This is a genomic window from Actinophytocola algeriensis (assembly GCF_014203735.1).
Taxonomy (GTDB): domain Bacteria; phylum Actinomycetota; class Actinomycetes; order Mycobacteriales; family Pseudonocardiaceae; genus Actinophytocola; species Actinophytocola algeriensis.
The window spans coordinates 288,357-346,027 of record NZ_JACHJQ010000010.1 but is presented as its reverse complement, the minus strand read 5'-3'; the positions used below and the strand labels follow the sequence as shown (position 1 = coordinate 346,027).

At 71.9% G+C, this 57,671-nt stretch carries 50 protein-coding genes and 1 tRNA gene (2 of these 51 cut by a window edge); 29 read left to right on the top strand and 22 right to left on the bottom strand.

Going from position 1 to position 57,671, the window contains the following annotated elements:
• From FHR82_RS39115 to FHR82_RS39105, 3 genes are all read right to left on the bottom strand, one after another.
• Positions 1-466 carry the 5' portion of an SDR family NAD(P)-dependent oxidoreductase gene (locus tag FHR82_RS39115; protein WP_184815687.1) on the bottom strand. 287 nt of this gene lie to the left of the window's left edge, so the window shows 466 of its 753 coding nt (coding positions 1-466); its start codon is at positions 464-466; the stop codon falls past the left edge of the window.
• Positions 463-624, bottom strand: a complete 162-nt coding sequence (locus FHR82_RS39110) for a hypothetical protein (protein WP_184815686.1) — start codon at positions 622-624, stop codon at positions 463-465. Before FHR82_RS39110 ends, FHR82_RS39115 begins: the two co-directional genes overlap by 4 nt.
• A 114-nt stretch (positions 625-738) precedes the next feature.
• Entirely contained in the window at positions 739-3,624 is a 2,886-nt protein-coding gene (locus FHR82_RS39105) for an ATP-binding protein (protein ID WP_311771485.1), read from the bottom strand.
• A 147-nt stretch (positions 3,625-3,771) separates the two neighbouring features.
• Here FHR82_RS39105 and FHR82_RS39100 point away from each other — a divergent pair, with 147 nt between their 5' ends.
• A complete protein-coding gene (locus tag FHR82_RS39100; RefSeq protein ID WP_184815685.1) occupies positions 3,772-5,340 on the top strand; it encodes a S8 family peptidase in 1,569 nt (522 codons plus the stop codon).
• A 10-nt stretch (positions 5,341-5,350) separates the two neighbouring features.
• Positions 5,351-6,904, top strand: coding sequence for a S8 family peptidase (locus FHR82_RS39095; RefSeq protein WP_184815684.1), 1,554 nt, complete (start codon positions 5,351-5,353; stop codon positions 6,902-6,904).
• A 46-nt stretch (positions 6,905-6,950) separates the two neighbouring features.
• On the opposite strand, the gene FHR82_RS39090 is transcribed toward FHR82_RS39095, so the two are convergent.
• Positions 6,951-7,229: a hypothetical protein gene (locus tag FHR82_RS39090; RefSeq protein WP_184815683.1), complete on the bottom strand. Its 279-nt coding sequence runs from the start codon at positions 7,227-7,229 to the stop codon at positions 6,951-6,953.
• A 73-nt stretch (positions 7,230-7,302) separates the two neighbouring features.
• Positions 7,303-9,114 carry a trypsin-like serine protease gene (locus tag FHR82_RS39085; protein ID WP_184815682.1) on the bottom strand — a complete coding sequence of 604 codons (1,812 nt, stop codon included), beginning with the start codon at positions 9,112-9,114 and terminating at the stop codon, positions 7,303-7,305.
• Between the two features lie 278 nt (positions 9,115-9,392).
• Between FHR82_RS39085 and FHR82_RS39080 the strand changes: the two genes are divergently transcribed.
• Positions 9,393-12,293, top strand: a complete 2,901-nt coding sequence (locus FHR82_RS39080) for a glycosyl hydrolase (RefSeq protein WP_184815681.1) — start codon at positions 9,393-9,395, stop codon at positions 12,291-12,293.
• Between the two features lie 39 nt (positions 12,294-12,332).
• Here FHR82_RS39080 and FHR82_RS39075 read toward each other — a convergent pair whose 3' ends face one another.
• The gene (locus tag FHR82_RS39075) at positions 12,333-13,331 is read right to left on the bottom strand and encodes an LLM class flavin-dependent oxidoreductase (protein ID WP_184815680.1); all 999 of its coding nucleotides are present in this window, start codon (positions 13,329-13,331) and stop codon (positions 12,333-12,335) included.
• A gap of 27 nt (positions 13,332-13,358) precedes the next feature.
• Positions 13,359-14,243, bottom strand: coding sequence for an SMP-30/gluconolactonase/LRE family protein (locus FHR82_RS39070; RefSeq protein ID WP_184815679.1), 885 nt, complete (start codon positions 14,241-14,243; stop codon positions 13,359-13,361).
• Between the two features lie 115 nt (positions 14,244-14,358).
• Here FHR82_RS39070 and FHR82_RS39065 point away from each other — a divergent pair, with 115 nt between their 5' ends.
• From FHR82_RS39065 to FHR82_RS48180, 5 genes are all read left to right on the top strand, one after another.
• Positions 14,359-15,015, top strand: a complete 657-nt coding sequence (locus FHR82_RS39065) for a TetR/AcrR family transcriptional regulator (RefSeq protein ID WP_311771484.1) — start codon at positions 14,359-14,361, stop codon at positions 15,013-15,015.
• A gap of 93 nt (positions 15,016-15,108) precedes the next feature.
• Positions 15,109-16,476 carry an MFS transporter gene (locus FHR82_RS39060; RefSeq protein ID WP_221464838.1) on the top strand — a complete coding sequence of 456 codons (1,368 nt, stop codon included), beginning with the start codon at positions 15,109-15,111 and terminating at the stop codon, positions 16,474-16,476.
• Positions 16,477-16,478: 2 nt separating this feature from the next.
• Positions 16,479-18,065 carry a carboxylesterase/lipase family protein gene (locus tag FHR82_RS39055; protein WP_311771483.1) on the top strand — a complete coding sequence of 529 codons (1,587 nt, stop codon included), beginning with the start codon at positions 16,479-16,481 and terminating at the stop codon, positions 18,063-18,065.
• Positions 18,066-18,129: 64 nt separating this feature from the next.
• Complete coding sequence (locus FHR82_RS39050) at positions 18,130-18,807, top strand: TetR/AcrR family transcriptional regulator (RefSeq protein ID WP_184815677.1); 678 nt, start codon at positions 18,130-18,132, stop codon at positions 18,805-18,807.
• 112 nt (positions 18,808-18,919) lie between these two features.
• Positions 18,920-19,009 (top strand): 50S ribosomal protein bL37, encoded by a 90-nt coding sequence (locus FHR82_RS48180; RefSeq protein WP_376706477.1) that lies wholly within the window; start codon positions 18,920-18,922, stop codon positions 19,007-19,009.
• 6 nt (positions 19,010-19,015) lie between these two features.
• Here FHR82_RS48180 and FHR82_RS39045 read toward each other — a convergent pair whose 3' ends face one another.
• From FHR82_RS39045 to selD, 7 genes are all read right to left on the bottom strand, one after another.
• The gene (locus FHR82_RS39045; RefSeq protein ID WP_221464837.1) at positions 19,016-19,489 is read right to left on the bottom strand and encodes a hypothetical protein; all 474 of its coding nucleotides are present in this window, start codon (positions 19,487-19,489) and stop codon (positions 19,016-19,018) included.
• A gap of 105 nt (positions 19,490-19,594) precedes the next feature.
• On the bottom strand, positions 19,595-19,723 hold the full coding sequence (locus tag FHR82_RS46925) for a hypothetical protein (protein ID WP_260418174.1): 129 nt from the start codon (positions 19,721-19,723) through the stop codon (positions 19,595-19,597).
• Positions 19,724-19,731: 8 nt separating this feature from the next.
• Complete coding sequence (locus FHR82_RS47820; protein WP_221464836.1) at positions 19,732-20,694, bottom strand: peptidoglycan-binding domain-containing protein; 963 nt, start codon at positions 20,692-20,694, stop codon at positions 19,732-19,734.
• Positions 20,691-21,167 (bottom strand): TlpA family protein disulfide reductase, encoded by a 477-nt coding sequence (locus FHR82_RS39035; RefSeq protein ID WP_184815676.1) that lies wholly within the window; start codon positions 21,165-21,167, stop codon positions 20,691-20,693. Before FHR82_RS39035 ends, FHR82_RS47820 begins: the two co-directional genes overlap by 4 nt.
• Positions 21,164-21,694, bottom strand: a complete 531-nt coding sequence (locus FHR82_RS39030; protein WP_184815675.1) for a MauE/DoxX family redox-associated membrane protein — start codon at positions 21,692-21,694, stop codon at positions 21,164-21,166. The genes FHR82_RS39035 and FHR82_RS39030 overlap by 4 nt, the downstream gene beginning before the upstream one ends.
• A 7-nt stretch (positions 21,695-21,701) precedes the next feature.
• Positions 21,702-22,418: a hypothetical protein gene (locus FHR82_RS39025; RefSeq protein WP_184815674.1), complete on the bottom strand. Its 717-nt coding sequence runs from the start codon at positions 22,416-22,418 to the stop codon at positions 21,702-21,704.
• 126 nt (positions 22,419-22,544) lie between these two features.
• On the bottom strand, positions 22,545-23,534 hold the full coding sequence (gene selD / locus FHR82_RS39020; RefSeq protein ID WP_184815673.1) for a selenide, water dikinase SelD: 990 nt from the start codon (positions 23,532-23,534) through the stop codon (positions 22,545-22,547).
• A 51-nt stretch (positions 23,535-23,585) separates the two neighbouring features.
• Here selD and FHR82_RS39015 point away from each other — a divergent pair.
• The 4 genes from FHR82_RS39015 (at position 23,586) to FHR82_RS39000 (ending at position 27,433) form a co-directional block, all read left to right on the top strand.
• A tRNA-Sec gene (locus FHR82_RS39015) sits at positions 23,586-23,680 on the top strand.
• Positions 23,681-23,691: 11 nt separating this feature from the next.
• On the top strand, positions 23,692-24,999 hold the full coding sequence (gene selA / locus FHR82_RS39010; RefSeq protein ID WP_184815672.1) for an L-seryl-tRNA(Sec) selenium transferase: 1,308 nt from the start codon (positions 23,692-23,694) through the stop codon (positions 24,997-24,999).
• Positions 24,987-26,750 (top strand): selenocysteine-specific translation elongation factor, encoded by a 1,764-nt coding sequence (selB, locus tag FHR82_RS39005; protein WP_184815671.1) that lies wholly within the window; start codon positions 24,987-24,989, stop codon positions 26,748-26,750. The genes selA and selB overlap by 13 nt, the downstream gene beginning before the upstream one ends.
• A gap of 149 nt (positions 26,751-26,899) precedes the next feature.
• Positions 26,900-27,433, top strand: coding sequence for a DivIVA domain-containing protein (locus tag FHR82_RS39000; protein ID WP_184815670.1), 534 nt, complete (start codon positions 26,900-26,902; stop codon positions 27,431-27,433).
• 160 nt (positions 27,434-27,593) lie between these two features.
• Here FHR82_RS39000 and FHR82_RS38995 read toward each other — a convergent pair whose 3' ends face one another.
• On the bottom strand, positions 27,594-28,319 hold the full coding sequence (locus FHR82_RS38995) for a cache domain-containing protein (protein WP_184815669.1): 726 nt from the start codon (positions 28,317-28,319) through the stop codon (positions 27,594-27,596).
• A 31-nt stretch (positions 28,320-28,350) separates the two neighbouring features.
• Positions 28,351-29,106, bottom strand: a complete 756-nt coding sequence (locus tag FHR82_RS38990; protein ID WP_311771482.1) for a FadR/GntR family transcriptional regulator — start codon at positions 29,104-29,106, stop codon at positions 28,351-28,353.
• A 102-nt stretch (positions 29,107-29,208) separates the two neighbouring features.
• Here FHR82_RS38990 and FHR82_RS38985 point away from each other — a divergent pair, with 102 nt between their 5' ends.
• The 8 genes from FHR82_RS38985 to FHR82_RS38950 are packed head-to-tail and all read left to right on the top strand — an operon-like array spanning position 29,209 to position 38,225.
• Positions 29,209-30,441 carry a (Fe-S)-binding protein gene (locus FHR82_RS38985; RefSeq protein ID WP_221464835.1) on the top strand — a complete coding sequence of 411 codons (1,233 nt, stop codon included), beginning with the start codon at positions 29,209-29,211 and terminating at the stop codon, positions 30,439-30,441.
• Positions 30,438-31,937, top strand: a complete 1,500-nt coding sequence (locus FHR82_RS38980; RefSeq protein WP_184815666.1) for an FAD-binding oxidoreductase — start codon at positions 30,438-30,440, stop codon at positions 31,935-31,937. Before FHR82_RS38985 ends, FHR82_RS38980 begins: the two co-directional genes overlap by 4 nt.
• A complete protein-coding gene (locus FHR82_RS38975; RefSeq protein ID WP_184815665.1) occupies positions 31,934-32,230 on the top strand; it encodes a hypothetical protein in 297 nt (98 codons plus the stop codon). The genes FHR82_RS38980 and FHR82_RS38975 overlap by 4 nt, the downstream gene beginning before the upstream one ends.
• Positions 32,227-33,720, top strand: a complete 1,494-nt coding sequence (locus FHR82_RS38970) for an APC family permease (protein ID WP_311771481.1) — start codon at positions 32,227-32,229, stop codon at positions 33,718-33,720. The genes FHR82_RS38975 and FHR82_RS38970 overlap by 4 nt, the downstream gene beginning before the upstream one ends.
• 5 nt (positions 33,721-33,725) lie before the next feature.
• Positions 33,726-34,787 carry an LLM class flavin-dependent oxidoreductase gene (locus tag FHR82_RS38965; RefSeq protein WP_184815664.1) on the top strand — a complete coding sequence of 354 codons (1,062 nt, stop codon included), beginning with the start codon at positions 33,726-33,728 and terminating at the stop codon, positions 34,785-34,787.
• Between the two features lie 47 nt (positions 34,788-34,834).
• On the top strand, positions 34,835-35,500 hold the full coding sequence (locus FHR82_RS38960; RefSeq protein WP_184815663.1) for a hypothetical protein: 666 nt from the start codon (positions 34,835-34,837) through the stop codon (positions 35,498-35,500).
• Positions 35,497-36,903: a PrsW family intramembrane metalloprotease gene (locus FHR82_RS38955; protein ID WP_184815662.1), complete on the top strand. Its 1,407-nt coding sequence runs from the start codon at positions 35,497-35,499 to the stop codon at positions 36,901-36,903. Before FHR82_RS38960 ends, FHR82_RS38955 begins: the two co-directional genes overlap by 4 nt.
• Positions 36,900-38,225, top strand: coding sequence for a hypothetical protein (locus tag FHR82_RS38950; protein ID WP_184815661.1), 1,326 nt, complete (start codon positions 36,900-36,902; stop codon positions 38,223-38,225). Before FHR82_RS38955 ends, FHR82_RS38950 begins: the two co-directional genes overlap by 4 nt.
• A gap of 7 nt (positions 38,226-38,232) precedes the next feature.
• Here the strand turns inward: FHR82_RS38950 and FHR82_RS38945 are convergent, their stop codons facing one another.
• Positions 38,233-39,036 carry an SDR family NAD(P)-dependent oxidoreductase gene (locus FHR82_RS38945; RefSeq protein WP_184815660.1) on the bottom strand — a complete coding sequence of 268 codons (804 nt, stop codon included), beginning with the start codon at positions 39,034-39,036 and terminating at the stop codon, positions 38,233-38,235.
• 81 nt (positions 39,037-39,117) lie between these two features.
• Here FHR82_RS38945 and FHR82_RS38940 point away from each other — a divergent pair, with 81 nt between their 5' ends.
• Positions 39,118-39,735 (top strand): TetR/AcrR family transcriptional regulator, encoded by a 618-nt coding sequence (locus FHR82_RS38940; protein WP_184815659.1) that lies wholly within the window; start codon positions 39,118-39,120, stop codon positions 39,733-39,735.
• Here the strand turns inward: FHR82_RS38940 and FHR82_RS38935 are convergent, their stop codons facing one another.
• Positions 39,736-40,422: a DNA alkylation repair protein gene (locus FHR82_RS38935; RefSeq protein WP_184815658.1), complete on the bottom strand. Its 687-nt coding sequence runs from the start codon at positions 40,420-40,422 to the stop codon at positions 39,736-39,738.
• Between the two features lie 137 nt (positions 40,423-40,559).
• On the opposite strand from FHR82_RS38935, the gene FHR82_RS38930 reads away from it, so the two are divergent.
• Complete coding sequence (locus tag FHR82_RS38930) at positions 40,560-43,466, top strand: AfsR/SARP family transcriptional regulator (RefSeq protein WP_184815657.1); 2,907 nt, start codon at positions 40,560-40,562, stop codon at positions 43,464-43,466.
• Here FHR82_RS38930 and FHR82_RS38925 read toward each other — a convergent pair.
• The 3 genes from FHR82_RS38925 to FHR82_RS38915 all read right to left on the bottom strand — a co-directional run bounded on the left by FHR82_RS38925 (position 43,424) and on the right by FHR82_RS38915 (position 45,404).
• Positions 43,424-43,837 (bottom strand): peptidase inhibitor family I36 protein, encoded by a 414-nt coding sequence (locus FHR82_RS38925; RefSeq protein WP_184815656.1) that lies wholly within the window; start codon positions 43,835-43,837, stop codon positions 43,424-43,426. The two genes, FHR82_RS38930 and FHR82_RS38925, sit on opposite strands and share 43 nt — an antisense overlap.
• A 169-nt stretch (positions 43,838-44,006) precedes the next feature.
• Positions 44,007-44,681, bottom strand: a complete 675-nt coding sequence (locus tag FHR82_RS38920) for a lytic polysaccharide monooxygenase auxiliary activity family 9 protein (protein ID WP_225943823.1) — start codon at positions 44,679-44,681, stop codon at positions 44,007-44,009.
• Between the two features lie 111 nt (positions 44,682-44,792).
• Positions 44,793-45,404 carry a TetR/AcrR family transcriptional regulator gene (locus FHR82_RS38915; protein ID WP_184815655.1) on the bottom strand — a complete coding sequence of 204 codons (612 nt, stop codon included), beginning with the start codon at positions 45,402-45,404 and terminating at the stop codon, positions 44,793-44,795.
• A gap of 94 nt (positions 45,405-45,498) precedes the next feature.
• Between FHR82_RS38915 and FHR82_RS38910 the strand changes: the two genes are divergently transcribed.
• The 4 genes from FHR82_RS38910 to FHR82_RS38895 are packed head-to-tail and all read left to right on the top strand — an operon-like array spanning position 45,499 to position 50,514.
• On the top strand, positions 45,499-46,842 hold the full coding sequence (locus FHR82_RS38910) for a cytochrome P450 (RefSeq protein ID WP_184815654.1): 1,344 nt from the start codon (positions 45,499-45,501) through the stop codon (positions 46,840-46,842).
• A gap of 2 nt (positions 46,843-46,844) precedes the next feature.
• Positions 46,845-48,071 (top strand): acyl-CoA dehydrogenase family protein, encoded by a 1,227-nt coding sequence (locus FHR82_RS38905; RefSeq protein ID WP_184815653.1) that lies wholly within the window; start codon positions 46,845-46,847, stop codon positions 48,069-48,071.
• The gene (locus tag FHR82_RS38900) at positions 48,068-49,036 is read left to right on the top strand and encodes an acyl-CoA dehydrogenase family protein (protein ID WP_184815652.1); all 969 of its coding nucleotides are present in this window, start codon (positions 48,068-48,070) and stop codon (positions 49,034-49,036) included. The genes FHR82_RS38905 and FHR82_RS38900 overlap by 4 nt, the downstream gene beginning before the upstream one ends.
• The gene (locus FHR82_RS38895) at positions 49,033-50,514 is read left to right on the top strand and encodes a class I adenylate-forming enzyme family protein (protein ID WP_184815651.1); all 1,482 of its coding nucleotides are present in this window, start codon (positions 49,033-49,035) and stop codon (positions 50,512-50,514) included. The genes FHR82_RS38900 and FHR82_RS38895 overlap by 4 nt, the downstream gene beginning before the upstream one ends.
• A gap of 12 nt (positions 50,515-50,526) precedes the next feature.
• Here the strand turns inward: FHR82_RS38895 and FHR82_RS38890 are convergent, their stop codons facing one another.
• Positions 50,527-51,696, bottom strand: coding sequence for an NAD(P)/FAD-dependent oxidoreductase (locus FHR82_RS38890; RefSeq protein WP_184815650.1), 1,170 nt, complete (start codon positions 51,694-51,696; stop codon positions 50,527-50,529).
• Positions 51,697-52,074: 378 nt separating this feature from the next.
• On the opposite strand from FHR82_RS38890, the gene FHR82_RS38885 reads away from it, so the two are divergent.
• From FHR82_RS38885 to FHR82_RS38875, 3 genes are all read left to right on the top strand, one after another.
• Entirely contained in the window at positions 52,075-52,947 is an 873-nt protein-coding gene (locus tag FHR82_RS38885) for a TauD/TfdA family dioxygenase (RefSeq protein ID WP_184815649.1), read from the top strand.
• Between the two features lie 34 nt (positions 52,948-52,981).
• A complete protein-coding gene (gene glyA, locus FHR82_RS38880; RefSeq protein ID WP_221464833.1) occupies positions 52,982-54,349 on the top strand; it encodes a serine hydroxymethyltransferase in 1,368 nt (455 codons plus the stop codon).
• A 117-nt stretch (positions 54,350-54,466) separates the two neighbouring features.
• Positions 54,467-57,671, top strand: partial view of a non-ribosomal peptide synthetase gene (locus FHR82_RS38875; protein WP_184815648.1) — the 5' portion only. It continues 11,618 nt past the right edge of the window; 3,205 of the gene's 14,823 nt are visible here — the first part of the coding sequence; its start codon is at positions 54,467-54,469; the stop codon falls past the right edge of the window.

The window sequence follows — 57,671 nt, the reverse complement described above, 5'->3', positions numbered from 1 at the left end:
ACGCCGGTGCGTCCGGCTCACCGCGGAAGGCGCCGCGCGAGCCGACGTTCACGATGGCACCCTCGGCGCCCCGGTCGATGAGCCCGCGCGCGACGCAGTAGCTGAGGTTGGCCGCGCCGAACAGGTTCACGTCGAGGGTCTCGCGCCACGCCTGCTGCCAGGTCTCGTAGTCGGCGTCCGCCACCGCGTAGCCGCTCGTGACGACCGCGGCGTTGTTGACCAGTACGTCCACACCGCCGAGTGCGCTCGCCGCGGCCGCGGCGAGGTCCGCGACCTGCCGGGGGTCGGCGAGGTCACCCGACACCAGCGCGTGGCCGTCGCCGGGCAGTTCGGCGAGGGTCTGCTCCGCCTCGGCCCTGCGTGCCGAGTAGTGCACCGCCACCCGGTCCCCCGCACGGGCGAACGCCACCGCGATCGCCCGTCCGAGGTCACCGGACGCCCCGGTGACCAGGACACCCCGGCTCACGCGTCGCTCCCCAGCCGTCGCACGGCTTCCTCGGTGACTTTCCTGCCCACGTACTGGTTGTTCATCTTGGCGCCGCCCGTGCGAGAGGATTTGGTGCCGTAGTCGGCACGGAGGCCGCGCATCGGCAGCACCCGGAGCAGATCGTCCTTCGAAACCATGATCCTCAGGTTACTGACCGAACCACGGTGATCGGCGTATTGGGTCGGCGGTAGTCGGAGGCCCGTCCGGCGAGGACACACCACCCCGTGCAAGACGTCCGGCGAAACAGCAATCTAGAGCTGAAGCTGGTTGCGTGAACTGACACCGAGCTTGCGGAGCACACGCGCCGCGTGCTGTTCGACCGTGCGTGGCGACAGGAACAGGATCTCCGCGATCTCCCGGTTCGTGTGGCCGCCCGCGAGCAGCCGGGCCACCTCGATCTCCCTCGGGGACAGTTCGTCGCCGTAGCCGCGGCGGCCGCGGCGGGACGGTTTGCCGCTGCCCGCGCCGCGCAGCTGGTGGCGGCAGCGGGCCGCGTCGCGGGTGGCGCCGAGGGCGTCGAACACGTCCACGAGCGCGGACAGCTGTTCGGTCGCCTTGTCGGGGTCGGTCGGCAGCAGGCACTGCGCCTCGCGTTCCGCGACGGTCGCCGCGAAGTACGGGGCGGGCAGCGCTTCGTAGGCGGTCGCGGCCGTCCGGTACTGCGAGACGGCCTCGTCGAGGTCGCCGCGGTGCTCCGCCAGGCGGCCCCGGCACTGCGCCAGCGCCGCAACGCCGATCGGCACGTCCAGGCCCGCGAGTCCGGCGGTCATCTCGTCGACCAGCCGCGCCGCGTCCGCCTCTCGTCCGGCCGCGAGGTAGCAGGCCGCCGCGGCCGGGCCCAGCTCACCGATCCACGCCCAGACACCCTTGTGCCGCAGGATGTCCAGGCCGCGGTCCACGTGGTCGCAGGCGGCCGCCGGGTCGTCCTGCGCCAGCGCGTTCCACGCCAGCCCCGCGCACCCGGCGATCGCCACCTGGCTGATCGCCTCCTCCGGCGCGAACGCGCCCGTCTCGGTGAAGTGGCTGGTGGCGGCCGCCCACTCGCCGCGGGTCACCGCGAGCGAGCCGAGCACGAGGCACAGCTCGCTCGCCACCGGGAACAGGTCGCGGTACTCGTCGAGCATCCGGTGGGCGCGGTCGGCCAGACCGTCCCACCGGCCGGTGAACCAGTCGAGGCGCGCCTGCGTGGACCGGGCGGTGCTCACCACGAACGTGGCGCCGCAGTCGGCCGCCGCGCGCAGCCCGTCGCGCAGCAGGTCACCCGCGAGCCGCAGGTGACCGGTCACCGCGCACGCGTCGCCGAGGTTGCAGCGCAGCCGGGCGAGGTGGTGCCGCTCGCCGACGGTCTCGACCTCGTCCGGGATCTCGTGGAGGCTGGTGAGCACGGTCGGGTCGCCGACGTGCATGCGGGACCCGAACTCGTTGGCCAGCAACGTGAGCCGCAGCTCGCCGTCGGCGTGCGCCCGGTACTCGGCGAGCCGCGCCAGCCACGGCCGCAGGTCGTCGAGCGACGCCTGGCCGACGTAGGACAGCGCGAGCACCGCCGTGCCGCGCGCGGCGAGGTCCGGCCGCTCGGTGAGGTCGTTGATGGCCCGCTCGATCTCGGAACGGGCCGCGACCAGGCCGCCCGCCTGCCGAAGGAGCAGCAGGCCCCGGTACAGCCGCACCTCGCCACGCACGGACGTGGACAGCCGGGGGTCGCCAAGCAGCCGCTCGAGCGTCTCCGTCGGGTCGCGCTGGTCGAGCCCGGTGTGCGCGATCTTGCCGAGCTTGATCGCGAGCCGGTCCACGTGCTCAGCGGGCAGTGCGGGCTCGTTCAGCAGCCGCTGCAGGAGCGCGGTCGTGGTGGCCGCGTCACCCACCTCGGCGGCCCGGTCGGCGGCCGCCTCCCCGTAGGTGAGCCACGCCGTCATCCGGCCGGCCTGTTCGCTGTGCTCGGCGAGCTGCCGCAGCGGTTTCGGCGTCACCCGGTCGAGCGCGTCGATGGCGCGGTCGTGCAGGTGCACGCGGTCGGGCCCGCCGATCGTGTCGTACACCGCCTGCCTGGCGAGCGAGTGCCGGAACCCGTACCGGCCGCCGTCCTGCTCGTAGAGCACGTGCCCGGCGAGCGCGTGGGTGAGCGCGGCACGCAGCCTCGGCTCCGGCACCCCCGCGACCTCGCCGAGCAGTTCGGCGTCGGCCGGCACCCCGAGCACGGCGGCGGCCTGCACCAGCCGGGTCGCCTGTGTCGGCAGGGCGGCGAGCCGTTCGGCCATGGCGTCGCGCAGCAGGACGGGTACGGCCACGGCGTCCAGCAGCCGCCGCGCGGTCGCGCCGTCGGCGTGCACGGCGCCACCGGGGTTGCGCAGCGCACGCAGGGTTTCCTCGACGACGAACGGGATCCCGGCGGTCCGCTCGTGCAGCCGGGCCGCGAACTCGGCGGACACCGTCTCCTCGCCGAGGATCGCCTCGGTCAGCGCGCGGACCTCGGCGACGGTCAGCGGCGCGATCTCCAGCACGACGCTGACCACCCCGGCGGGCGGCCGGTACGCGGCACCCAGCGGGAGCCCGCCCGGCACGTCCTCCCGCCGGTAGGTGACGACCGTCGTCAGGGCCGGGGGCGGGTCGCTCATGAGGAACCGCAGCAGCTGCCGGGTGCCGTCGTCGGCCCACTGCAGGTCCTCGATCGCGAGCAGCAGCGGCCCGAGCGCACCGGTCAGCTCCCGCACGGCGCGGAACAACCGGTGCCGCTCCGCGCGGGGGTCGCCGATCGGGCCGGGTGGCGGCGGGAGGTACTCGGCGATCTCGGGCAGCAGCGGCCCGAGCACACCGGTGACCGGGCTGAGCGCGGGCCGCTGCCCGTGTCCCTGCGCGAGCCGTGACCGGGCGCCGCGCAGCGCCTCCAGCACCGCCCCGTACGGGAACGGCTCGCCCAGTTGCCTGCAGTGGCCGACCAGGGGAGTGGTGGGTCCCAGATCGGAGGAGAGCACCTCCACGAGCAGCCTGCTCTTGCCGACCCCGGCTTCGCCCTCGATGAGCACGACGGCCGGGTGCAGCACCGCCACCGCGTGCAGGGACGCGAGTTGGTCACCTCGCCCGACCAGCACCGGGGAGCTGGTGCGGATGCGTGGCCTGGCCGGTCGTCGAGCGCGGGCCACGGACTCTCCTCTCGCCGCGAAAGTCGGGTATCCCTACGTACTGAAACACGGATTGTTCACGAAGGGGTCACCGGCTGATCGTGTTCGCGTGGCTGTACGTCATCAAGCCCCTGCTCAGCAGCCACGACAGCGAAAGGGAGTTCTCCCATGCGACACGATCGCAAGACCAGGCCGGCCTCTGTGGCCGGTGTGGTGGCCGGTGCGTGTGCACTGGCCGCGGGTGTGCTGGCCACCCCCGCGGCCGCGGCGCCCGGCGGCTCGATCTTCGCGGCCGCCGACCCCGTCGCGGGCAGCTACGTCGTCGTGCTGAAGGACGGCGACGCGGGCGCGACGGCCACGAGGAACGCGACCGCCGCGCTGGCCCGCGAGTACGGCGCCACCGTCACGAACACCTACACGGCCACCGTCCGCGGGTTCGCCGCGAAGCTCGACGAGGCCGGGGCGCGCAAGCTCGCGGCCGACCCGGCCGTCGCGTACGTGCGGCAGGACGGCATCGCGCGGATCACCGGCACCCAGGAGAACGCGACCTGGGGCCTGGACCGCGTCGACCAGCGCAACCTCCCGTTGGACAGCCGCTACACGTACCCGAACACGGGCTCCGGCACGACCGCGTACATCCTGGACACCGGTGTGCACAAACAGCACCCCGACCTCGAGGGCCGGGTCGCCGACGGCTACGACTTCATCGACAACGACGGCGACGCGTCGGACTGCCAGGGCCACGGCACGCACGTGGCGGGCACGGTCGGGTCGAGGACGTGGGGTGTCGCGAAGCGGGTGAAGCTGGTCAGCGTCCGGGTGCTGAACTGCCAGGGCTCCGGCCAGTACTCGCAGATCATCGCGGGGATCGACTGGGTGGCGCGCAACGCGGTCAGGCCCGCGGTGGCGAACATGAGCCTCGGCGGCGGCGCGGACTCCACGGTGGACAACGCGGTGAAGCGGGCGATCCAGGCGGGCGTCACGTTCGCCGTGGCGTCCGGCAACGCCAACACCAACGCGTGCTCGACCTCGCCCGCGCGCGTGCCGGAGGCGATCACGGTCAACGCGACCGACAACCAGGACAACCGGTCTTCGTTCTCGAACTACGGCTCCTGCACCGACATCTTCGCGCCCGGCACGAACATCACCTCCACCCGCAACGGCGGCGGCTCGACCGGGATGAGCGGCACGTCGATGGCCACCCCGCACGTCGCGGGCGCGGCGGCGCTGTACCTGACCGCGAACCCGTCGGCGACGCCCGCGCAGGTGCGGGACGCGCTCGTGAACAACGGCACGCAGAACGTGGTGAAGAACCCGGGGTCCGGCTCCACGAACCGGTTGCTGTACGTCGGTTTCATCGGTGGCGGCGACCCCGGCCCCGACCCGACCTGCACCGGCGGTACCAACGGCGACGACGTGTCCATTCCGGACGCGGGAGCGGCCGTGACGTCGGCCGTCACCCTCGCGGACTGCACCGGGAACGCCACCTCGGCCACCAAGGTGAAGGTGGACATCGACCACACCTACACCGGTGATCTGCTGCTGGAGCTGGTCGGCCCGTCGGGGCGCGCCTACACCCTCAAGCAGGCGGGCGGTGCCAGTTCGTCGGCGGGCGTGCACGAGACGTTCACGGTGAACGCGTCGAGCGAGGCGCGGACCGGGACGTGGCGGCTGCGGGCGACCGACACGCTGCGCTACGACACCGGTTCCATCGACACCTGGACGCTGACCTTCTAGGGAGAACCGCATGCAGCGCAAGGCTTTTCTGAGCAGCGGCATCTTCGCCGCGCTGGTGGCGTCCGGCATCTTCGCCACTCCCGCGGTGGCGTCCGGGGCCGCCGCCGACTTCGTCCACGCGTCCCGGCCCGCTGGCGGCGGCAGCTTCATCGTGTCGCTCGCGCCGGGCGTCGCGTCGGCGTCGGCGACCGCGTCGACCCTCGCCGAGCGGTACGGCGGCGACGTGGAGTTCGTGTTCACCGCCGCGATGCGGGGCTTCCACGCGACCGGCCTGTCCGACGCGCAGGCGCGCAGGCTCGCCGCCGATCCCGCGGTGCGCGAGGTGTTCCAGGACGGAACGGCCACCGCGGCGGACACGCAGAACAACGCCACGTGGGGCCTGGATCGTACCGACCAGCGGGACCTGCCGCTGGACACGAAGTACACCTACACCGGCTCCGCGTCGAACGTGACGGTGTACGTGACCGACACCGGCATCAGGACCTCGTTGTCGGAGTTCGAGGGCAGGGCCAGTGTCGGCGCGGACTTCGTCGGCGACGGCCAGAACGGCATCGACTGCTCCGGGCACGGCACCCACGTGTCCGGCACGATCGCCGGGAAGACGTGGGGCGTCGCGAAGGGCGCGAAGCTCGTCTCGGTGCGCATGCTCGGCGAGAGCTGCGGCAACAGCGCACCGGACTCGGCGGGTGTGCGGGCGATCGAGTGGGTCACGCGGAACGCGGTCAAACCCGCGGTGGTGAACGCGAGCTGGACGTTCGACAGCGCCGACATCGGTGACGAGGCGATCGCCGGGATGCTGTCGTCCGGGGTCCAGCTGGTGGCGGCGAGTGGCAACAGCGCCACGAACGCGTGCGGCACCGGCCCGGCGAACGTCCCGGAGATCGTCACGGTGAACGCGACGAGCCGGACCGACGCGCGGGCGTCCTTCTCGAACTTCGGTTCGTGCACGGACATCTTCGCGCCGGGCGACGGCATCACGTCGTCGTCGCTGTCGGAGGGTGGTTCGGCGGTCATGTCGGGTACGTCGATGGCGTCCCCGCACGTGGCCGGGGTCGCGGCGCTGTACCTGTCCGCCAACCCGTCGGCGTCCCCTCAGGCGCTGCGGGACGCGCTGGTGGCGGGCGCGACCGACGGGAAGGTGACGAACGCGGGCAGCGGCTCGCCGAACAAGTTGCTGTACAGCGGTTTCCTCTCGGGCGGACCGGAGCCGGAGCCGTGCACGGGTGGCGCGAACGGCGCCGACGTGGCGATCCCGGACAACGGCACCGCGGTGACATCGCCGGTCTCGTTGAGCGACTGTGCCGGCAGCGGCACGGCGACGACGAAGGTGAAGGTGGACATCGTGCACACCTACACCGCTGACCTGGACGTCGCGCTGGTCGGCCCGTCGGGTCGCGAGTACGTGCTGCGGCGGGCCGGTGGCATCGGCAGTTCCCTCGGTGTGCACGAGACGTACACAGTGGACACGTCGGCCGAGACGAGGAACGGCACGTGGCGGCTGGCGGTGACGGATGTCTACACCTACGACACCGGCACCGTCGACGCGTGGACGCTGACGTTCTGACCCGGTGACAGGAGCGCCCCGAGGCCGCGTGCCTCGGGGCGCTCCGTCATCTCCTGCTGGGCAGCAGCAACCCGGACAGCCTGCCGGTGGCCAGCCCGAGCACGTCCTCGAGCACCGTGATGTCCGCCGCGGACACCGCCAGGTCCGGCCGGACCTGCCCGCGCCGCCAGTGGTTCAGCGTCGTGAGGCTCACCCGCGCGCCGCGTTCCGACAGCCGGTCGCACAGGTGGTCCAGCCGCAGCCCGCTGCGCGCGATCGCGTGGGCGAGCACCGCGGGAAAGGTCTCCAGCACCAGTACCTGCGCCTGGCGCGGCATCTCCGTCATGTCCGGCCTCCTCGAGCACGGGGAAGGCGGCAGGTCCCGGAGAGCACGGGACCTGCCGCCGATCGTGGGGAGCTCAGCCCAGGCGGGTGACGGTGAGCGTGAACGTCACGGTGCCGGACTTCCCGTCGGCCGCAGTGACGATGACCGTGACCGGGTAGGTGCCGACCGGGGTCGAGAAACCGGTGAACACGTAGGCGTTGCTCGTGCCGCCCTGACCGATGGTGGCCGGGTTGAACTGCACCCGGGCGCCCGAGGGCAGGCCGGTCGCCGACAGCGTGAGGCCGCCCGTGCCGCCGGCCGCCGAGACCTGTGTCTGCACGAACCCGCCCTGCCACGTCGAACCGGACGCCGGCGACGCGGTCACCCGCACGTCACCGACGGGCGGTTCGCCGCCGGTCACCGTCAGCGTGACCGTGGTGGTGGCGGCCGTGCCGCCGGCCGCGGTGCCGGTGACCGTGACCGGATAGGTGCCAGCCACGGCGTTCGCGGCCGCGTCGAACGTCAGCTTCGCGTTCGAGCCGGTGGTGATCGACGACGGCTGGAACACCGCGCGGACGCCGTCAGGCACCCCGGACGCGGTCAGTGCCACGGTGGCCGGCCCGCCTGCGCTGGTGATGGTGGTGGCGGCGTTGCGGCCCGCCGCGACCGTCACCGAGGACGGGGTCGCGCCGAGGGTGAAGTCGCCGGGCTCCGGGTCGCCGCCGCCGGTCACCGTCAGTGTGAAGGCGGTGGTCGCGGTGGTGGTCCCGGACGCGGAGACCGTCACCCGGTAGGTGCCGTTGGCGGCGTTCGCGGCCGCGTCGAAGGTGAGCTTGCTCGTGCCACCGGTGGTCACCGACTCCGGCTGGAACACCGCCGTCACCCCGGCGGGCAGGCCGGTCGCCCCGAGCTTCACCGGCGCCGGGCCATCCGAGCCCACGGTGGTCTTGGCGGTCACCGACAACGCCCGGCCCGCCGCGACCGACCCGTTCGCCGGTTCGACCGACACGCCGAACTCGGCGGGTGGCCGCGGGTCGCCGACCTGCTGGCGGACCCAGTCGCCCATGTCGTTGGTGAGCCGCGCGTAGACGCTGTACCAGCGGAAGTCCGACCGGCTCCACGACGCGAGGCCGATGATCTTGCCGTCGACGACCAGCGGGCCGCCGCTGTCGCCGGGCAGGATCGTGGTGCGGCCGTCCGCGTAGCCCGCGCAGATCATGGTCGCGGCCTTGAACCCGGCCCCGACGCCGTTGCACACCTGCGTGCCGTTGACGATCGGCAGCGTCGCCTTGTCCAGCGTGACGTCGCCGGGCACGTCGTCGTGGGTCTTCTTGCCGTAGCCGAACCCGGTGCCGTTGCGTCCCGGCGCCTCGAGCCCGGCGTCCGCCGACGTCGCCACCGCCGGGTAGGCGGCCCCGCCCTTGAGGCGGAGGTCGCGGTCGACGGTCACGACGGCGACGTCGTAGCCCTGGTCGAAGTTCACGTAGCTCGGGTGCTTCTTGTACTCGACGACGCGGGCCTGCAGGCCGTCGCCGTTGCCGCCGTCGAAGTCGGCGAGGTCGTCGAGCCCGTAGACGAAGCTCTTCTCCCCGGCGGCGTCCGCGCAGTGCGCGGCGATCACGATCTTGCGGGGCGCGACGACTGTGCCCGTGCAGGTCTGGCCTTCGGGTCTCGTCCCGCCCGACCGGATGCCCGCGACGATCCCGGGGAACTCGTCGACCGTCGCGGCCTGTCCGTTGTAGAACGACGGCCGCACGTCGTCGAACCCGGCCGGTGTGTTGTCGCCCTCGAAGGTGGCGGCGGGCGCGTTGTCGCGGGTGTGGCCCTGCGGTGCCGCACCGGCCACCCCGGCGAGCGGCACGAGTGCGACGGCCGCCACCAGCGCCGCCAGCGTTGTTCGTTTCACGGTGGTTCCTCTCCTGGTCCCAGAACACGCGCCCCAGGGCAGGGATCGGCACGGTTCACTGCTCGCCACTGTCGGGTGGGCGGAGGAGGGGAACAATCAGGGAACGCATCAGTAGGGGTACGGCAATTAATCGGCCCCTCAGCGGGTAAACAGGCAATTCGGACGGTTGACCCTCGGGCGATCCGCCTGCTAGACAGTGTGAGAGCGCTTCCACGGTCCTCGCCACTTCTTCCTGCACGCGAGGTCCGCCCTGCACCCCTGCTCAAAGGAGAGCCCTCATGCGCAACCGCTCCGGACCGCGCACGATCGCCGCGGTGGCAGCCGCGGCGATCGTCGGTACCGCGTTACCCCTGCTCGTGACCGCGCCCGCAGGCGCGGAACCAGTCGGGGCGGGCAGCTACACCACGGCACTACCCCCGGGTGCCGCGCTGCCGACCGCGTGCGGCGACATCGCCACCAACCCCCGCAAGCACCTCACCGCGAACGCCCCGGCGGGCCCGGTGCCGACCAACGACTGGTGGTCCTCACTGGTCTACAAGCGCACCGAGTGCGCGTTCTCCGACAACCTGATGGCCCACCCGTTCTCCTTCGACACGGTCGCGGGCGGGCTCGGCGTCGACTACGCCACGACGCCCACCATCACCGGCACGCCGACCACGGTGGGGGAGTACCACTTCCAGTACGGCGCCGACTTCACCATCGGCGTCGCGGGCCTGAACGCCACAGAGTCCAAAGTGGATGGTTGGACCGACTGGACGGTCAGCCCGTACTGGTCCGACGGCACCCGCACCCTGCGCGCCACGATCGGCCACGGCTCGCCGTTCGTCCACGCGCGTGCGACCGGCGGCAACGCGTTGCTGAGCTTCGCGAGCGCGCCCGCCGTGTGGGACCGCACCGGCAGCCGGATCGGGTTCACCGTCGACGGGCACTCCTACGTCGCCTGGGCGCCGTCCGGTGCGCAGTGGACGACCTCCGGCGGCTCGATCTCGTCGAACCTCGGCGGCAAGGACTACTTCTCCGTCGCCGTGCTGCCCACGACCGCGGGCAGCAGTGACGCGGACCGGGTCAGCCTGGCGAACGCGTTCGGTCCGTACGCCCACAACCACCTCACCGGCACCGCGGTGTCCTGGGACTACGACGAGTCGGCGAGCACCGTGCGCGCCACTTACCGGTTCACGACCGAGGCCCGCGAGGGCACCGGCACCGGCACGGTCGTCGCGCTGTACCCGCACCAGTCGCAGAACCTCGCGGGCGGCAACCCGATCGCGCAGACCTACCTGTCCCCGCGCGGACCGATGAAGGTCCTCGTCGGCGCGAGCTCCTTCACCACGGACACCCGCTACCACGGTGTGCTGCCCGAGGTGCCCGCGGTCGCGATGACCGGTGGCGACCTCGCCACCCTCAACGGCTACCTCGACCAGGCCGCCGCGGGTGACCCGCTGGCCGGGTTCGGCAACGACACCTACTGGACCGGCAAGGCACTGGGCCGCGCCGCCCGGCTCGCCGAGATCGCCGACCAGGTCGGCCGCACCGACGTCCGCGACAAGATGCTCGGCGCGATCCGCGGCAGGCTCACCGACTGGTTCACCGCCTCGGCAGGCAAGTCCGAGCGGGTGTTCTACTACGACCGGAACTGGGGCACGCTGATCGGCTACCCCGCCTCCTACGGCTCGGACACCGACCTCAACGACCACCACTTCCACTACGGCTACTACATCGCGGCGGCCGCGACGCTCGCCAAGTTCGACCCGGCCTGGGCGGCCGACAGCCAGTACGGCGGCATGGTCGACCTGCTGATCCGGGACGCGAACAACTACGACCGCGGTGACACGAAGTTCCCGTTCCTGCGCGACTTCGACATCTTCGCCGGGCACGACTGGGCGGCCGGGCACGGCGCGTTCTTCGCCGGCAACAACCAGGAGTCCTCGTCGGAGGGCATGAACTTCGCGAACGCGCTCATCCAGTGGGGCCAGGCCACAGGCGACACCGCGGTGCGGGACGCGGGCCTGTACATCTACACCACGCAGGCCAGCGCCATCCAGAACTACTGGTTCGACCCGGACGACCAGGCCTTCCCGGCGGGCTTCGAGCACTCGACGGTCGGCATGGTCTGGGGCGACGGCGGCGCCTACGCCACCTGGTTCACCGCCGACCCGGAGAAGATCCACGGCATCAACATGCTGCCGATCACGGGCGGTTCGCTGTACCTCGGCCACGACCAGGACTACATCGACCGCAACGTCGCCGAGATCGTCCGCAACTCGGGCAGTCAGGTGCCCCGGTCGTGGGCGGACATCATCTGGTCGTTCCAGGCGCTGTCCGACCCCGATGCGGCGCTGGCCGCGTTCCGGGCCAACTCCGGCTACACCGTGGAGGAGGGGGAGAGCCGCGCGCACACGTTCCACTGGCTGCGGAACCTCAGTGCGCTCGGCCAGGTCGACACGGGCGTGACCGCCGACCACCCGCTGCACGCGGTGTTCACCAAGGGCGGTGCCCGCACCTACGTGGCCACCAACCTCGGCGCGTCGGACCTGACGGTCCGGTTCTCCGACGGCACGACGCTCACCGTGCCGCCGGGCAAGACCGCCACCACCGGCGCGCACAACTGGTCGGGCGGTGGCACGGTGCCCGGCGATCCTGGTGATCCGGGCGACCCGACCGATCCGCCGGTGACGAGCCCGGTGCTGGCGCTGGTGAGCCCCGGCAAGCTCACCACGGCGGGCGGTACGGGCGCCGTCTCGGACTCCATCGCCGCCGCGGGCGGGGCCAACCACGACGGCACCCCGGCCAACGCGACGGTCTACCAGGCGTGCGGCATCACGGGCACCCACGACCCGTCCCGGCAGACGAAGTTCGCGCTGCGGCTGGACTCCGGGACCGCGGTCGCGAACGGTGTCCAGGCGCGGATCTCCTATGACCCCACCGGTTCCGGGACCTATCCGCGCACGGAGACCTACCACTACTTCGCCACGGATCCGGTGGCGGGATGGGAGACCTACACGCAGGACCGGGGCCGCGCGGCTCAGACCGGCGCCCCGGTCAACCTGAACAACGGGTGTGTGCGGCTGGAGGTGTGGAGCGCGATCGGCACCGCACCGACCGCGCTGCGGACCAGCGCCACCGTCGCCGAGGGCACCCGGTCGGTAGTGGAGATCCCGTACACGGTCAGCACCCGGTGAACGCTCCGGCTGGTCCCGCGGTGGGGCGGGACCAGCCGGTCACACCAGTGCCGCGCCGGCCGCTTCGTGGAAGCGCGCCAGCTCCGACCGGACGTCCGGGCCGCAGGGCTGGAACACGATCTCCGTGACGCCGCGTGCGGCGAGGTCCGCGAGTTTGCGGCGGACCTGGTCGCGGGTGCCGCTGATCGTGACGTCGTTGAGGATCGCGTGGCCGCCCGCGTCCCACGCCGCCCGGTCGGCCTCGTTCAGCTCGACGCAGTGTCCCGAGTGGACGGACAGGTGCCGCTCGTCCGCTGGGGCGCCGTCGACCACCGCCAGCCACTGTTCGCCGCCGGGGAGCTCGCGGACGGCGTCCGGGCCGCCGAACTCGTAGGCGCCGTGGTAGGCCAGTGCCCAGCCGGGGCCGCCCGCGTGCTTGGCGTGCTCGGAGTCCGGTGGTTCCTCGTCGTCGAGCACGGTGCCCCAGGCCAGGTACGGCACCCACGAGTACTCGCTCATGAACTCGGGCAGCCGCAGGGTCACGTACAACCCGTCGCCGTGTTTCCTGGCGACCTCGTTGCCCTTCGGGCCGAGCGCGGCGACCAGGACGGGCACCTCGACCGGCCGCGCTGGAGCGTGCCCGTCGGGGTGGAGCATCCGCATCCGCCTGCCCTCCCACTCGACGACCTCGCCGCGGAGCAGGCCGCGGTAGGCGGTGAGGTAGGCGTCCATGAACTTCCAGCCGACCGCCCCGTAACCCATGGCGCGGCGCCCGGTGAACCCGGTGCCGAAGGCGACCGACACGCGACCGGGGGCGAGTGCGGCGAGGGTGGCGGTCGCGGCAGCGTTGGCCATCGGGTGCCGCAGGCTGGGGACGAGGACACCGGGCCCGAGCCCGATCCGTTCGGTCCGTTGCGCGGCAAGGGCCAGCGTCATCCACACGTCGGGGCTCTGCTGGGGCGTGTCATAGACCCAGGCGCGGGTGTAGCCCAGGCTTTCCGCCACTGCGATGTTGTCGGGGGAGTCGAGAGCGGTCGGGAAGGCACACGCAATGTCCATCGGTTTCCTCCATCGCGGCTGACGGGGTCATGGCAGACCGGCGTGCGGCACCGCGACCTCGAACGCGAGCAGTTCGGCCTCGCGGGCCGCGCGCCGCTCGTGCTCGGCGAAGGAGGGCGCGGCGCAGGCGAACAGCGTGCGGCCGTCCGCGCCGCCGAGCATGCAGGCGTAGACGCCCATCCTGGCGGTGACCTCCTCGACGACCTCGCCGCCGTCGCGGACGCGGAGGAGCCGGCCGTGCAACGCGTCGGCGACCCAGATGGCGCCCTCGGCGTCGGCGCAGATGCCGTCCGGCGCGACCTCGAGCCGCGCCACCGCGGTCTCGACGTCGTCGGTCCCCGGCGGCTCACCGAACCGCGCCCACACCCGCCTGCCCGACAGGCCGCCGTCCGCGTCGATGTCGAAGGCGGTCAGCCTGCCCGCGAAGGTCTCGGCGACGACCAGGACACCGCCGGGCAGGATCACCATGCCGTTGGGGAAGGCCAGCCCGTCGGCCACCGTGGTCACGGTGCCGTCGGGGTCGACGCGGGACAGCACGGTGTCGCGCAGCGCGGCACCGCCCATCAGGTCGAACCCGAAGTTGCCGACGTAGGCGCGTCCCCGCTCGTCCACGACCATGTCGTTGAGTGCCGAGGGCACCGCGCCGGACAGGTCGGCGTGTTCGGTCAGCTGTCCTGAGTCGTCGCGCACCAGGATGCGGCGGTCCCGCATGGAGACGATCAGCGCGCGCCCGTCGGGCAGGAACCCCAGTCCGGACGGCTGGCCGGGCACCTCGGCGATCACCTCGGTGCCGCCCCGGCCGTCGGTCGCGAGGACCTGGTTGGTGTAGAAGTCCGAGACCCACAGCCGCCCGTCATGCCAGCGCGGGCATTCCAGGAACGAGTAGCCGTCGAGTACGACCGACATCTCCATTGATCTCACCTCGTCACAGCGAACGCACTCACGTGTCTCGCTTGTTCGTGGGAGTAACTAAGCGCATAGTTACCGCAAGCCGGGTTCGTGTCAAGGTGTCGGCCGAGGAGGCGTGGTGGAGCGGCGGAACCGCAGTGGCGGTCCGAACAGGACAGTGGCGGTGCCGGAGGACGAGGCCGCCGACCTGTGGCGCGACGGCACGCCGGAGGCCGTCCGCGCACTGCTCGTCTCGGCCGTGCTGTGCTTCAGCGGCAAGGGTTTCCACGCGACCACGACCCGGGACATCACCGCCGCGGTCGGCCTGAGCCCCGGCGCGCTGTACGTGCACTTCCCGTCGAAAGAGGACGTGCTGTTCGAGATCGTGCGGACCGGGCACGAGCGCGCGCTGGCCGCCATGACGGCCCAGTCGGACGAGGGCGACCCGGTGGACCACGTGCGCAGGCTCGTCGCCGCGCACGTCGCCTGGCACGCGCGGCACCACACGGTCGCCCGGGTCTGCCAGTACGAGCTGGCCGCTCTCGCACCCGGCCACCACGCCGAGGTCCTGGAGCTGCGGCACCGGTTCAGCGAACTGGTGCACTCGGCGGTGACGCGAGGTGCGCGGTCCGGGGCCTTCGACGTACCCGACGTCGACCGCGCCGTGCGCGCGGTGCTGTCGCTGGGCATCGACCTCGTCCGCTGGTACCGGCTCGACGGCGACGACTCGCCCGAGGCACTCGGTGCCTTCTACGCAGGCCTCGCGCTGCGGATGATCGGCGCGCACACCGCCTGACCCCAGGAGCCTTGTGCTCCGGTGTGGCCTGTGGCACAGTCAAATGTCACCGAGTGCCATTCAGGTGACATCCAGTGTCATAGGAGACTTCTGGTGAACCAGCAGTTGAACGCGCCGGACGACCATCCTGACGAGAGTTCGGACGACGGCGTCCTGCATGCCATAGCGAGCCGCAAGGCGGCGCTCCACCTCCTCCCGATCCTGTGCCTCGTTTACTTCATGGCTTTCGTGGACCGCACCAACGTCGGTCTGGCCAAGACCTCGCTGGAAGCCGACGTCGGCATCAGCGCCGCCGCGTACGGCGTCGGCGCGGGCATCTTCTTCCTGAGCTACGCACTCCTCGAGGTGCCGAGCAACCTGATCATGCACCGCGTCGGGCCACGGCGGTGGATCGCGCGCATCGCCCTGACCTGGGGGGCGCTGTGCGCCTGCATGATGTTCGTGCAGGACGAGTTCTCGTTCTACGTCGTGCGGTTCCTGCTCGGCGCGGCGGAAGCGGGCCTGTACCCGGCGCTCATGTACATCGTGACCCTCTGGTTCTCGCAGAAGCAGCGCGTGACGGTGGTCGGGATCATCTACCTCGCCGTGTGCGCGGGACTCGCCCTCGGCGGTCCGCTCGGGGGCGCGCTCATGGAGCTCGACGGTGCCGGCGGGCTGTTCGGCTGGCAGTGGATGTTCCTCCTCGAAGGCGCGATCACCGTCGTGGTGGCGTTCTTCGTGTGGCGCATGGTGCCGGACCGGCCGTCGGACGCGCCGTGGCTGACCGCACGGGAGGCCGAGGTGCTGTCCGATCGTGCGGTCGTGCGCACCGCACCCGGGCACAGCTCGCTGAAGGGCAACGTCAAGGTCGCGTTCGGCAGGCCGTTCATCCTCGCGCTGTCCGCCGTCTACTTCGCGAACCAGGTCAACAGCGTGGCGATCCAGTACAACTTCCCGTCGATCGTCGAGAGCCTGAACGTCGAGGGGTCGTTCCTGATCGGTGTCGTGAGCGGCAGCGTCGGCATCGGCGCGTTCATCGGGGTGCTCGTCATCCCGTGGTTCCAGCGCCGGGTGCGGAACGAGATGCGGGTCCTGATGTTCGTGACGGTCGCGACGGCGCTGGTGGCGGTCGCCTACGCGTTCTCCGACGGCGCGGTGATGCGCATCCTGCTGATCGACGTCGCCATGCTGCTGCTCATCGGCGTCCTCCCGCTCTACTGGTCGGTCGCGATGGCCAGGATGTCCGGCCTCATGGCCGCGGCGGGCCTGGCGTTCATCAACATGGTCGGGCTCCTCGGCGGGTTCGTCGGCCCCTACCTGTACGGGTTCGCCGAGAGCCGGGGGAGTGAGACGGCCGGGTTCGCCGTGCTCATCGGCGCGGCCGTGCTCGGCGTGCTGCTCGTGCCGGTGCTGTGGCGGACCGTGCGCACCGAGGACCGCAGGACCGCCGGCACCCTGGTCGGTGTGGACGGAAGGGAATGACTGTGCGGAAACGATTCCTGGCTGTTCTGCTCGGCGTTGCGGTGGCGGCCACGATGGCCCCGTCGCCCCCGGCCGCGAGCGCGCACGAGGGGCCTGCGGTCAGGCACACGAGCCTCGGGTCCGTCAGAGGTGTCGACGAGGGCGGAACCCTGTCGTGGCGCGGCATCCCGTACGCCGAGCCGCCCGTCGGCGAGTCGCGCTGGCGTGCCCCGGTGACCCACCGGCCGTGGCACGGGGTGCGTGACGCACGCGAGTTCGGCGACGGCTGTGTCCAGGAAGGACGGTTCTTCAGCCCGGCGCCGAGCGGGCCGCACTACGGGCTCGACATCCGCGACGGCCTGAAGAAGCCCGTCGGCGCGGAGGACTGCCTGACGCTCAACGTGTTCCGCCCGTCCGGCAGGCAGAGGAACCTCCCGGTCATCGTGTTCGTCCACGGCGGCAGCAACATGGTCGGGTACTCGGCGGACCCGATGTACGACGGGCGCGCGCTGGCACGGAAAGCCGGCGCGGTCGTGGTCACCGTCAACTACCGGGTCGGCGTCTTCGGGTGGCTCGACCTGCCAGGGCCCGGCACCGGCGATCCGCTCGGCGACTCCGGGAACTTCGGGACGCTGGACCAGCTCGAGGCGCTCCGCTTCGTCAACCGCAACGCGCGGGCGTTCGGGGGAGACCCGGGGAACGTGACCGTGATGGGGGAGTCCGCCGGTGCGGTCAACGTGTGGGCGCTGATGGTCTCGCCGTTGAGCAAAGGCCTGATGGACAAGGCGATCCCGCTCAGCGGTGGTCTGCAGTTCGCGACCCCGGCGGCGGCGCGCACGTACGCCGACCGGTTCGTGGCGGAGGCGGGCTCCGTTGACCGGCTGCGGTCGATGCCGGCAGGCGACCTCATCCGGGCACAGGTGCGTCTCGGCGACCCGCCCCGGGTCATCGCGGACGGCACCGTGCTGCCTGCCGACCACCACGCGGCGATCGCGTCGGGGCGGTACCGCGACGTCCCGGTCCTCGCGGGCAACACGTTCGAGGAGGGGAAGCTCTTCGGTGCCGTCATCGGCGCGTACCGCCCGAACGACTACGACCGCTTCACCCTGCAGTACGAGTTCGACGCCGACCGGCCGTCCGGGTTGACGGTCCGCGACCTCATCGCCGACGGGTACCTGCCCGTCGACGGCCCCGGTGGGTGGAACGAGGCGGCTGGGCAGCTGACCGACAGCGTCTTCATGGGGATCGTCGAGGACTCGATGAACTCGCTGCGGGCGGCCGGGAACGACCGGCTCTTCTACTACCAGTTCGGCTGGAACCAGCAGCCCGCGCCGTTCGACACGGTGTACGGCGCCGTGCACGCCATCGACCTGCCGTTCGTGTTCCGCACCTTCGACGAGGGGATCTTCGCGTTCTCGTTCAGCCGCCGCAACGAGCCCGGCCGCCTGCGGCTGTCGGGCCTGATGATCGACAGCATCCGCGCGTTCGTGCGCACGGGGAGCCCGCAACACGCCGCACTGGGCACGCGGTGGGGCCAGTGGCCGCGGAGCGTCGTCTTCGACGCCACCGACACCGCCGCGACCGCCCGCCCCGGCGCGTTCGCCGGCTGACCGGCCCGTGCCCGTCCGGCGTCCTAGACTCGTCGGACGGGCACGGGCGAGAGGAGGGGAGGCGGTGGCGGTCGACCGCGCGTTGGAGACGAAGTACCGGATCGCGGAGACGGCGATGGCCTTGTTCCTGGAGCAGGGCTACGAGAGCGTCACCGTGGAGGCCGTGGCCGACGCGTCCCGCGTGTCCAGGCGGACGGTGTTCCGCCACTTCGACGGCAAGGACGAGCTGGCGTTCCCGGACCACTCCGCCCGCCTCGACCTGCTGTCCCGCAACCTGGTGGCGCCCTCGGGCGGCCGCACCGCGGTGGACGTCGTCATCGCCGCCACCGAGGCGGTGCTGCTCGACTTCCTCAGCCGCCCGGAACTGGTGCTCCGCCGCTACCGCCTGACCCGGCTGGTACCCGAGCTGCGCAGGCGCGAGGTCCTGGAGCACGAACGCTACGTCGCCATGACGAGGGCGTACCTGCGTGACCACCTGCCTGCCGACAGCCCCCCGTTCCTGCCGATGGCGCTGGCCGCCCTGATCGACGCCATGCACCGCTCGGCCCTCGGCGACTTCGCCCGCAGCGACGGCACGACGGACGCGTTCGCCGAACTGAAGGACGGCATGGAGTGGATCCACCGGACCCTCGCCGCCGACCCCGCCACGGGCAGCCCGCTGCTGCTGGCCGTCCTGCCGGACACCGCCGCCGTGCGGCAGTCCCTGTCCGCGCTCCGCGCCGAGGCCAAGGACCTGCTCTGACCCGGTGGGCGTCGACCGGCCGCGGCGGCGCGGGTGCTCGGCCGTCGCGCGACACCACGACCATCCGTATGCTGACCTGGAACTCGGCTGGGAACTTCCCCACCGTGTCTTGATGGAGGAAGCGATGTCCAAGCGCACCAGCAAGAGGGCCACTCGCCGCAAGAAGGGCGCCAACCACGGCAAGCGGCCGAACGGCAACTGACTCCGCTCAGCGGAACAGCAGCACCGCGGGCACGACGACGGCGCTGACACCGGCGGCGAGCTTGATGACGGGCAGGCGGGCGTAGAGCGCGTCGTCCCAGAGCTCGCCGTCGGCGCTCGCGTGCCGTGCCGTCGGGGTGATCGCGCGGCCAAGGCCGAAGCCGATGCCCGTCACGGCCGCGGTCAGCACGCCCGGTGCGGTCAGCAGCAACGCGGCCACCAGGACATAAGGCACCGTGGCCGACACGTACGTGCGCACCCCGGTCCCCATCTCGAACCCGAACTGCAGCGAACCCCTAGCCACGTCCCTGGTCAGGACGTCCTGAGGGACCTGACGCGCGTTCTGCGGCAGCGGGAACGACACGACCCCGGCGTCCCGCAGCACACCGGCGACGGCCAGCGCGACGACGAGCACGTGCCGCACCACCTCGGGTACCGGGGTGAGCAGGCCGCTCACCACGAACAGCACCAGCGCGCTCACCAGCGCACCCAGCACCAGCCCGATGTCGAACAGCAGGAGCGCGGTGCCCTGCCGGGTCTTTCCCCGCCAGCCTGGCGAGGTCAGCGCGAATGCGCTGTTCCTGGTTCAAACGGAGCCGGACAGCGTGTAGCCCGCCAGCCCGCCCAGCACCGCCCACGCCGCGACCGCCCACCCGGCCAGCGCCGCCACGACGGCCGCGGGCACCAGCACCAGCGGTGTCAGCGGGTGGGTCATGGCCTTCTTCACGTCGCGCCGCCGGTGAGGGTGCGCCAGGTCGTCGGTCCGACGATCCCGTCGGCGGTGATCCGGTTCTGCCGCTGGAAGTCCGTGGCGGCGGCGAGGGTGCCCGCGCCGAAGACGCCGTCCACGGTGAGCTTGTAGCCGTACCGGTTGAGCTGCACCTGGACGGCGCGGACGTGGCTGCCGTTGTCGCCCTGCCGGGTGGTGACCACGAGCGTCGGCCACGTCGCGGCGTCCACGGTCCCGGTGACCGCGAGGCCGCGGGCGGTCTGGAAGTCGCGTACCGCCTGCGCCGTCGCGGGGCCGTACGCGCCGTCGACCGTGAGCGGGAACCCCTGGTGGGTGAGCAGGTGCTGGATCGCGGTGACGGTGGCGCCCGCGGCACCCGAGGACACACCCGGCCAGCTCGCCGACGACGGGCAGCCGCACTCGGTGGTCCACCGGCAGATCGAGTTGACCCAGCCAGAGCCCGTCCTGCGGTAGCCGTCGTGGCAGCGGCGTTCGACGTGGCACGAGCACGCCCCGCACGCCTGGTCGTAGCGCCACATCCAGCCGTCGTAGCTGCCCGACAGGCACTGGTTGGGCCGCAGCTTCCACGTCACCTGGTCGTCCTTGTGGAAGCCGGTGTTCGCACCCGACGTCACACACGCGTCGGCGAAGATCGTGCTCGGGCCACACCCCGGGGAGCAGTTGTGGTCCGCCGCGTAGGACGGGCACTCGGGGTAGACCTCGTAGCCGTCGGCGACCGCCCTGCGGACCGCGGGGAACACGCCGCCGAGCACGGTCAGCCCGGCCACGCTGCCCGCCCGCAGCACCGCCCGCCGCGTCGGGACCCAGCCCGGCCAGCGCAGCCTCCTGGCGCGCGTGCGTGGTGCCACCGGCATGCCGGGGTCGGCACCGCGCAGCGGCGGCACTCCGGCTGCCGGGCGGGTGGTCACTCCGGTCGTCTCGTGGGGGGTGGTCACTGAACCTCCATCACCGGGTCGATCAGTTCACGGACGGCGGCTCTGGAGCCGACGGGGGCGGTGGCGGTGATCCGGCCGTCCGCGCCGACGACGACCGCGTACGGGGTCGCCAGCGCGCCGTACTCGGCGAACAGGTGACCCTTGTCGCCGAACGCCGTGACACCGGGCGGCGTGGCCGGCACCTGCCCTTCGTACAACGCGAGCACGGCCCGGTTCCCGGCCACGGCAACGGTTTCCGCCAGCGCCTCGACACAGGTGTGGCACGTCGCGGTGAGGAACAGCAGGACTGCGGGCCCGGTCACGCCGAGCCCGGCGAGGTTCGCCTCGTCCCCGGCCCGCAGGCCGCCGCGGACCGGCCGCGCGCCCGCGCCGGACGACAGCGCGTGCACCTGGCGGACCAGGCCCGCGACCACGAAAGCGAGGAGCAGCAGGGCAACCCACGTCACGATCAGCGCACTGGTCTGGAAACTCACCGGGCCACCTCCTGGGGACGGGTCATCGCGGCGGGCAGGTGCCACAGCAGGACGCCGATGGTGGTCGCGGCGAGCAGGACCACGAGCACCCGCTCGTCGAACGCGGCCAGCGCCAGCACCTCGCCGGGTGCCGCCGCACCGGCCGCCGCCAGCACGGCGAGGGCGACGGCGCGGCCGGTCACCCAGTGGTCCATCGGCACCTCCACACCACCGCAGCCGCACGGCCCGCCTCGGCCGCTCGCCGTGACGCGCCACGCGTAACCGGCGTAGGCCGCGAACAGCGCCGCCGCGCCGGACAGCACGAACGGCGACGGTCCCGGCTCCCGCACCAGCCCGATGAAAAGCAGCGCGGCGAGCGCGGCCTCGGCGACGGTCACGACGACCGCGAGGGGACCGGCCGCGCGGCGCGGCACGACACCGTGCGCGGCGAGCGCGGCGCGCAGCGCGCGGGGTGCGACGACCCGTTCGGCCACCGCGATCACCAGCACGACCAGGACGACGTAGACCGCGACGCTGACGGTGAACACGGGTGCCTCACCGGTCGCCGAGCAGGCGCATGGCGAGCCGGTCCACCTGTTCGGGCACGCGCGCGACGTCGGTGTCGGCGAGCGGGAGCACGGTGGTCCAGGTGTCGGCGCCCGCGAGGACGAAGTACGGGTCGCCATTGGACATCCGGTCCGAGAACAGCTCCCCGGAGCGGGTGGCCCTGCCCTTCCAGCCCGGCAGGCGGGTCGCCTGCGGCGACGAGGCCACGGTCATCTCGAGGATCCCCAGCGACGGGACCTCCTTGACCACGGCCGCGGGGCCCAGCAGTGCGCTGCCCGCGCCGGGCCGGACGGCCACCCCGTCGTCGTGCTCGGCGACGCCGAGCGTCGACAGGGCCTCGACGGCCGCGGTGGCCGAACTGTCGTAGAAGTGGCTGATCAGGCAGTGCCGCCTGCCGCGCCACACCGCGAGGAGGATGTTCTCGGTGATCCGCGACCCCGGCTCGACGCGGCTGGTGCGGCCGAGGAGCAGGGTCCCGTCCGCGAAGGCCAACTCCTCGTCGAACCCGGACACCCCGAGCGCGGTGGCCACCTCCTCCGCCAGCCCGCTCACGCCCGCGACCAGCTCGTGGGTCCGGCCGCGCACGGCGACCCGCGCGGACGACGTGCTCGGCAGCCCGAGGTCCAGACTGCCGCTGAGTTCGTACCGTCTGCCGTCGAGCGCCCGGTGCACCACGGTGGACGTCTCACCGGTCGCGTTCGTCACGGCACCTCCGAGGGGCTCGGGTGAGTACCCATTGTCGGGTACTCACTGACAACCCTTATGAGATGAAAATGTATTGCGTCCTGTTACCGGTGGAAATAACCCGTTCCCCGCACCGCGTTCGTGCGGTCAGCGCACGACGATCGTCTGCCCGGCCCGTCGGGGCACCAGTTCGCCGATGACCGGGGCGCCCTGGATCTCCCCGGCCAGCAGCAGCCCGCCCGAGGTCTGCGCGTCGGCGAGCAGGATCGCGGTGTCGTCGGCCACCGCGCCGAGGTCGGCGTGCGGGCGCACCCAGTCGAGGTTGCGGCGCGACCCACCCGGCACGTACCCGTCGCGCAGCGCGGCACGCGCGCCGTCGAGGAAGGGCACCGCGGCCGCGTCGACCACGGCGGTCACCCCGCTCGCCCGCGCCAGCTTGTGGAGGTGGCCGAGGAGACCGAACCCGGTCACGTCGGTGGCGCACGTGATGCCAGCGGCCAGCGCCGCCTCGGCCGCGTCGGCGTTGAGCGTCGTCATCACGGCCACCGCCTCCTCGAACCGTTCGCCGGTGGCCTTGTGCCGGTTGTTGAGCACTCCGAGCCCGAGCGGCTTGGTCAGCGACAGCGGCAGGCCTGCGCGCCCGGAGTCGTTGCGCAGCAAGTGGTCCGGGTCGGCGAGCCCGGTGACCGCGAGACCGTACTTCGGTTCCGGGTCGTCGACGCTGTGCCCGCCCGCGAGGTGACAGCTCGCTGCCGTGCACACGTCCATGCCGCCGCGCAGCACCTCGGCCGCCAGCTCGAAGGGCAGCTTCTCCCTCGGCCAGCCCAGCAGGTTCAGCGCGACGAGCGGGCGGCCGCCCATCGCGTAGACGTCGGACAACGCGTTCGCCGCCGCGATCCGGCCCCAGTCGTAGGCGTCGTCGACCACCGGGGTGAAGAAGTCGGTCGTGGCGACGACCGCGCGGCCACCGTCGATGCGCACCACCGCGGCATCGTCCCCGTCGTCGAGCCCCACCAGCAGGTCGTCCGACGGTGTGCCACGCAGGCCGCGCACGACCTCCTCCAGCTCGCCGGGCGGGATCTTGCAGGCGCAGCCGCCACCGTGCGCGTACTGGGTGAGGCGGTACTCGGTGCTCATGCGGGTGATCTTCCCCGAAGGTGCCCTGACACTATGTGGCCCATGTCCCGAGGAGGCGCATCCGGTCTGGTGACCGGCCCGGTCTTCAACACCGGTGAACGGCAGGTCCTGTCGTTGGCGGGTTCGATTCCCGTTCGCCTCCGCCACGGGTGCCCACATGGCTGACCCGCGCAGGCGCATCCCGCGCACGGACGTGCTGCTGGCCGATCCCCGGCTGGCCGACGCCGTGCGCCGCCTCGGCACACCACTGGTCAAGGCCGCGATCACGGCGGCGCAGGACCGGGCGCGGGCGGGGGAGATCGACCACGAGCTGATCACCGACCACGTGGTCGCGGCACTGCCCGCCACGGCGTCGGCGCTGCGTCGCGTCGTCAACGCCACCGGCGTACTCGTGCACACCAACCTCGGCCGCGCGCCCCTGTCGCCCGCCGCGCTCGACGCCGTGGTCGCGGCGGGCGGGACCACCGACGTCGAGTTCGACCTGACGACCGGGCAGCGGGCCCGCCGGGGGCGGGGCGCGCTCGCCGCGCTCGCCGACGCGGTACCGGACGCCGAGGCCGTGCACGTCGTGAACAACAACGCCGCCGCGTTGCTGCTGTGCGCCATGACCTTCGCCCAGGGGGGAGAGGCGCGGCGCAACGAGATCGTGATCAGCAAGGGCGAGCTGGTCGAGATCGGCGACGGCTTCCGCATCCCCGAACTGCTGGCGGCCACGGGCGCCCGGCTGCGCGAAGTGGGTACCACCAACAGAACATCGCTCGCCGACTACGCCGCCGCGGTCGGTGCGGAGACCGGGTTCGTGCTGAAGGTCCACCCGTCGAACTTCCAGGTCACCGGGTTCACCTCGGCGCCCGGCGTCGCGGAGCTGGCCGGGCTGGGTGTGCCGGTGATCGCCGACATCGGCTCCGGCCTGCTGCGCCCCGACCCGCTGCTGCCGGACGAACCCGACGCGACGACGCTCCTGCGCGCGGGCGCCGCGCTCGTCACGGCCAGCGGCGACAAGCTGCTCGGCGGCCCGCAGGCCGGGCTGCTGCTCGGCAGGCACGACCTGGTCGAGGCGGCACGCAGGCACCCGGCCGCGCGAGCGTTGCGGGTCGGCAAGCTCACCATGGCCGCGCTCGAGGCCACGCTGCGCGGCCCGGCGCCGCCGGTGCACGTGGCGCTGCACGCCGACCCGGCCGCGGTGCGCGCACGGGTGGCCAGCCTCGTGGCCGGACTGGCCGGGCTCGGTGTCGACGCGACGGCCGTCGACTCGGTCGCGGTGGTGGGCGGCGGTGGCGCGCCGGGAGTGGAGCTGCCCAGTGCCGCGGTGAGCCTGCCGCCGGAGTACGCGGTCCGGCTGCGGACCGGGGAACCGCCGGTGGTGGGCCGGGTCGAGCGCGGCAGGTGCCTGCTGGACCTGCGCACCGTCGCAACGGACGACGACCGGGTCCTGCTCGACGCGGTGGCCCGGTGCACGTCGTAGCCACCGCGGGACACGTCGACCACGGCAAGTCGACGCTGGTGCGGGCACTGACCGGGATGGAACCCGACCGGCTCGCGGAGGAACGCCGCCGGGGCCTCACTATCGACCTCGGGTTCGCGTGGACCGACATCGGCGCCGAGACAGCCGGCCAAGAGACTGCCGAACAAAGGACTCTGGCCTTCGTGGACGTCCCGGGCCACGAACGGTTCGTGCCTAACATGCTGGCCGGCACCGGGCCCGTGCCCGCCGTGCTGTTCGTGGTCGCCGCGGACGACGGCTGGCAGGCGCAGTCGGCGGAGCACCTGGCGGCACTCGACGCGTTCGGGGTGCGGCACGGGTTGCTGGCGGTGACCAAAGCCGACCGCGCCGACCCGGCCGCCGCGACCGAGGACGCGCTGCGCCGGCTCCGTGCCACCAGTCTCGGCGCGGTCCGGGCGGTCGCGGTGAGTGCGCGCACCGGCGCGGGTCTCGCGGAGCTGCGCGCGGAACTCGGTGCCATGGCGGCACGTCTGCCCGCGCCCGACGACACCGAGGACGTCCGGCTGTGGATCGACCGCGTCTTCACGATCCGCGGCGCGGGCACGGTGGTGACCGGAACGCTCGGCGCGGGCACCGTCCGCGTCGGGGACGCGCTGCTGCTCGGCGGGCGCGAGGTGGTGGTGCGGGGACTGCAGGCGCTGGGCCGTCCCGTCGACGTGGTGCGCGGGGTGGCCAGGGTCGCGGTGAACCTGCGCGGTGTCGCACGCGACGGCGCCCAGCGCGGTGACGCGCTGCTGGCCCCGGATGCCTGGCGTGCGACGGAGCTGGTCGACGTCCTGCTGCGCGGAGAAGGCCCGCTGCACCGCGAACTGGTGTTGCACCTGGGAGCCGCTGCGGTGCCGTGCTACGTCCGTCCGTGGGGGACAGACACCGCACGGCTGACGCTCCGCCGCCCGCTGCCCGTGCGTGCCGGGGACAGCGGGTTGCTGCGCGACCCCGGCGGCCACCGGATCGCCCGCGGTGTCGAGGTTCTGGACGCCGACCCGCCCGTGCTGCGCGGCACGGGCGCGGCGCGGGCCAGGGACCGGGAACTGCTCGCGGGGGAGGCCGCCGCCGCGTACCTGCGCCGCCACGGCACCGTGCGCGCGGCGTCGTTGCACGCGCTCGGCTGGGCCCCGCGAGGACCGGAAGTGGCGGGGTGGGTGGTCGACCCGGAACTGTTGCGGGCACTGCCCGGGCAGGTCGCGGCCCGGTTCGCCGAGTGGTCGGCCGCGCACCCGATCGCCGAGGGCATGCCGGTGGCGACGCTGCGCCAGTCGGCGCCCGTACCCGACGACGTGCTGCGTGCCGCGCTCGCGGACACCGGCCTGGCGCTTCACGACGGACTGGTCCGGCGCGCGGACACCACTGGCGCACTGCCCGCCGCCGTCGAGCGGGCGGTGACCGAACTGGAGCAGCGCCTGGCGGCGGCCCCGTTCGCCGCACCGGAGGCGGCCGTGCTGGCCGACCTGGGACTCGGGCCACGCGAGCTGGCCGCGGCGGAACGTGCCGGACGGCTGGTGCGCCTCACCGGCTCGGTCGTCCTCGCCGCGGGCGCACCGGCCCGCGCGGCGCGGCTGTTGACCGATCTGCCCGCCCCGTTCACCGTGAGCGACGCGCGCCGCGCACTGGGCACGACCCGCCGCGTCGCCGTCCCGCTGCTGGAACACCTCGACGCGGAAGGCGTCACGCAGCGCGCCGCCGACGGCACCCGCCGCATGCGCCTCCGGTGACGGGACCGGGCAGCTCAGGACACGCCGGGTTGGTTCGACTGGGCGTCCGGGACGTCCGGACCCGGCCGCCGTATCGTTGCCGCCGGATCGCGGGGTGCTCGACCCGCCAGGAGGGCCGCCACGGCCGGTGAACGGGAGTAACGCGAGGCATGACCGAGCTGACGCCGGACGACGTGCGTGAAGTCGTCTTCGACCACGCCCCGATGTTCCACCGCGGCTACGACGAGGCACAGGTGGACGAGTTCCTCGACCGCGTCGAGACGGCCATGATCGCCCTGCAGGGGCAGATCGTCCAGAAGCAGCAGGTGGTGGACCAGACCGCGCTGCGGACCACCGACCCGCACGGGTCGTCACCCGCGACGGGGCGCGAGCACCGCGCCCTGGCCGACCAGATCATCACCGACGCCCGCAGGCAGGCCGACCAGATCGTCGAGAACGCGCGCGTGGCGGCGAAGCGGGTGGTGGAGGAAGCCCGCGCGGAGGCGTTCCGCCTGGTCGCGAACGCGAGCAGGCAGATCGTGAGCGCGAACACCGGCACCCAGATGGCCATCGGCCGCGACGACGAGCTGACGGCGGTCGTCGCCGAAATCGGCGACCGGATCGCGCAGATCCGCGATGCCCTGTCCGGTGAGGTGTCCTACCTCTTCGAGGTCATCGACCAGGTGAACAGCACCAACCACTAGCGGTACCGCGGCACTGACGTGGCCGGGTCGGGTTCGTGTTCCGCACGGCTGGTGGTGCCGTGAACGCGCCTTTCACGGCAAGACCAGCCCGGTTGGACGCGTCACTCACTGTGTGCCAGTTGAACTACCGCAGGATCTGGCGAACGCTGGTGGATGTGGATCAACACTGGCCGCGTACGAGGAACCACGGCAGGCCGACGCAGTCCGCCCATTCCGCGCCCGGTGGCAGCTCCTGCCGCGTGCCGCTCCCGGAGTGGGTCATCGAGCCGACGATCATGGTGGGGGTGTTGGACGCGAGGACCCGGCCGGTGGCGTTCACCAGCGCGGTGGCGGGGCCCTCGGAGTCGAGGGTCGGCAGCATCGCGCGTTCGACGTCGCCCGCGCGGATGTCCGCGGCTGCGACGCCGAAGAAACCCGCGTCCGAGCTGATCGGGGCGGCGAAGGTCAGGATGTACTCGTCGGTGCCCGCGTAGTCCACGTACGGCCCCACCACGACGCGGCGCCCGGTCCGGTACGGCACGTCGAACCACGGCGCGAGCGGGTAGTCGTAGCTGCCGATGTTGCCGGTGTCGAGGTCCACGGTCAGCGGCAGCGGAGCCGAGCCGCCGCCGGGCGGGCGGCGCCACCACTCGAGCCAGCGCGGCTGGTCCGCGAGCACGCCAGGCGCGGCGATGACGCCGGTGCCCGCGAGGCGGGCCTGCGCGGACAGGTGCGCGAGCACCGTCGGCCGGATCGCCGACAGGTCCCCGGTGGTCGGCGCGCGGCCTGCGCCGAGCGCGCCCCGGTGCACGTCGATCGCCAGTGAGCGCAGGGTTTCTATGCCGGTGAAGGTGTCGCGGAGCAGGGCGTCGACCCTGGTGGCGGCCACTCCGGCGGACGGGGTCACGGCAGCTCCACGATAGTCGGCTGTGTTCACCTTAGGACTCGTGCCTGCTGAGTTGTAGGTGGAACTCGATCAACCGCGAAATCGCCAGCTCCACGTGTTCCTCGGTGAGCCCGCGCGCGCGGTCGCCGTCGCCGTCGGCGATGGCCGCCAGCACCGCCCGGTGCCACGCGACCCGCTCGTCCCGGTCGATGGCCTCGCCGAACGGGATCCACAGCAGCTCGCCGATCTCGCCCTGCAGGTCGATCTCCTGGCGGGTCAGCCGCGTCGACTGCGCGGCGGCCGCGATCTCGATGTGGAACCGGCCGTCGGCGCGCCGGCGCTCCCCGACGGTGTCCGCGGCCGCGAGCTGGTCGACCAGCGACGCGAGCCGCTCGACCTGGTCGGCCGACGCGCGGGACGCGGCCAGCCGGGCGGCGGTGCCGGTGACCGCGAGCAGGTGGTCGCCGATCTCGCGCAGCTCGTGCACCCCGGTCTCGCGCAACACGGTCCGCAGCCGTTCGACGGAGGCGTCCACGGGCGCGCGCACGAACGACCCGCCGCCGCGGCCACGGCGTGTCTCCACCAGTCCGCGCTGCCGCAGCAGCGAAAGCGCCTCGCGCAGGGTCACGGTCGACACGTTCAGCGCGCCTGCCAGTTCCAGCTCGCTCGGCAGCTGCTCGCCGTCGGCGATGAGTCCAAGGCCGATGGCCTCGCTGATCCGCCGCGCGACGACCTCGACCCGGCCGCCGTCCCCCAGGGGAGCGAAGACGACGTGCCGGGCGGCGCCCGAGACACCGACTTCGGTCACGGCTCGGAGCGTATCCGGAGTGTCCGCGCCAAGTCTTGCCATTTGAAATATGAACTCATATGTTTAGCCTAGCGTGACCGCCGTCACATGATGGAGGCCCGGATGACTGACACCCAGCCCACCGCCGACGGGAACGGTCACACCCCGGTGACCGTCGAGTTCCTCGGCAACTGGCGCAACGCGGCCTACAACTGCTTCTCGTCCGGGCACAAGTTCTGCCGTGAGGTGTGCCCGGTCATGCAGGTGACCCGGAACGAGTCGTGGACGCCGACCGCCTTCCACGCGAACGTCGTCGCGATGGAACAGAACGAGCTGACCATCGAGGACGTCGCAGAGGACTACGTCAACTGCACCCAGTGCGGCGCCTGCGAACTGCGTTGCCCCAACACGTTGTTCACCGGCGACTTCTACCGCTTCCGCACCAGGACCGTCGACCTCGTCAAGCAGATGCGTGCGCTCGCGGTCGACAACGGCGTGCACCAGCCGGGCTACCAGCGCTGGAACCAGCTCACGGACGAGCGCACGCACGAGCCGGTGCTCGGCGACCTCCCGGTCAGCCAGGAACACGTGGCGGACTGGGCGGACGGGCTGGACCTCCCCGTCGGCGGCGAGACCATCCTGTTCGTCGACTGCGAGGCGGCGTTCCACCGGACCTCGGTGCCCCGCGCGGTCGCGCAGCTGCTGCGGCAGGCCGGCTACGAGTTCGGCCTGATGCGGGAACAGTGGTGCTGCGGCGGTCCCGCCGCCGAGATGGGGTACCGCGGCCAGTCCCGCCGTTTCGCCGAGCACAACCTCGCGGACTGGCGGGCGAGCGGGGTCAGGCGGGTGCTCGTGCTCGACCCGCACGACTACATCACGTTCACCGAGGACTACCCCGGCTACTTCGGCGCCGACTTCGACATCGAGATCGTGCTCGTGGTCGAGCTGCTGGCGCGGCTCCTCGCCGACGGGAAGCTGACCCCGACCGTCCCGGTCGAACGGACCATCACCTACCACGACCCGTGCCGGCTCAACAAACGCAAGGGGATCTGGCAGGAGCCGAGGCAGGTCCTGCGTGCGATCCCGGGACTGACCTTCCACGACGTCGACCGGGTCACCCAGTGGTCCTACTGCTCCGGCGGCGGGGGTGGCCTGCCGGTGGAGAAACCCGAGCTGACCGCGAAGATCAGCGCCGCGCGGATCGACAAGGCCGCCGAGCTCGAGGTGGACACGCTCGTCTCCGCCTGCCCGTGGTCGGAGCGGCCGCTGTCCGAGGCGGGCGCGGCCCGCGACATCGACGTCGTGGACCTCCACGAGCTGCTCGCCGAGTCGTGCGGCATCGAGGTGCGGCGATGACCGCGCAACTGACCGACCGGGTGCTCGACGAGCTGATCGCTGCGCTCGGCAAGGACTACGTGCTGACCTCGAAGACCGCGCGGATGAACCGGGCCAGGGTGCCAGCACCGTTCCCGGTGCACCGGTGGCGTGAGCGGGTGCCGGACCTCGTGGTCATGCCCGCCACGACCGACGAGGTCGCGACCGTCGTGCGGATCGCGAACGAGCACCGGATCCCCATCGTGCCCCGCGACGGCGGCACCGGCCTCACCGACGGCGCGGTGCCCGAGCGGCGCGGCATCGTCGTGGACGTCAAGCGGATGAACGACATCAAAGAGATCGACCTCGAGAACCGGACGTGCACGGTCGGTCCCGGCATCAACATGCTGAAGCTCAACGAGGTCCTCGCCAAGCACGGTCTCATCTACCCCGACGACCCGGCCTCCTACCCGTGCTCGCTCGTCGGCGGCCGGATCGGCACCAGCGGCTGGTCGCTCGTCGGCTCCCGGTACGGGCACACCAGGGACCTGGTGCTGAGCTTCGAGATCGTGCTGCCGACCGGCCGGGTGATCCGGGTCGGTGACGGCGGCGGGCGCAAGGTCTCCAAGAGCTCCAGCGGCTACCAGCTCAAGCACCTGTTCATGGGGCACCAGGGCACGCTGGGCATCGCCACCGAGGCGACGCTGAAGCTGTACCCCAAGCCGGAGGCGGAGTTCTCGCCGTTCTGGGCGTTCGCTGACTTCGACAGCGCGTACGCGTGCGTCGGGCGGCTCGCGCGGGCCGGCGTCGCCACCTTCGCGGGCGCGGTCCTGTTCGACGAGTGGAAAGTGGACTACCTGCGCCGCGACGACGAGGCGTACATCCCGCAGCCCGAGGACGTGCGCGCGCTCGTGTGCGCGGTCTGCTACGGCAACTCCGACGAGGTGCGGGCAGGCGGCAAACGGCTGATGCGCATCGCGCGCGACGCGGGTGCCCGCTACCTCGGCGACGAGATCTCCCAGGGTGACTGGGCGGCCCGGCACGATCGCTACGCCACCCCGTTGCACGGCAGGACGGCCGACGGTCAGGTCGCGCCCATGTCGTGGCACTGCGAGGACGCGGCCATCGCCTACACCGACCTGGCCACCGTCCGCACGGCGTGGCACGACATCGTGGCGGGTCTCCGGAACAAGCACCCCGTGTTCGACGACTGGGGCATGTTCTTCTACACCAGCGCGGACACCGGCGTGGACTACCTCACCGAGATCGACGTCGGCATCTGGGAGCAGGAGCTGGACGACGCGTCGTGGGCCGCGTGGGTCGACGCGAAGCGGGAGATCGCCGCCGTGGCCCTGCGCCACGGCGGGTCGATCAGCGCCTGCCACGGCTCGTGCCGCGAGGGCGAGGTCGACCTGGTGCCGGAGGAGCTGGGCGGCGGCTACGACGTGATGCTCGCGGTCAAGAGGTCCCTGGATCCGAACAACATCATGAACCCAGGGAAGTACGGCCTGCAGCGCGCCTACGAGGACCAGCCATGAACGAGCGTGCGGGCGAACCGCGGGGCACCCCCGGGTACCGGTACGACGAGCAGCACGACGCGCCACCGGCCCGGCAGGTGTCGGACGTCGCGGTCGAGCGGTTCGAGCACATCTTCGAAGTCGACCCGAAGCTCATGACCGTCCACGTGGCACAGCAGCTGTTCCCCAACTGGGACACGCTGCGCATCGCGGCCGGGCGCGGTGACCACCTCGAGTGGATGCACCGGCATTGGGCAGGCACCGTCCTCTCCGGACAGGAGCTGCTCGACGAGATCGAGCGGGAGTCTTCGTGACGACCGCCGAGCGATCCGGCGCCGTCCAGGACCCCGACGCGCGTCGGCTCGCTGATCTCGGCTACACCTCCGAGTTCCACCGGGACATGAGCCTGTGGGCGAACTTCTCGCTCGGCTTCACCTACCTGTCGCCGGTCGTCGGCGTGTACACCCTGTTCGCCGTCTCGCTCGCGCTGGCCGGGCCGCCGATGATCTGGAGCCTCGTCATCGTGGGCGTCGGCCAGCTGCTCGTCGCGCTCGTGTTCGGGGAAATCGTGTCGCAGTACCCGATCGCGGGCGGGCTCTACCCGTGGGCGCGGCGGCTGTGGGGCAGGCGGTGGGCGTGGCTGACCGGCTGGGTGTACGCGATCGCGTTGCTGGTGACGATCGCGTCGGTGGTCTACGGCGCCGGGCCGTACGTGTCGTCGCTGCTGGGTCTCACGGTGTCGACGAACACCACGATCGTCTGCGCGCTCGTGCTGATCGTGCTCGTGACGGTGATCAACCTGGGCGGCACCAGGGTGCTCGCGATCGCCGCGCTCATCGGGTTCGGCACGGAGATCCTCGGCGCGCTCGTGGTCGGCGGGTGGCTGCTGCTCGCCGAGCGCGAGCACGACCTCGGCGTGCTGTTCGACAGTTTCGGTGCGGCGCGGGAGGGTTCGTACTTCGCCGCGTTCCTCGCCGCCGGCCTGATCGGGATCTTCCAGTACTACGGGTTCGAGGCGTGCGGTGACGTCGCGGAGGAGGTGCCGGACGCCAGCAGGCGCATCCCGAAGGCCATGCGGATGACCATCTACGTCGGCGGCGCCGCGGCGACGTTCGTGTGCCTCGCGCTGGTGCTCGCGGTGCCGGACTTCGGCGCGGTCATCTCCGGCGAGAACGCCGACCCGGTCGGCGGCGTGCTGTCGACGGCGTTCGGCGACACGGGCGCGAAGATCGTGCTGGCGGTCGTGCTCGTGTCGTTCCTGTCCTGCGCGCTGAGCCTGCAGGCCGCGGCGTCGCGGCTGATGTACTCCTACGCGCGGGACCGGATGCTGCCGGGCAGCGGCCTGCTGGCCCGGTTCTCGCGCAGCCGGGGCGTGCCGCCGTACACGCTGCTGGTCGCCGCCGTCGTACCCGCCGTGGTGGTCGGTGTCTCGCGGTTCTCCGAGGACGCGATCGTGAAGATCGTCTCGTTCGCGGTGCTCGGCATCTACCTGGCGTTCCAGCTGGTCGTGCTCGCGGCGCTGCGCGCGCGGGTGAAGGGCTGGCGGCCGGCGGGCCCCTTCACGTTGGGGCGCTGGGGGTTCGCCGTCAACGTCGCCGCGTTGGTCTACGGGGTCGCCGCCATCGTGAACATGGTGTGGCCGCGGACCCCGGACGCGCCGTGGTACGACGACTACCTCGTGCTGCTCTCCGGTGTCGTCGTGGTCGGGGTCGGCGTGGTGCTGATGGCCGTGACCCGGCCGTACCGGCACAGCGACGCCGCCGCGGACGACGCCGTCAGGTCCACTGCTGCTCCGGAAAGGTGAGTGTCATGCGATTCAGTTACGTCATGTTGCCCGACTACCCGCTCGACGACACGATCGAGTCCATCAAGCTCGCCGACGAACTGGGCTACCACGGCTGCTACGCGGCGGACGAGACCTGGCACAAGGACCTCTGGCTCCTGTTCGCCGCGGCGGCGGACAAGACGAAGAACATCCGGTTCGGCCCGAGCCTGTCCGCCGTCACCCTGCGCGAGCCGTCCCTGATCGCCCAGGCGACCGCGACCCTCGACGAGCTGACCGGCGGCCGCGCGGAGTGCGTGCTCGGCTCCGGCAACTTCGGCCTGCTGGCCCAGTACGGCATCGACTGGGCGAAGACGAAACCGTTGTCCCGCCTCAAGGAGGCCCACCACGTGGTGCGCACCCTCCTGGACGACGGCGCGATCAACTTCGACGGGGAGTTCTTCCGGTACAGCGGCCTGTTCACGTTCGCCCGTCCGGTGCAGGAGCACGTCCCGGTGAAGCTGGGCGCGATGCGCGGCCCGAAGTCGTTCCAGGCGGCGGGGGAGCTGACGGACGGTGTGCACCACGCGCTGAGCTACACCAAACGCGCGTACGAGTACATGGTGGAGAACGTCCGCATCGGCGCCGAACGAGCAGGCCGGGACGCGTCCACATTGGACATGGGCGCGTGGGTGGTGTTCGCGACCGGCGAGGACTCCCGGGCGGCGAAGGACGCGGCTCGCGCCATGGTGGGCCTGTACGCGTCGTCGATGCCTGCCGAACAGCTGGAGCGCAACGACGTCGACCCGGCATCGCTGACCGACATCATCGCCGCCGTTGGCGAGGGCAGGGTGGACCGCGCGTTCGAGCTGACCCCGCCGGAGCTGGCCGACAAGCTCTCGATCGCGGGCACCCCGGAGGAGTGCGCGGAGAAGATCAAGTCGGAGATCGCGTCGACGGGCGTCAACCACCTGATCCTCGCCATCACCGACGCCGCGCTGGTGAAGGCGTTCTCCGGCATGGACCTGCCGGGCGTGGCCACGATGCGCGAACAACTGCGGCTGGTCCACGACCACGTGATGCCCGCGTTCGCCGCCCAGCCCGCGTAGCGCGATTCGGGCTTGTTCGGGTGTGACCGCAGTGGGATAAACGACGCATGCTCTCCTGGGGGATGGTCGCCCTCGTGCTGGCCGCCGGTGGTGCGGGCAGTGCCACGCACACCGTGGAGTACGCCGTCGAGGTGCGGGGCGACGCCGAGGTCCACGTGCGGTACGTCGACGGCGACGACCGGCTGGTGACCCAGGAGATCACCGCGTCGGCCTGGAGCAGGCGAGTGGAGGTGGACTCCGCGCGGACCGACGAGGTCCGGGTCTTCGCCGCCGCCGCGCCGACAGCTCCGCGAGCGCAGGCCCTGTCGTGTGTGATCGTCGTCGACGGGGTCGAGCGGGTGCGGGACAGCGCGGTGGGCACCGTCGAGTGCCGCTTCGACCTGGCCGGCCTCCAGCCGTCGTCTTCCGGGCGGGCATCGCCGCTCGGTGGTGGCGCCGAGCCGCCGGGTGACGGGACGGCGATCGGCGACGTGGTCCTGTGGTCCGCCGGTGGGCTTTCCGTCGTGCTGCTCGGGTTCGTCGCCGTGCGGTGGCGGTCGCGCGCGCCCGAGACCGCCGCGCCGGGGCTCGAGCGGGAACCACACGTCCGCCTCATGGGCGTGGCCGGCGCGGTCACCCTGCTCATCGCGGTGGGCGGGTTCTTCGTGGCGTGTGCCGCCGAGCCCGCGGTGCCCCCCTCGTTCGACCTCGAGCGGGAGCTGGGGGAGCGGTGAACCGCAAACCGGGAACCGTGCTGCTGCTCGCGGCCGGGCTGTCCGCGCTCTACCTGCTGTGGCTGGTGCTCTACCAGACCCGGCCCGAGGTGGAGCCGATGCCGGAGCCGGGGCAGCTGTTCGGCACCACCGGCGTGGTGCTGATGTTCACCGCGCCGTTCAGCTGGCTGGTGGCGGGCGCGGTCCTGCTCGTCCGCAGGGGTGGCCAGGGACAACTCGTGGCCGCGGCCGTGCTCGTGGCGCCGTTCGCCGCCGTGGCGGTGAGCAGGCTCGTCGTCGAGCTGCCGCTGGTGCTCGTGTGCCTGCCCAGCACGGTCTTCGCGCTGTGGGGTGTTCGTGCGTGGCAACGCCACCGCCACATGCCTGCCGGTCTCTCGCTCGCCGCGCTCGGGTGGGGCGGGCTCGTCGCGATCAGCGTCGCGGGCGGGATGAACGTGCTCTTCCTGGTCTACTCGCGGCTGTGGCAGGCGCAGGCGCGGTCGGACACGATGTCGGAGGGGATCCGGTCGGGCTCGTTCGACCTCGAGGACCTGGTCGACGAACAGCTGGCGATCCACCAGACCGTGCAGACCCTGAACATGGTGCACGCCGGGGTCATCGAGGAGCTGGCCAAGGGCGCCGGGATCGCGATCCTGTACCTGCTGGCCCGCCGGTGGTTCGACAGCGTGCTCTCCGGCATGGTGGTCGGCGCGTCCGTCGGGCTGGGGTTCAACCTGGCCGAAAGCGTCGAGTACATGGCGCGGGGCGCCCCGGAGTTCCAGTACTGGGCACGCCAGTCGGTCATGCTGTTCGGGGCGCACACCGCGTTCTCGGCACTGGTCGGGGCCGGGTTCGGCATCGCGCGGCAGGTCGCCGACCCGCGCAGGCGGCGCGGGGTGATCCTGCTCGGCTTCCTGATGGCGATGAGCGGGCACTTCGTCTACAACGCCGTCGGTCCCTCGTTCACCCGCTGGCTCCAGCAGCTGGGGTTCGGTGACACCGTCCTCGCCGTGGCCGGGCCGCCGGTGACGATGCTCGTGCTGCAGGGCCCGTACCTGCTGATCGGCTTCCTGTTGCTGCGCGGAGGGGTGCGCGCGCAGACGGCCGGGCTGTCCCGGGAGTTCTTCGTGGAGGCGGGCTCGCCGCACGGCGCGGTGACCGACGCCGAGGTGCCGGTGCTGCTCGACCCGCTGCGCCGGTGGTTGCTCAGGGTGCTCGCCGCCCGGCGCCACGGGTTTGCCGCCTACCGGCACCTAGGGCGGTTGCACGCGGCGCAGCTGGACCTCGGGATGCGGCTGTGGCACCAGCGTCGCGGCGAGGCGGGCGCGCACGAGCCGGGCGAGACCGAGCTGCGGGACCGGGTGCTCGCCATCCGGGCCGCCGCGCCGCTGTCGCCGGACCGCGGAGAGAAGGTCGGCACATGACGCTGCTCGTCCGGTTGTCGGCGATCGTGGCGGCGGCCGTCACGTGGTCGCTGTGGACCGCGGGGCCGGCCGCGGCGTGCACGGTGTCCTACCAGTCGGGGCCTGCCGGTGAGGTCTGCGGGGGAACGGCGCCCGCCGTCGCCGCGGGCGTGGTGGCGACCGCGGTGCTCGCGAGTGCCGCGGCGTTCGTGGCGATCAAGGTGAAGAGCGGCCAGGCGGTGGCCGACCTCGCGCACCTCGCCCGCGAGCTTTCCGGTACGGACGAGGAGAACCTGGCCGCGTTCCAGGAGGAGATCGTCCGTCGGCTCAACGCGGGCGATCCGGCGATCCGCGAGCTGTACCTGAAGGACGAGAAACAGCGGACGGTCCGCAGGAAGGACGCGCACGCGACGGTCGCCGGACATCCCCTTCCCATGGTGGATCGCAGCACGGAAGGCCTGCTCCGGGTGAAACCGCCCGGCGCGCCCGACGCCATCCGGGCGGTGTTCCACAAGGACGGCAGCGGTGCGCCGTGGGAGCAACGCCACGACCGGTCGGGCCTGGACGACGAGACGCTCGCGGCGGCCGACTGGCTGACCCAGGCGCGGCTGGAGAACCTGAAGAACCTCGCGGAGGCAAAGGAAAGCGTCAAGGCAGGACCGGGGGAGGACAGCAGGTTCGGCCCGGACGGGCCGGCTCGAGTCGACCGGTCGACGTTCAACGAGTTCGCGAGCAACTGGGGCGAGAAGCTCGGCGAGTACGCGGGCAGCCACGCCGCGCGGACCGTGCTGCGGGCCCGGTTCCCCGGCCACACCCTGGAACGGGTCCTGGCGGGAGAACTGGGCGGTGCGGGCACGCTGGACGACATCTACCGGGTGCGCGGCGCCGGTGGCACCGTCGCCATGATCGTGCTGGAGACCAAGGGCCCGGAAGCAACGCAGGGCGCGCGGTACGGGCTCGACGGCCGCCGCTACGAACAGGGACATCCCGAGTACCTGAAGACGGTGCTCGACGTGATGAAGGCGGCCGGCAGGTTCGGGACGGTGCCGAAGGAGCTGGCGGACGCCGTCGAATCCGGGACCCTCGAGTACTACTACGTGCGCGCGCTCGTCACCGACGACGGCGGCGGGCTCGCCGCCACCGAGATGACCAGGACACAACTCGACGAGCTGTGGCGGCGGGCGGACGACGCGGTCAGCGCGGCCCGCGAACAGCGGCCGGGCCTGACGGACGAGGAAGCCGCGCGGATCCACCGGGACGTCCGGACCAGGGCCGTGCACGCGACCGCGGTCTACGCGGGTTTCCGGATCAAGCGGTTCGACATCGGCCCCGGGTCGTCGTGACCCGCGGTCAGCCGAACGCGGCCAGTGACACCGGCTGCCACTTCCGCCACGTGGCAAGGCGTTCCTCGTACTCGGCGGCGACGTCCTCATAGGACTTGCCGAAGAAGACGTGCGCGGGCGGGTCGTCCGTGTCGGCCAGCTCGAGGATCGCGGCGCGGGTGGCCTTCGGATCGCCGAGGTCCCAGGTCGGGGACAGCTCGGCGCGGACCACCGCGTAGTCCGGGTGCTCGTCGCTGGTGCGGATGCTGCCGCCGCCGAAGTCCGTCGCGTACGGGCCGGGTTCGAGGCAGATGACCTCGACGCCGAGCACGGCCGCCTCCTTGCGCAGCGACTCGGACAGACCCTCCACCGCCCACTTCGACGCGTGGTAGGCGCCGATGCCCGGGAACGCGCGGACACCGCCCTCGCTCGTCACCTGGACCAGCCTGCCGCCACCCTGCGCGCGCAGGATCGGCAGCGCCGCCTGTGTCACCCACAGGGTGCCGAAGAAGTTCGTCTCCATCACCGCGCGGATCTCGGCCTCGGTCAGCTCCTCCACCATGCCGAAGTGGCCGTACCCCGCGTTGTTGACCACCACGTCCAGCCCATTGAAGTGCTCGGCCGCCCGCCGCACCGCCGCGAAGACGCTCGCCCGGTCGGTGACGTCGAGACGCAGCGGGAGGACCGCGTCTCCGTGCCGTGCCACCAGGTCGTCCAGTCGGCCGGTGTCGCGGGCGGTGGCGGCGACCCGGTCACCGCGTTCGAGGGCGGCCTCCGTCCACTCGCGCCCGAAACCCTTCGACGTGCCGGTGATGAACCAGGTCTTGGCCATGCTGCTCACCTCTCTTGTGGATACCTTCCCTTCTAAAAGTAGCACAGGATGTATTAATAGGAGGCGTGCTAGTGTGCGCCCGTGGACGAGAGCAGGCGGGACCGCAAGAAACGACAGACCCGCGACCGCATCCAGGAAGCGGCGCTGGACCTGTTCACGGCGCACGGGTACCGCAACACCACGATCGCGGCGATCGCCGAACACGCCGACGTCGCGACCCGCACGGTGACACTGCACTTCCCGACGAAGGAGGACCTCCTCTTCGCCGACGACCCGTTCACCCCGGCATCGCTGGCGGATCGACTGACCGGCCGCACGAAGCCGGCACTCGACGTGGTCCGCGAGTGGATGCGCGACACCATGGGCTCCCTGGACCGGCACGACGCCGACCGCTGCCGCGAACCCGGCGAGGTCTGGGCCCGCCGCACCCGCCGGGCCGCCCTCATCGCCGAGGACGACGACCTCCGCGGGCGTGCCAGGGCCGCCTACCGCGACCTGGAACTCCTGATCGCCGCCGCCATCGGCGAGGACGTGGACCTCCCCGCCGACGCCATGGCCCCCCGCCTGACGGCCTACGCCCTCATCGGCGGCCTCCGGGAGCTGTACACGACCCGCGAGGTACGCCAGGACGCCGACCTGTCACCACTCGTGGACCAGGTCTTCACCTTCGCCCGCGCGGGCCTGAAACGGTTGACGTGACTACGTGTCACCCTGTCGGCGGACCATCTCGGTGATCCAGACCGGGGCGAACGGGGACGTGCAGTTCGGGGGAGTCGGGTAGTCCTTGAGGACCTGCAGGCGTTCCCCGATGTCGATCGCCCTGGCGCGGTGTTCCTGGTGCTCGATGCCGATCTGGGCCAGGCAGTGGTTCATCGCCCACTGGAGGCGGTCAGGGGCGTCGCGCATCTCCGCCTCGATGACGTCGAGCAGTCCCGGGAGGTCGAGACCTGCGGGATTCTTCGCCACGCGTTCGGTGGTCAGTGCCCAGCCCGCGCTCGCGACCACCGGGTCCTGGTCGGCCGTCCACGCCACCCGCAGGTCCTCGGCGTGCGGGTGCTTCTTCACCACGTAGTTCACGAGCCAGTCGTGCACCTTCGGGGTGCGGGCCGCGCGCAGCATGGTGTCCAGCTCGTCCCGGCCGAACGCCTTCGGGCGGCAGATCAGGAGTGCCAGCAGTTTCGCCGCGGTGTCGCCGGTCGCCCAGAGCCGGACCGCGAGGTCCTGCTGTGTCTTCAGCCGCTTCGCGACCGCGCGCAGCCTGCCGAGGTTCACACCGTGGTCGTCGCCGTGCCTCTCGTTGACCTCGCGGGCTTTCGGGTCCTCGAGCGCGGCCAGTTCGGCCAGCACGTCGGTGAGCACGGTGTCGGTGCGCGCTGTCCCGGTCACCTCGGCCTCCCTGTGGTCGCGTGGGACGCAGCCTAAGCCGCGGCGCGAACCACGTCACACACGGCGCGCGGGCAGGTGCGCGCGACCGGCGCCGGGATAAGGTGGTCGGCGGTCATGAGCGCGGCGGGGGAGGCTCGATGTTCCGGCTGCTGGGGCCGTTGCAGGTGCACGACGGCACCGGGTGGGTCGGGGCGGGCGCGGGAAAGCAGCGGCTGCTGCTCGCGACGTTGCTCGTCCGCGCGGGTCAGGTCGTGCCGACCGAACAGCTGGTGCACGAGCTGTGGGGTGAGCACCCGCCCAAGACCGCGGCCACACAGGTCCACGGGTACGTGCTGCGGTTGCGCCGCTTGCTCGGTGACCGCGACGGCCGCGTGCTCGGCACCGTCGCGCCCGGCTACCGGCTGGCCGAGGGCGCCACCGACGCCGCCGAGTTCGCGGTGCTCGCCGAGCGCGGGCACCAGGCCCGCCGCGACGGTGATCACGAGCGGGCCGCCGAGCTGCTGGCCGCCGCGCTCGCGGTCTGGCGCGGGCCCGCGTTCGCCGACGTGCCCGCGTCGGACAAGGTCGCCGCCGAGGCGGTCCGGCTCGCGGAGGAGCGGCTCGCCGCCCTCGACGCCCGCGTCGACGCCGACCTCGCCTGCGGCAGGCACACCGCGCTGGTCGCCGAGCTGTCCCGGCTCGTCGGGGAACACCCGCTGCGGGAACGGTTCTGGCAGCAGCTGATGGTCGCCCAGTCCCGCGCCGGCCTCCGGGCCGAGGCGTTGCACACCTACCAGCGCGTGCGTGACGTGATGGTCGGGGAGCTGGGTGTCGAGCCCGGCGCCGCGCTGCGCGACCTGCACCGCCGGATCCTCGACGGTGACCAGGAGCCAGCGGACCCCGTGCGGCCCGCGGTGGTGGTGCCGAGGATCTGCCAGCTGCCCGCCGACATCCCCGACTTCACCGGCCGCCGCGACCAGCTCGGCACGCTCACCACGTTGCTCGCGGACCGGTCGCCCGACGCGCCGCCGGTGGTCGCCGTGCTCTCCGGCGGTCCCGGGATCGGGAAGTCGACCCTCGCGCTGCACGCCGCGCGTGCCGTCGCGGACGGCTTCCCGGACGGGCAGCTCTACCTGGACCTCGCGGGGACGGCACCGCGTCCGCGTGACCCGGCGGTGCTGCTCGCCGAGGTGCTGCACGCGCTGGGCGTCACCGGTGCGGCCGTGCCGGACGGGCTGGGCGCCCGCGCCGCGCTCTACCGGTCGCTGCTCGCCGACCACGGCATGCTGCTCGTGCTCGACGACGCCGCGACCGCGGAACAGGTCCGCTGGCTGGTGCCGCCGACCGGCGCGAGCGCGGCGATCGTCACGAGCCGCGGCGTGCTCACCGGCCTGCCCGGCGCGCGCCACCTCGAGCTGGACGTCCTGGGCATCGCCGAGGCCGGGGAGCTGTTCACCCACATCGTCGGCGCCGAGCGCGTGGCGCGTGAGCCGGAGCACGCGGCGGCGATCGTCCGTGCGTGCGGGCACCTGCCGCTCGCCATCCGGATCGCGGGCGGCAAGCTGCTGGGCCGCCCCGGCTGGTCGCTGCGGGTGCTGCGGGAACGGCTGGAGGACGAGTCGCGGCGGCTGTCGGAGCTGCGGCTCGGCGACCTCGGGGTGCGCGCGAGCTTCGACCTGAGCCTGCACCACCTCGCGCCGGACGACGTCCGGGCGCTGCGGCTGCTCGGCACGCTCGGCCCGCAGACGGTGCCAGGGTGGGTACTGGGGCCGCTGCTGGACCGCGGCGGCACCGACGAGCGCACCGCGGACGACCAGCTCGACGCGCTCGTCGACGCGAACCTCCTGCGGGTCGTCGGCACCGACGACAACGGCGAGGTCCGCTACCGCCTGCACGACCTGGTGCGTGCCTATGCCGTCGAGGGGGCCGAGTCGATCCCGTCCGGCGAGCGCCGTGCCGCGCTCGCCCGGCTGCTGGCCACGTGGCTCGACCTGGCGACCCGGGTCGCGGACGCGTTGCCGCCCAGCCTGTTCCGCCCGCCGCCGGGCACGGCGCCCCGCAGGTGCGCACCCGCCGACGTCGTCCGCCGGGCGGTCGCCGACCCGGTCTGCTGGTTCGACGCGGAACGCGCCGCGCTGCTCGGCGCGGTGTCGGTCGCCGCGGAGTGGGGCCTCGCCGGTCCCGCGTGGGAGCTGGCGACGGTCGCGGTGGCCTACTACGACCACCACAGCCGCTACGAGGACTGGCGGCGCGGGCACGAAGTGGCGCTGACCGCCGTCCGCGCCGGGGACGACCGGCTCGGCGAGGCGGTGCTGCTGCGCGGGCTCGCGCAGGTCGACATCTACCGCGACCTGTTCGAGCCGGCGACCGCGAACCTGACCCGGTCCGTGGCGCTGTTCCGCGAGGTGGGCGACAAGCTCGGCGAGGGACTGGCGACCGCGGGGCTCGGCACCATCCACCGCGTGCTCGACGAGCACGGCCCCGCGCTCGCCCGTGCCACGGAGGCGCTGGAGCTGGTCGCCGCGTCCGGTGACCGCAACACCGAGGCGCAGCTGATGTGCGCGATCGGCGCCATGCACCTGGCCCGCGGCGACCTCGACCCCGCCGCGTCGTGGTTCACCGAGGCGCTCGACCTGTGCCGCGCACTCGGCGACCGGCACCGCGAAGCCGTGGTGCTGCGCGAGATGAGCGACCTGTTCGACCAGGAGGAGGCGCTCGCGCGGCTCGCACGAGCCCTCGACATCTTCACCGAGCTGGCGGACGACCGCTGTGTGGCGTACACGCTGGTGAAGTCGGGAGAGATCCACGCGGACCGCGCGGGGGCGGTACCCGCGCTGGAACGCGCGGCGGGCATCTTCCGCCGCAACGGGTCCCGCCTCGACGAGGCACGCTGCTGGGAGCTGCTCGCCGGGTTCGAGTCCCGGCACGGGAACGCGGCCGGCGCCCGACGGCACCTCGACCAGGCGCGCACGCTCTGGCAGTCCGTCGGCGCGACCGGCCGCGACGTTTCCCTAACCGCGGATCAGGCCACCACGAGCCACTGGAAGGACGCGTTCTCGTTGTAGGTCCTGGTCAGGTTGTAGCAGGTGTAGGGCGGGATGTCGTCGTACACGCCCTTGTAGTTGGAGTTGTAGTACACGCGGGCGGTGTAGCGGCCCGTCTTGTTGCACGCCGACGCGGCGTTGTTCTTCACCGACTGGCCCTGGCCGGCACCCGGCCCCTTGAACACGTAGTTCGCGAAGTCGCTGACCCGCTGGTCGAAGTCAGACACCGAGCCACCCAGCTCACTGTTGTAGTACAGGCAGAACTCGAGGTTGTCACACTTGCCGTCCCGAGCGGCCATCGTGCCGACGGTGTCCGCACCGGCGACACCGGTGAACGCGGTCGTGGCCAGCGCGGCGGCGGCGAGCGGTGCGAGCAGGTACTTCTTACGCATGGGAGATCCCCCGATCATCCGTGGAGTTCGATTGACAGGGGGAAGCCTGCCGACCGGGCCTACATCGAGGCTAAGCCGCGGATAAGTGCCGTCATGTAGCACCGGGGCATCGAGCGAAGGAACCCGGCGCCGGCCAGGGGCCGGCGCCGGGTTCCCGAATTTCGGTCGGTCAGCCGAAGTTCACGTTGCTGCACCACATGTAGGTCTGGTCGAGGTGTGAGGCCTGCCAGATCGTGAAGATGACGTGCTGTCCAGTATATCCAGAGGTCTGGACATTGAACGTGATGTCGGTGGCCGGTGGGTAGCGGCCGGTTTGCATGATGAAATCGAGGTTTCCCCAACCCAGGGACTGGGTGGCGGGGTTGAACCCGTTCTTGCTGATGTAGACCCGGAAGAAGTCCGCACCATGACTGGCCTGGTCGTACAGGTGCATCGTGAAGTTGTTGCTGATGGTCTTGCTCTTCCACTGCCCCGGGGAGTTCAGGGAGTTGTTGCGTGCCAGGCCGTTGCTGCACAGTTGCCCGTCGGGGGTCGAGCCCTGGAAATTCCCGCCGAGGCCGTCCCGCAGCGCGCTCATCCAGTTCCACATGGTGTCGGGGTTGGCCTGGAAAGCCCGGTAGCACATGGGATCCTGCTGTTGCATGGCCGGATCCATGTGGTGGCTGCCCCAGTCACGCCAGCACTGGTAGGCACGCGAGGCGGGATCGACGATCGTGCCGTGTGCCGACGCTGTCGGGGTGAAGACGAACAGGCAGGCCATCGTACCGATGACCAGAGCGAGGAACCCCCGCCGTCTGGCGATGGATCCGGAGTTTGTGCGCATACGCATAAGTGAAGCCTCCATTCTCCGGCTGATCAGAATGTGCCCGCGATGGGAGCGCTCCCAGAACGGAGCGTATACGTATCCGACCGTAACTTCAACGAAACCATGAGTTATCGTCGCGAGCGGTCCGGTTCAGCGATAGAGACCGAGCAGGGACCGCGACGCCGCGTCGACGATCTCGTCGGCGGACGCCGTCAGTGCGCCGTCCAGCCAGGCGGTGACCAGTTCGGCCATGCCGCCGATGAACAGCAGGCCCGCGGTCTCGTCCTCGTTCTCGGTGCGGCCGGGGGTGCGGAGGTGTTCTCGGGCCTCAACCGCGGACTGGTGGGCCAGGTGGCGCAGCAGTTCGGTCCGGCGTCTGCGCAGCTTCGGGACGGCGACCGACTCCACGATGGCGACCCGGCCCTTCCGGGGGTCGTCGAGCAGCAGCTGCACGAACGCGCGGATCGACGCGCGCACCCGCTTCTCCGGATCCGAGCCCGCCTGGTCGGCCGCGCGCCTGCTCGTCTCCTCGATCTCGGCGGCGATCTCGTTCATCAGCGCTTCCTGCAGCGCGTCGAGCCCGGTGAAGCTCTCGTAGAAGTACCGCTCCGACAGGCCGGCCGCCGCGCACACGGCGGTCATCGTCGTCCTGGTGTCCTCGTCCGCCCACACCGCGAGCGCCGCCTCGAGCAGCCGGGACCGCCGGGCGGCGGCGCGCTCTTCGGCGCTGACACCCCGGTACACCCCTGACCGCACAGCCATGTGCTCACGATGCCACACCGGACCAAGGTTGACAGGACGTCCTTCCTGAATCAGGCTTGGCTCGACCGCTGCCGCACCAGCGCGAGGTGAGCCAATGACGGCCGAAACCCTCGAACCACGACCGATTCCGGTGCTGCGCCGCGACGACCGCGGCCTGCCCTTCATCGGTCAGGTCCTCGAGTACGCGAAGGACCCGGTCGGCCTGTACCGGCGCCACTGGGAGCGCTACGGGCCCGTCGCGCCTTTCCGGACGCTCAACACGAACGCGGCCATGCTGCTCGGGCCCGACGCCTGCGGCGAGGCACTGCAGAACAAGGACAAGGCGTTCGCCAACCAGCCTGCCTGGTCGCAGCTCGTGGGACCCTTCTTCCACCGCGGCCTCATGCTCATCGACTTCGACGAGCACCTGGGGCACCGGCGGATCATGCAGGAGGCCTTCGTCCGGCCGCGGCTCGAGACCTACACCCGCAGGCTGCACCCGGCCATCGAGCACGGGATGACGGCCTGGGAGACGGGCAAGGAGTTCCCGGCGTACTGGCGGCTCAAGCAGCTGACGCTGGACATCGCGGCGGACCTGTTCATGGGTGGCGCGCGGGACACCAGCCAGGCCGAGATGGACCGGGTCAACAAGGCGTTCATCGCCTGCGTCCAGGCCGCCGCGGGGATCATCCGGGCGAACGTGCCCGGCACCCGGTGGGGGAGGGCCTACCGCGGCCGCAAGGTGCTGGAGAGCTTCCTCCGCCACTACCTGCCCGCCAAGCGCGCGAACCAGACCGACGACATCTTCTCCGTGCTCTGCCACATCGAGACCGACGACGGCGACCGCTTCACCGACGACGACGTCGTCAACCACATGGTGTTCCTGATGATGGCGGCGCACGACACCTCCACCATCACCACCGCCACGATGCTGCAGTACCTCGGCCAGCACCCGGCGTGGCAGGAACGGTGCCGCACCGAAGCCGAGGCCCTCGGGCCCGCACCGTCCGCGGCGGAGCTGGAAGGCCTGGTCTCCCTCGACCTGGTGATGCGCGAGGCCCTCCGGCTGCGGGCGCCCGTCCCGGTGCTGGTCCGCCACACGGTCAAGGACACGGTCGTCCAGGGCGTGCGCATCCCGGCGGACACCAGCGTCGCGCTCGGCATCCAGTTCACCCACCTCATGGCCGACTACTGGACGAACCCCGAGGAGTTCGACCCCGGCCGGTTCTCGCCGGAACGCCGCGAGGACAAGTCGCACCGGTTCGCGTGGGAGCCGTTCGGTGGCGGTGTGCACAAGTGCATCGGGATGCACTTCGCGGGCCTGGAGGTCAAGGCGATCATGCACCGGCTGCTGCGCGGGTACCACTGGCGCGTCGATCCCGGCTACGTGCCGCCGATGGACAACCACTCCCTGCCGTTCCCCAAGGACGGCCTCCCCATCACCCTGATCAGGAACTGAACATGGACTTCGACGACACGCGGGAAGAAGCCGCCTGGCGCGCCGAGGTGCGTGCGTTCCTCGAGCAGCACCGCGACGACGGCACCGACCGGGACACGGTCTGGGACACCGGGACCGCCAGGACCTGGCAGGCCACCCTGTACGACGCCGGGTTCGTCGGCGTCACCTGGCCCGTCGAGGCGGGCGGCCGCGGCGGCACACCAATGCAGCAGGCGATCATCGACCAGGAGATGTCGCGGCTCGACCTCCCGCCGCTGATCAACCTCATCGGCATCGGCATGTGCGGGCCGACCGTGATCGTGCACGGCAGCGCCGACCAGAAGCAGCGCTACCTCAAGCGGCTGCTCCGCGCCGACGACATCTGGTGCCAGCTGTTCAGCGAACCCGCCGCGGGCAGCGACCTCGCCGGGCTGCGCACGAGGGCCGTCCGCGGCGGTGACAGCGACAACGGCGGTGACAACAGCCACTGGCTGGTCAACGGCCAGAAGGTGTGGACGACCCGCGCCCACCAGTCCGACTACGGCATCCTGCTCACCAGGACCGACCCGGACGTGCCCAAACACCGAGGGCTCACCATGTTCGTGGTCGACATGAAGGCACCCGGCGTCACCGTGCGGCCGCTGCGGCAGATGAGCGGCGGCGCGGACTTCAACGAGGTCTTCTTCGACGACGTGGTGATCCCCGACGCCGAACGGCTCGGTGACGTCGGCGACGGCTGGCGCGTCGCGCTGACGACCCTGATGAGCGAGCGGCTCTCGCTGGGTGGCGGTGGCACCGGCATCGGCCCTCGTGCGGAGACCGTCGCCCGGCACGTCGCGGAGCACCTCGGCGCGCTGTCGCCCGACCGGCAGGCGCTGGTCCGGCAGCAGCTGGGAAAGGCGTACGTCGCCGTGCTCGGCGCCCGGTACACCGGCTACCGCCAGCTCTCCAGGATCAGCCGCGGTGAGCTGCCCGGCCCGGAGGCGTCGGCCGGGAAGCTCTCCGGCACGCGATCGGCACGCGACCTTGCCGACCTCGCGGTGCGCGTGCTCGGCGCCGACGCGCGCGTGGCGGGCGGGTTCTGGCAGGAGCTGCAGGCCGGGCTCCCCGGCATGGCGATCGCGGGCGGCACCGACCAGGTGCTGCGCAACATCATCGGCGAACGCGTCCTCGGGCTGCCCGCCGAACCCCGCGCCGACAAGGGCGTGACGTTCAAGGAGAGCCTGGCCGCCGAGAGGGGCACGCCGTGAACTTCGACCTGGACCAGGAACACCGCGACCTCGCCGACGCCGCGCGGGACTTCCTGTCGGCCACCGCCTCCCCGGCCGCGGCCAGGGCGATGCTGGACGACGGCGCGACTGTGCGGCCCGGCCGGGCGGAGCTGGTCAAGAGCGGTTTCGCGACCATCACGATCCCCGAGCACGCAGGCGGGGGCGGCGGCAGCGTCCTCGACCTCGCCGTGGTCGCCGAACAGGCCGGGCGGCTGCTCGCGGGTCCGTCACTGGTGACCTTCGCGCGGGCGGCCGTGCTGCTGGCCGGCGACGACCGGCTGGCCGACCTCGCCGGTGGCGACCGGTCCGTCGCGGTCGTCGACCACGACGGGCCCGTACTGGACGCGGTCGGCGCCGACACCTTCCTCGCCTTGCGGGACGGGGCGCTGGTCTGCGGACCGGGCACCGTCACGGCACGCGAGCCGATCGACCCGACCCGCGGCCTCGGCGACGTCACCCTCGGCGATACCGAGGAGCTGGTGCCGGACGCGGCGGAGCGGTGGCTCCACGGCGAGCGCGTCGGCAGGACGATCCTCGCCGCCGAGGGCCTGGGCGCGGCGGCCCGCGTGCTGGAGATCGGTGTGGCGTACGCGAAGGAGCGGTACGCGTTCGGCCGTGCGATCGGCTCCTACCAGGCGGTGAAGCACCTGCTCGTCGACGCCTACGTCGAGGTGGAGCAGCTCCGCTCGCTGGTCTGGTGGGCGGCGTGGGCCGCCGACCACGCGCCGGACGAGCTGCCACTGGCCTCGGCCGCCGCGAAGGCGGCCGCGGCCACCACCCTCGAACAGGCGGCGGAGGCGGTGATCCAGGTGCACGGCGGCATCGGGTTCACCTGGGAGCACGACGCGCACCTGTACTGGCGACGGTCCAAAGTGGACAGATTCCTCCTCGGGGACGACGTGTCCGCGTACGACGAGGTCGCGCGGCTGGCGGTGACGCGATGACCGAGTACAACCTCGCCGTCCTGGCCGAGCAGGCCTTCGACCGCCTCGGCGACTACGAGTCGCTGTTCTTCGAGGGCAGGTGGCTGACCTCGGGGGAGATCCACGACCGGTCGGCGCGGGTCGCGGGCGGCCTGCGCGCACACGGTGTGGCACCGGGCGACCGGGTGGTCGTGATGATGATGAACACGCCGGAGGTGTTCGTCTCGTACCGGGCGATCTGGCGGGCGGGTGCCGTGGTGACCCCGGTGATCTTCCTGCAGACCGTGCCGGAGCTGCGGCACATCCTCACCGACTCCGGGGCGAAGGCCGCGATCATCAGCCCGGAGCTGGCCCGCCTGTTCCTCGGTGCCGGGGAAGGCCTCGGCATCACCACCTTCGTGGTGGGCGAGGAGTCCTTCTCCGCCTTGGAAAGCGGCGAGCCGGCCGGCATCGAGCCACGCGCGGACGACGACCTCGCGGCCCTGCTCTACACCGGCGGCACCACCGGGCGGGCGAAGGGCGTGATGCTCGGCCATCGCGGGCTGTGGGAGTCCGGCCGCGGCCTGAGCGCGGTCGCCAGGAGCATGGACACGACCCGGTCGCTGTTGCCGCTGCCGCTCTCGCACGCCTACGGCCTGATCGTCACCATCGGCGGCCTGCACGCCGACCGCAGACCGGTGTCGGTCCTGCAGCGCTGGTTCGACCCGGCCGGCTGGCTCGCGCTCGTCGCCGAGCACCGGCTGGAGACGAGCCCGGTCGTCCCCGCCATGCTCCAGGCGCTGCTCGCCCAGCCGCTCGCCGACCACGACCTGTCGTCGCTGCGGTCGTTCGGCTCCGGCGGCGCCACGCTGCCGCCCGCCGTGCGGGAGAAGGCCGAGAAGGTCTTCGGGGTGACCGTCCTGCAGGGCTACGGCCTCACCGAGTCCAGCGCGGTGGTGTCGGCCGAGACGGTCGAGGACCACCGGCCGGGCAGCGTCGGCAAGCCGCTGCCGCACGCCGAGGTGGCCATCCTCGATCCCGAGGGGAACGTGGTGGAGGAGGGCGAGATCTGCGTCCGAGGTCCCGGGGTGATGCTCGGCTACTGGCACGACCCGGACCTGACCGCGCGGACCGTGCGCGACGGCTGGCTGCACACCGGCGACCTGGGCCGCCTCGACGAGGACGGCTTCCTGTACGTCGTGGACCGGATGAAGGACCTGATCATCCGCGGCGGCTTCAACGTCTACCCGCGCGACGTGGAGGACGTGCTGCTCGAGCACCCCGCGGTGCAGGTGGCGGCCTGCGTCGGGAGACCCGACCGGGAACGCGGCGAGGAGGTGGTCGCGGCCGTCCAGCTGGCACCGGGTCAGGAGGCGACCGGCGCCGAGCTGGTCGAGTTCGCCAGGTCGCGGCTGGCGAAGTACAAGTATCCGCGCGAGGTGGTCGTGCTGGACGCCGTACCGCTGACCAGCGTCGGCAAGATCGACCGGAAGTCCGTGCGCGTCCTGTTCACCGAGTGAGGCGGCGCGGCGTCACACGATGTGGGTCTCGGGGCGGGCGCCCGCCGCGGTCGCGAACCGCTGCGCGCTGAGTGGCCGGACGTCGACGAACGGGTCGCGGTCCAGGTAGAGGTCCCTGATCACCTCGCCGACGGCCGGGGCCTGCAGGAAGCCGTGGCCGGAGAACCCCGTCGCGTAGAACAGGTTGGACGGGCTGCTTGCGCGGCCGATCAGGGCGTTGTGGTCCGGGGTGACCTCGTACAGCCCCGCCCACCCCGGTGACAGGCCCACGTCCAGCAGTCCGGGTGCGCGGGCCTCGATCGCCGCGGCCACCCTGGGCAGCCACGCGTCGGAGTAGTCGAGGTGGAAACCCGGTTCCTGTGCGGGATCCGACATGCCGAACATCAGGCCCCGGCCCTCGCGGTGAAAGTAGAACGACGTCGCGAAGTCGATGGTGAACGGCACCGCCGAGGGCAGGCCGGGCATCGGTGCCGTGAACATCACCTGCCTGCGCACCGGGGTGACCGGCAGGTCGACGCCCGCCATCGCGCCGACGGCCGCCGACCACGCGCCTGCCGCGCAGATGACGGCGCCGGTCGCGACGGTGCCCTGGTCGGTCACCACCGCCGTCGCGCGGTCGGCTCTGGTCTCGATGTCGAGGACGGTCGTGCCCGTGCGGAGGGTGGCGCCCAGCCCGCGCGCCGCGCTCGCGTAGCCGAGTACCACCGACTCCGGGGTGCAGTGGCCGTCGTCCGGGGAGAACGCGGCCGCCAGCAGTCCGTCGGTGTCGATCAGCGGGGACAGCCGCCGCGCCTCGCCGACATCGATCATCCTGCTGTCGACGCCGAGTTCGTTCTGCAGCGCGACGTCCCGTTCGAACGCCGCCACGTCCTCCGGGGTGGACAGCAGGAACAGGTAGCCGACCTGGTGCAGGTCGATCTCCTGGCCCGGCCGCTCGCCGAACCGGGTGAACGCCGCCAGGCTGCGCGCGCCCAGTGCGATGTTCAACTCGTCGGAGAACTGGGCGCGGACCCCGCCGGCGGCCCGGCAGGTCGACCCGGAACCGAGTTCGCCGCGCTCGAGCAGGAGTACCTCGGGCACACCCGCCTCCGCCAGGTGGAACGCGATGCTCGTGCCGATCACACCGCCGCCGATGACCACGACCGGCGCGCGGTCCGGCAGGGGAGCGCGGGGACCCGCCATGGCACCCCTTTCCGTGCGGTCGCCGGTCGGCTGTTCCCATCGTGCAGTCGTCGACGGCCGGCGTCCAGGAGCGGTCGCAGTTGCACAGCGGTGTGCGGCGGTGCGCGCGTGCCGGTACTGGCTTCGACGCGCTGAGCACGGGAAAACCGTCTGCCGCGATCCGGTGTGCAACTGCGTCCGCGACGTTTGCGGCCCGGGTTCCGCTGTACTAAGAACATCGCGGCGGCTGGTGCCGGTAGGGGGTTGGCGTGTCATGTCGGAATGGCGGAGAAATGGGCGCGGGGTCTTTTTGGACGGTGGTTGCGCCCTGCGCTGGATAGTGCTTAAAGTCGTTCGTGTCGCCAGCAGTGGCGAAATCATTTGACCTCGGAGTGGTTTATGACGACGTTACTGTCGACGTCCCTTCTCAGTGAGCATCACGGCCTGGTCATCGAAAAGGGCGGTGGTGCCGCTCTTGCCGAGCTGCCCTACGAAGGGGTCGTCGACCTGTTCAAGCAGCACGGCACGCTGATGTTTCGCGGCTTCGAGGCGACCGCCGACGATTTCCGGGAACTGGTCCAGAGGTTTTCCGAAAAACTGTACTTCCACCAGAACCCGAACCGGGAGACGATCTCCGAGGACGGGGCGGTGCTGCTGGTCGACGCGCACCGCAACCCGATCCCCGCCCACGCCGAGATGAGCTACTGCCCACTGCATCCCGGGCTGCAGTGGTTCTACTGCGTGCAACCCGCCAGTTCCGGCGGTGCCACCACGGTGTACGACGGTGTCGCGGCGCTCGACCTGCTCGCGAAGGAGACCCGGGACCTGTTCGAGGAGAAGAGGCTGACGTGGCGCCTCCCGTTCGCGACCGGGCCCGAGCACCAGGAACGTGTCTTCGGGACGTCCGATCGGGCCGAGCTCGACCGGCTCTTCGCCGAGTTCGACGATTTCACGTACGATTTCGATGACGCGGGTAACCTGAACTGGAGCTACACCGTTTCGGCGGTGCCGCAGGCGCCGTACATCGATTCCCGCACATTGTGCAACAGTTATCTCGGCTCCGGCGCCATCGTGTCCTTCGAGGACGGGTCACCGATTCCGCAGCACTGTCGCTGGGACGCGCTCGACGCCACCGAGAAAGTGGCGGTCGACCTCGAATGGGAGGTCGGCGACATCGTCATGATCGACAACAAACGGGTGATGCACGGACGCCGCGCCTTCGAGGACCCGAACCGGCGGGTGGCGGCCATGTTGTCCATGCCGAACTTCTGAGACCCGTCCATTCACGCACCCGTTGGGGGATTTTGTGACCAATGTCGCGGGTCTGCCGTTGCCCGCACAGGCCGGCACCTCACTGCCTTCCTTCTACGAGAACGCACTCGACTCACTGGAACTCGACGACCCGGTCCTGCTCGGGCTGCTGAACGACGAGCTCGGCAGACAGCGGGAGACCCTCGCGCTGGTCGCGTCGTGCAGTCCCGTCTCACCCGCGGCGCTGCTCGCCGAGGGCAGCATCTTCGCGAACGTCACCGCGGAGGGATATCCCGGCCGCCGGTTCCACGCGGGCTGTGTGAACGTGGACAAGGTCGAGCGGCTCGCCGTGGACCGGGCCAAGCACGCCTTCCGCGCGCGCTACGCCAACGTGCAGCCGCACTCCGCGAGCACCGCCAACCAGGTGGTCATGAACGCGTTGCTGAGCCCAGGCGACCCGATCCTGGGGATGGACCTCGACGCGGGCGGCCACCTCAGCCACGGCGCCCCGGTGAACGTGTCCGGCCGGGTGTTCGTGGCCCGCGGCTACGGCCTCGCGCCCGACGGGCTGATCGACTACGACGAGGTGCGGGCCAAGGCGCTCGAGCACCGCCCCCGCCTCATCATCGCGGGCACCACGGCCTACCCGCGCACGATCGACTGGGCGGCGTTCCGCGCGATCGCCGACGAGGTCGGCGCCTACCTGCTCGCCGACATCACGCACATCGCCGGTCTCGTGGTGGCCGGGCTGCACCCGTCGCCGATCGAGCACGCGCACGTCGTCACGACCTGCACGCACAAGCAGCTGTACGGGCCGCGCGGCGGGCTCATCCTCCTCGGCGAGTCGGCCACGACCACGTTGCCCGACGGCAGGACCCTCGAACAGGCCATGCAGGGCGGGTTGTTCCCGCTGATGCAGGGCGCACCGGTGGTGAACAGCATCGCCGCGAAGGCCTACGCCCTCGGCGCCGTGGACACGCCGCGGTTCGCCGACACGATGGCCAGGGTCCGCTCGCTCGCGGCCGCCCTCGCCGACCAGCTGATGCGCCGCGGTGTCCGGGTCATCTCCGAGGGCACCGACAACCACATCGTGGTGGCCGACGTCCTGTCGTCGTTCGGCATCACGGGGGTCAACGCCGAGAAGGCGTTGGAGGAGTGCGACATCCTCGTCAACAAGAACCGGATCGTCGGCGACGTCCACCCCGCGAACGTGGCCTCGGGTGTGCGCTTCGGCAGCAACAGCATGGCGGCCCGCGGGCTGGACGCGGAGGACGTCGCGGAGATCGCCGAGGTCGTCGTCGATGTGCTGACCGCCGCGGAGAGCGCCTCGGCCAGGGTCCACACCCTCGACCCCCAGGTCCGTGCGCACGCGCGCAAGCGGATCGGGGCCATCTGCGGCCGCAGGCCACTCGCCGGGTACTGACCCCGGACCACGGACGGACACCGGGCGCCGGGCGCCCCTCCCCGGCACGACCGTGCCATGGAACCTCGAGCCGACACGGGAACGGTTATGGATTGGGACTGCTCTGTCGTTGACGCGGTGCGCCGCAACGTCGAAGAGCGCGGCACCGCCGTGCACTACGAGTTCCTCGCCGAGAGCGGGGCGACCGCGACGACGCTCGGCATCGCCGAGCTCGACGCGCGTGCGCGCGCGGTGGCCGTCGCCCTCGCGCAGCGGGCCCGGCCGGGTGCGCGGGTGCTGTTGCTCTACCCACCCGGTGAGCACTTCGTCGTCGGCTTCCTCGGCTCGCTGTACGCGGGCATGGTCGCGGTGCCCGTCTACCCGCCGGACCCCACGAGTCTCGAGCGCACGATGCCGCGGTTGCGTGCCGTGGCGCGGGACTCGGACGCGGCGATCGTCCTGTCGACCCGCCTCGTCGAGGCGTTCGCCACGGAACTGTTCGCGCACGCGCCGGAGCTGGCCACACTGCCCTGGCTGTCCACTGAGGACGCGATGGCCGAGGACGCCGACGGGTGGCGGCCGCCGGTGCTCGACGCCGACGCCGTCGCGTTGCTGCAGTACACGTCCGGCTCGACCGGCACCCCGCGCGGGGTGGTCGTGACCCACCGGAACCTGGTGGCCAACGGCCGTTCCATCGCGGGCAACTTCGGGCTCACCGGCGACGACGTCAATGTCTCCTGGCTGCCCTTCTACCACGACATGGGCCTGCTCGGCGGCGTGCTGCAGCCGCTGCTCAGCGGGATCTCGACGATCCTGATGTCCCCGCTGGACTTCCTGCGCAGGCCCATGCGGTGGCTCGAGACCATCGCCGCGCGCGGCGCCACCGCGAGCGGTGGCCCCAACTTCGCGTTCGACCTGTGCGTGAACAAGAGCACGCCCGCCGAGCGGGCCGGCCTCGACCTGTCCACGTGGCGGGTCGCGTTCTGCGGTGCGGAGCCGGTCCGGCACCGGACCATGACGCGGTTCGCCGAGGCGTTCGCGCCGAGCGGGTTCGACCCGTCCGCGTTGCTGCCGTGCTACGGGCTCGCCGAGGCGACGCTGTTCGTCGCCGGTGCCGGGCGCGGGAACGGCGTGCGGCGGCTCGTCGTGGACCGGGCGGCACTCGAGGGCGGCCGGGCGCAGGAGAGCGGCGACAGTGAGACCGGTGGCGACAGCGGCCAGGTCCTCGTGTCGTCGGGACAGGTGGCCATCGGGCACGACATCGCGATCGTGGACCAGGGGAGCGGTACCCGGGTCACGCCAGGTGCCGTCGGGGAACTGTGGGTGCGTGGTCCGTCGGTCGCGGCGGGTTACTGGAGGGACGAGGCCGCGACGGCGGCGACCTTCGACGCGCACCTCCCCGACGGCACGGGCCCCTTCCTCAGAACCGGTGACCTCGGGTTCGTGCTGGACGGGCAGCTCCACATCACGGGCAGGCTCAAGGAGATGATGGTCGTCCGCGGCCGGAACCTCTACGCGCACGACCTCGAGGAGACGGCTGTCCTCGCGTCGCCGCGGTCGCGTCCCGGGTGCGGCGCGGCGTTCTCGGTGGACACCGAGGACGGCGAGCAGTGCGTCCTGCTGCAGGAGGTCGCGGCAGGCACGCCGGACGAGGAACTCCCCGCGGTGGCCGACGCGATCGCCGCCGCGGTGCTGGCGGACTACGGCGTGGCGCTGCACGACGTCGTGCTCCTCGCGGCCCGCAGCATCGCGAAGACGTCGAGCGGCAAGGTCCAGCGCCTCGCGAGCCGGACGGCGTACCTCGCGGGCGCGGTCGAGGGCGAGAAGTACCGCCGGTCCGCCGTCCCCGCGACGGAAGGCCGGTTGTTCGCGGCCCTGTCGGGTGCCGCGCTGCGAGCGCTGCCGCCCGGGGAACGGGCCGACGCGATCGAGTCGGAGCTGCGCAGGTACGGGGACGTCCAGGACGGTCCGGCGACCGTCGCCGACCTGAACCTCGACTCGCTCGCGGCGGTCGAACTGGCCTTCGAGCTGGAGGACCGGCTCGGCGTCGTCCTCGACGCCGGTGACCTGCTGCGGCCGGAGAGCCTGCGCGACCTCGCGACCGTGATCGCGTCCCGGCTCACGGACACCGAACCGGACAGTGCTCCCGGCAGCGAACCGGGCAGCGAAACGGGGGCTGCCCCGGCGCCCGCGACCAGGACCGCCACCCTCGGGCCACTGTCCGCCGGGCAGGAAGCGCTGCTGTTCATCCGTGACCTGGAGGGGCCGGACTGCCGCCAGAACGTGTCCGTCTCGGTGCGCCTCGCCGAGCCGGTCGACGTCGGCGCGCTCACCGACGCGGTGCGCCTGCTCGGTGCGCGGCACCCGATCCTCACGTCGCGGTTCGGCACCGATGGCGGCCGCCGCACCCACCGGATCGACGGCGGGCGACCGTTCGAGCTGGCCGTCGTGCCGATGACGGGCGAGGAGACCGTCCTGCGCGCGCGGGTCGACGACCACGCGCTCGCCCCCTTCGACATCGAACACGGCGACGTCGCACGCGCCGCGCTGTTCACCGGGATCGGCGCACCTGTTCTCGTGCTCGCGCAGCACCACGCGATCACCGACTTCTGGTCGGTCGTCACGCTGCTCGACGAGCTGGCGACGATCTACGGCGCCGTGCTGGCGGGCACGACCCCACAGCTCCCGCCCGCCACCGGCTACGAGGAGTTCGTGCGCTGGCAGCAGGAGTACGAACGCTCCGCGCGCGGCGCGGCCGACGAGCGCTACTGGCTCGACCTGCTGGCGGGCGACGTGCACGCACCCGCCCTGCCGTACCGCGAGGGGAACGCGCACGACACGGGCGTCGAGCACCAGCGCGTCGTGGTGGACGCCGCGGTCGTCGCGGAGCTGGAGCAGGTCGCGGCCGAGGCGGGCACGACGCTGTTCGCGGTGCTGATGGTCGCCTTCGAGGTGCTCATGGGCGCGCACAGCGGCGAGTCGGAGTTCCTCGTCGGCGCCACGACGACGGGCAGGCCACAGGCCCGGTTCCGCAACACCGCGGGCTACTTCGCGAACACCGTCCCCGTCCGCGCCGACCTCGGCGGTGCCACCACGGTCGGCGACCTCGTCCGCGGCACCGGCGCGCAGTTGCGGAAGTCGTTGACCCACCAGCACTTCCCGTACGGCAAGCTCGTGGAGCTGCTGCGTGCGCGGGGCAACGCGGCGGCCGCGGTCAACGCCGCCGTCGTGTTCGAACGGCCGCAGGGCGCCATCGCGAGCGACGTGACGTCCGTGGTGTTCGGCGCCGGCGCCGCCTCGGCGACACTGCGCGACCTCACGCTGGAGCCGTTCGCCGTCGGTG

Bases quoted from the DNA above. Each gene is read 5' to 3' on its own strand.
- FHR82_RS39110 (WP_184815686.1), bottom strand. From the start codon at position 624: ATGGTTTCGAAGGACGATCTGCTCCGGGTGCTGCCGATGCGCGGCCTC.
- FHR82_RS39100 (WP_184815685.1), top strand. From the start codon at position 3,772: ATGCGACACGATCGCAAGACCAGGCCGGCCTCTGTGGCCGGTGTGGTG.
- FHR82_RS39095 (WP_184815684.1), top strand. From the start codon at position 5,351: ATGCAGCGCAAGGCTTTTCTGAGCAGCGGCATCTTCGCCGCGCTGGTG.
- FHR82_RS39090 (WP_184815683.1), bottom strand. From the start codon at position 7,229: ATGACGGAGATGCCGCGCCAGGCGCAGGTACTGGTGCTGGAGACCTTT.
- FHR82_RS39080 (WP_184815681.1), top strand. From the start codon at position 9,393: ATGCGCAACCGCTCCGGACCGCGCACGATCGCCGCGGTGGCAGCCGCG.
- FHR82_RS39075 (WP_184815680.1), bottom strand. From the start codon at position 13,331: ATGGACATTGCGTGTGCCTTCCCGACCGCTCTCGACTCCCCCGACAAC.
- FHR82_RS39070 (WP_184815679.1), bottom strand. From the start codon at position 14,243: ATGGAGATGTCGGTCGTACTCGACGGCTACTCGTTCCTGGAATGCCCG.
- FHR82_RS48180 (WP_376706477.1), top strand. From the start codon at position 18,920: ATGGAGGAAGCGATGTCCAAGCGCACCAGCAAGAGGGCCACTCGCCGC.
- FHR82_RS46925 (WP_260418174.1), bottom strand. From the start codon at position 19,723: ATGACCCACCCGCTGACACCGCTGGTGCTGGTGCCCGCGGCCGTCGTG.
- selD (WP_184815673.1), bottom strand. From the start codon at position 23,534: ATGAGCACCGAGTACCGCCTCACCCAGTACGCGCACGGTGGCGGCTGC.
- selA (WP_184815672.1), top strand. From the start codon at position 23,692: ATGGCTGACCCGCGCAGGCGCATCCCGCGCACGGACGTGCTGCTGGCC.
- FHR82_RS39000 (WP_184815670.1), top strand. From the start codon at position 26,900: ATGACCGAGCTGACGCCGGACGACGTGCGTGAAGTCGTCTTCGACCAC.
- FHR82_RS38985 (WP_221464835.1), top strand. From the start codon at position 29,209: ATGACTGACACCCAGCCCACCGCCGACGGGAACGGTCACACCCCGGTG.
- FHR82_RS38980 (WP_184815666.1), top strand. From the start codon at position 30,438: ATGACCGCGCAACTGACCGACCGGGTGCTCGACGAGCTGATCGCTGCG.
- FHR82_RS38975 (WP_184815665.1), top strand. From the start codon at position 31,934: ATGAACGAGCGTGCGGGCGAACCGCGGGGCACCCCCGGGTACCGGTAC.
- FHR82_RS38965 (WP_184815664.1), top strand. From the start codon at position 33,726: ATGCGATTCAGTTACGTCATGTTGCCCGACTACCCGCTCGACGACACG.
- FHR82_RS38960 (WP_184815663.1), top strand. From the start codon at position 34,835: ATGCTCTCCTGGGGGATGGTCGCCCTCGTGCTGGCCGCCGGTGGTGCG.
- FHR82_RS38950 (WP_184815661.1), top strand. From the start codon at position 36,900: ATGACGCTGCTCGTCCGGTTGTCGGCGATCGTGGCGGCGGCCGTCACG.
- FHR82_RS38945 (WP_184815660.1), bottom strand. From the start codon at position 39,036: ATGGCCAAGACCTGGTTCATCACCGGCACGTCGAAGGGTTTCGGGCGC.
- FHR82_RS38930 (WP_184815657.1), top strand. From the start codon at position 40,560: ATGTTCCGGCTGCTGGGGCCGTTGCAGGTGCACGACGGCACCGGGTGG.
- FHR82_RS38925 (WP_184815656.1), bottom strand. From the start codon at position 43,837: ATGCGTAAGAAGTACCTGCTCGCACCGCTCGCCGCCGCCGCGCTGGCC.
- FHR82_RS38920 (WP_225943823.1), bottom strand. From the start codon at position 44,681: ATGGAGGCTTCACTTATGCGTATGCGCACAAACTCCGGATCCATCGCC.
- FHR82_RS38915 (WP_184815655.1), bottom strand. From the start codon at position 45,404: ATGGCTGTGCGGTCAGGGGTGTACCGGGGTGTCAGCGCCGAAGAGCGC.
- FHR82_RS38910 (WP_184815654.1), top strand. From the start codon at position 45,499: ATGACGGCCGAAACCCTCGAACCACGACCGATTCCGGTGCTGCGCCGC.
- FHR82_RS38905 (WP_184815653.1), top strand. From the start codon at position 46,845: ATGGACTTCGACGACACGCGGGAAGAAGCCGCCTGGCGCGCCGAGGTG.
- FHR82_RS38895 (WP_184815651.1), top strand. From the start codon at position 49,033: ATGACCGAGTACAACCTCGCCGTCCTGGCCGAGCAGGCCTTCGACCGC.
- FHR82_RS38890 (WP_184815650.1), bottom strand. From the start codon at position 51,696: ATGGCGGGTCCCCGCGCTCCCCTGCCGGACCGCGCGCCGGTCGTGGTC.
- FHR82_RS38885 (WP_184815649.1), top strand. From the start codon at position 52,075: ATGACGACGTTACTGTCGACGTCCCTTCTCAGTGAGCATCACGGCCTG.